This is a genomic window from Oribacterium sp. oral taxon 102 (assembly GCF_013394775.1).
Classification (GTDB): Bacteria; Bacillota; Clostridia; order Lachnospirales; family Lachnospiraceae; genus Oribacterium.
This window is the reverse complement of the sequence record NZ_JABXYT010000001.1, coordinates 1-57,671: the sequence shown is the minus strand read 5'-3', so window position 1 is coordinate 57,671 and position 57,671 is coordinate 1. Positions and strand designations below refer to the sequence as shown.

Genomic DNA, 57,671 nt, shown 5'->3' with positions numbered 1-57,671 from the left:
GCAGAAGAGGAAAACGATTGCGATCCTGCTTCCGTCAGAGGAGGGCGACAACAAATATTTCTTTCCGCAGATCTGGCAGGGCATCCATGATGTGATACAACGACAGAAGGTGAATTTTTCTTATCTGGAGTTTCCCTATTCAACGGCGAATCATGAGCAGGTTCGAACGGAGCTCTTGAAGCGGATTCAGGGAAAGGAGATCGACGGGCTTCTGACAGCGGGACATGAGGATGTGCTTTCAGAGGAGGATTGGGAGCTTCTGGAATCGTTGGAAACTAAAATCGTGGTGATTCATTCGGAGAAGCCGGGGAGGGATGTGCTTTGCTGTATAGAACCGAATTACGATGTGATCGGCAGAACGATGGCGGAGCTGATAAGCAGCCGCATCGCAGGGTATGGGAGTATCTTCATTGCTGCAGGGAACCCGAAATATGCGTCTCATAATCTGGTGATGCGGGGCTTTGAACGGTATCTGCGGGAGAATCAGATTTATAATATGATCTACCGCGATTTCTCCTGGACTATGGATGAGATCAACTACATCCACATCCTGCGGGAGATATCCAGACCGGATGTGGCATCCTGCTGCGCTGTGTTTTCGCAGGGGACGATTCTTCTGGGAAGGGCGTTGGAGGAATCCGGAAAGGCATCGAGACTGTTTTCGCTCGGCACGGATTTATCGGAGGAGACGGCGCGGCGTTTAAAGGAAGGAATCTTTGATAACGTGATACAGAAAAATCCTTATGCGGAAGGATATCTGGGATTGTGGGCACTGATAGACTATTTTTTAAACGGGAATCGACCGGAACGGAAAATCTATGTAGGTGCCGATGTGGTATTCCGCAGCAACATTGAGATGTATCAGAATAAAAATCATACGGCACTGCTGCTCGGAAAGTAAGCGGTGCCGTATGGATTTTTGGGAGCGGGCTGTATTACATTTCGATGCTGCTTCGCAGGATTTCGGAAGAAATTTCGGGAGCTTCCGGAGCGCTGCGCTCCCAATTTCGGATTTTTTTCGCTACGGCATGCCCCAGTCGGACGTGGCTGTTCCTTGTGAAGTGGATGCCGTCCGCTTCGGAAGCTTCTGCATAAAGGGAAGCGTTCAGAAATTCTGCGGGGAAGCTTTCGCAAAGCTTCTGATATTCCGAAGAGAAATGATGGGAAAGGAGGACGCCTGCTTCCATTCCGTATTTGGCACTGACATCCGGTCTGGACGAGGAAAGGCGGATGGGAGGGGGGGCGAGCAGGAGGATTCGAGGCGAAACGCTGCCTGTGCCGCATTCCGGAACGGATAGGATGATCTGCAGCAGTGCGCGGATTCCTGCGTTGAGTCGATTGGGTTGGAGTGCTTCTTTGTGAAATTTCGGCTGTATATCATTGGTTCCCAGCATGAGGATCACATAGTCCAGCGGACGATGACTCAGCAGACAGGGCTCGAGGTAGGTGCTGGCGAGGCGATAGGCTTCTCCGGGAACAGTATAAATAGTGGTTCTTCCGCCTAAACCCTCCTCCAGAATCCTCCAGTTTTTGCCCAGATCTCTTGCGAGAACGCAGGGCCAGCGAGTCTGCTCGTCATATCGCAGAGAGGGAAAGGGATTCTTCTTGGGCTCCGGAATGACGCCCCAGGTATTGGAGTCGCCGAAGCAGAGAATACGTTTCAATCAGGTCTCCTTTCTCTTAGAAGCCAAAACACAGGGCGCCGCCGTCAACTGCGAGATCCTGCCCGTTTATGTAGCTTCCGTGAGGGCCTATGAGGAAAGCGGCAAGCGCACCCAGATCTTCTGTATTTCCGAAAGCGTGAACCGGTATTTTTTGCAGGATCTGCGTCCGTCGTTTTTCATCCGCTATTTCGTCCAAAAGACGGGAATGGAACCAGCCGGGGGCGATGGAATTCACGCAGATATTTTCGTTTGCCCATTCTGTGGCGAGACCTCGTGTCATTCCCACGACTGCAGCCTTGGAAATGCAGTAGGGAACGACCTGACTGAAGCCCAGATGGGCGCTCATGCTGGAAATATTGAGAATTCTTCCTTTGTGAGGACTTCTCTTCAGATAGGGGTAGAGCAGCTGCGCCATCTGGAATCCTGCCTTCACATTGATTTCCATGATCCGGTCATATTCCTCCTCTGGGAAATCCTGAGCAAGACACTTATAGGAGCTGCCGGCGTTGTTTACCAGAAAGTCCAGCTGACCGCCGTGCGTTGCGGCGAGCCTCTGAACCAGCGCCTGCATTTCCGAACGGTTTCGGATATCTCCCTGCTGATGGATGACGCCTTTCGGGCTGCTTTGCAGTCCTTCTTTTTCTTTCCCTGTTCTGGAGACGACATAAACGGCGGCGCCCGCCAGTGCCAGCTGATTTGCAATTTCCAGACCGATTCCGCTGGAGCCTCCGGTAACGATGCCGGCATAGCCGGATAATTCTTCCATATTTCTTTCTCCTTTATAATGGCTTTGTGAGCTGCCTTGCTTATATGCATAAAGCGGCTGGATGATGAGATCAGACGGCTGCGGAGCTTCCCTCTGCATATTCCTGACAGCAATAGCTTCTGCAGGAAGCCTGAATCAGCTCCCAGTCCAGCTCTGCACCGATCCCGGGGGCATTCGGTGCATGAATCATGCCTTCGCTGTCAATGGGGAGATCCCCCTTCATGGGAAGGCGGTAATGGTCCTCCGGCACAAAGTATTCGAAATATTTGCAGTTTTTGATAGCGCAGCTGACATGAAGATTTACCATGTCCATGTAATTCATGGTGGTAGTGTGAATCTCACAGTTCAGCCCGAATGCCTCTGCCAGATGTGCGATTTTCAGGGTGCCTGTGATGCCGTGCTTCCAGGAAACGTCGGCACGGACAATGTCTGCGGCTCGCTGTGCGATGACCTGTGCGACGCCCCAGTGACACCCTCGAGTTGTTTCGGTTGCGGCAATGGGGATGTCCAGCGTCCGGCATAGCTCGGTATACTTCCAGAGCTCAAAGTCCCGGAAGGGCTCCTCGAACCATTCGTAATGCAGCTGCTCCAGCTGCCGGCCTACGCGGATCGCTTCATTCAGGGTGTAGGTTCCTACCGGATCCGACATCAGCGTAAAACTCTCTCCTACGGCATCCCTGACTGCCTGATGAACCTCCATATCGAAGGGGACAGGGCCGCTGGGGTGGACTTTGTAAGCCTTGATTCCCCTCTTTTTATAATAAAGTGCCTCTGCAACATAGTCTTCTGCATGAGGCAGAAAGTTCGAGCTTGCGTATACCGGAAGGCTGCTTCTGCAGGCGCCGATATATTTATAGAGGGGCAGCTTCGCTTCTCTGGCACACATATCCCAGAGCGCCACGTCTATGGGACCGGGCAGGAACACGGGAAAAAAAGCCTCGTGGCGGTCGATGCTCCATAGCTCCTGAAAGATTGCCTCGCGGTCATGCGGATCCCGTCCCAGTACCACCGGAGCGATGGTTTCGTTCAGGTATGCTTCGGATACCGCGCCGGAGCGGGCTGCCATACAGGTGGCGGAACCGGTAATCCCGTTATCCGCAGTCAGCTGAATGACCAGAACGTCCCAGCCCATCTTGGCGCTTCCTTGTCTTTTTCTGTCGAAAAGGCATTTCCCTCTTTCGACCCACCAGCTTTCAAATTTCGTAACAACCATAGCTGCCCTTTGCCCTCCTATGTTTCATATTTGTTTTTACGTCCGGCTGCGGCATAGCAAATGCCACGAGACATAAAACGTTTTAATATAATCTAGCAGAACAGTGCAAAAAATTAAATAAAATAAAGAGATAAAAAAGAAAATCTATATTTTTAACGATAAAATTCTATCAAAATATACATAATGTAGAAAAATAACGCTAAAATTACTAAAATGAATGATAATATTGACAGTAAAACGTTATAGTGATATTTTGGAAATAATTAAAGGAAATCCGGAGAGATTTTTAATTCGTGCAGAGGTGTTTTTCAGCAACAGGAGGAGAAAAATGAAGAGAAGTTTGTGGATTGCAGTTGTGGGAGCGGCAGCACTGACGCTGGGCGCATGCGGACAGGTAAAGGAAAGCGCTCCGGCGGGGACGCTGCCCCCGACAAGCGCAGCGCAGGCGGAAGCGAAGACGACGGGAGACGGTTTGGTGCTGAAGTGGTCGGAGGTGAATGGAGACGAGTATGGGGCGACAGTGGGAGCCAAAGCCTTCAAAGAAAAGGTAGAGGAAGTGTCCGGGGGGCAGATCGTCATAGATTTATATGAGAATGGAACCCTGGGAGATGAGAAAACCTCCATGCAGGGAATACAGATGGGGACACTGGACATCTTTCGGGGGAACGCATCCTCCCTGCCGAATTATGGAGCGAAGGTAATAGGGCTTACCGGGCTTCCATATCTCTTTAAGGATATGGCACAGTTTCACGATATGGCAGTATCTTCCCTGGGGCAGGAGCTGCTGGACTCTGTAGATCAGGCGGATTGTGGATATGTGGCGCTGGGCTGGATGGTGGAGGGGCCGAGATCTCTGTTCCTCACGCAATCTGCTTATGACAAGCTGGGAAAGCCTTCCGCATTCAGCCTGGACATGATGAAGGGGCTCAAAATCCGGGTGCCGGAGACAGATCTGATGGTAAATACCATGAAAGGGTTGGGGGCGTCGGCGACACCGATTGCCTATTCTGAGCTGTATACCTCTCTGCAGTCCGGCGTGGTGGACGGAGCGGAGAATGGAGTGACCTCATATCTGTCTAATTCCTTTAATGAAGTGGCTCCGTATTTCATACCGGATGCGCACACCTTTGGCTGCGGAGTAGTTCTGATGAATAAGGATAAATGGAATTCTCTTACGGAGGAACAGAAGGAGTGGATGCTGGAGGCTTCCGAGGCGGGCTCTGAGGCATGCTACGAATACAATCAGAAGCAGGAGCAGGCGGCGTATGCTTCTTTTTTGGAGAAGGGGGTTACGAAGCTGGAGGTTCCGGATCTCGACAAGTGGCAGGAAGCATGCCAATCCGTATATGCCTCCTACAGCGAGGAAGAGCAGAAGATTATTCAGAGACTTGCTGCCGGGAAGTATTAACGGGAAATAAATATAATGGGTGCAGAAGGGGGACGCTGTGAAAAACAGGCGGCGCCGCTCGAAGAAGGAAAACGGGAAAGGAGATCCGAGATGGAGAGATTTAGGAAGATCTGGGCTCCCATTGATAAAGGTATCTTTACAGCGCTGAAATATATATGTGCCGGGATGCTGAGTGCATTGATATTGATCGTATTTTATATTTTTATCGGAAGGTATATTCTGCATGATTCGCCTATGTGGGGAGAGCCGCTTTCTCTGCTTCTGCTTTCATGGATGTCCATTCTGGGTTCGGCACTGGTGCTGCGGACGGATGAACATCTGCGAGTGACTATGTTTGATAATAAGCTGTCGAAGAAACAGATGCTCCTGACAGATATCCTGACGCTGCTCTGCGTGCTGGCGTTTGCGGGCTTTATGATTTTCTATGGGGCACATCTGATGAAGCAGGCCAGAAGCAATACGATTGCAGGCATCAATGTACCGTATGCGTGGATGTATGCGTCCCTACCGGTGACAGGGGTGCTGTATATCTTCGCACTGGTTTCCCAGTGGGTAGGGAGGCTCGAACAGAAATGACACAGACAATGATTGCTACTATATTGCTGATTGGACTTTTTCTGGTGCTGGTATTTGCCAGAGTACCCATTGTCTATGCGATTGGAATCGCGTCTTTGGCGGACTTTTTTTATCTGGGAATCAATCCGATGCAGATGGCGCTGAAATTTGTCTCAAATCTGAATTCCTATACCCTGCTGGCGGTTCCCTTCTTCATTACCATGGGAGAGCTGATGGGAGCGGGCGGTGTGACAGAGCGCCTGATCGACTTTTCGAAGGAGCTGGTAGGATGGGTCAGAGGCGGGGCGGCGATGGTGAATGTGGTGGCTTCCTTCTTTTTCGGAGGGATCTCAGGATCCTCCTCTGCCGACTGCGCGTCACTGGGACCTATAGAGATCAAAATGATGGAGGAGCAGGGCTATGACCGTCCGTTCTCTACCTGTCTGACGATGGCATCCTCGGTGGAAGGGATTCTGGTGCCGCCTTCTCAAAATATGGTGATCTATACATTGGCGGCGGCAGGGGTCACTACCGTTTCCATCGGGCAGCTGTTTCTGGCGGGATATGTTCCGGGAGCTGTGCTGTCCTTGGTGCTGATGATTTATTCCTATTATTATTCCAAGAAAAACGGGATACCGGTCACAGGCCGATTTCATCCTAAGAAATGCATGCGGTCGCTGCTTCGTTCCGTTTGGGGACTTCTGGCGGTGCTGATCGTAGTGGTGGGCGTCATCGCCGGTGTGTTTACGACAACAGAGTCTGCCGCAGTGGCGGTAGTATGGTCGTTGATGGTGGGACTGTTTATTTATCGGGGATTCCGGCTGCGGGACATCCCGCATATCTTCCATAATGTTACCATGACGCTGGGGAAGGTGCTGATCCTGATCGGGGTCTCGGGAGCCTTTACCTACCTGCTTACCTACCTGAAGATTCCGGAAAACGCCTCTCGTATGCTGCTGTCTGTTACGGGTAATAAAATCCTGATTTTGATCCTCCTGAATCTGCTGATGCTGTTTCTTGGATGTTTAATAGAGATGGCATGCCTGATTCTCATGCTGACGCCGGTTGTGCTGCCCATCTGGATGGCGCTGGGACTCTCTCCGATCCATCTGGGCGTAGTGATGGTTCTGAACCTGGGAATCGGACTTCTGACACCGCCAGTAGGCTCGACTCTTTTTATCGGCTCGGCGATTTCCGGAATCCGGATCGAGAAGCTGTCAAAGGCTATGCTTCCGTTTTACATTACCATGGCGGCTGCATTGCTTATTTTGACCTATTTTCCGCAATCCTTTATGTGGCTTCCGGAAATGATGTATTAAAAGGGAGGAAGGGACGCGGGCTGTTGGCGCATTTTGAACTGACGCAATGCCGAGATGAATGAGAGGGAAAGAGGGGAATATAGAATGGCAAGGTTCTGGAGGGATACAGGGGAAATGCTGGCGATCGTGAAGGAAAGACTGTATACGCCGGTTGTAGGGGATATTCTGGATCAAATGGGCTTTTCTCATCAGTTTTTACCGGCAGAGCTCCGTCCGCTTTCGGTGCTGGCGGCTGCGGGAGGCCATGACGAGGAGAAAAGGACAGAGGATAGCGTAAGTCTTGCCGGCTTCGCCTGTACGGTGCTGGAAAATGATGTCTATGGTATGCCGAAAAAGCCGTTTGGTTATCTCACGGAGGCATTGGATCAGCTGCGGCCGAATGAAATATATGTGGCGACGGGGGCGCATCACTCGGCACTGTGGGGGGAGCTTTTGACGGCGGCGGCCAAGGCGAGAGGCGCGGCAGGAGCGGTTCTGGACGGATATTCCCGGGATACACCGCAGGTACTGTCACAGAAGTTCCCGGTATTTTGCCGGCAGTGCTGGGCGCAGGATTCCTCTATTCGTACTTATGTCTGCGATATGCGATGTACGATAGAAATCGGACAGGTAACGATTCATGACGGGGATCTGATTTTCGGAGACCTTGACGGAGTGTTGGCGATTCCCGGGGAGCGGATCGAGGAGGTGCTGGAAAGGGCATTGGAGAAGGCTTCACAGGAAAAGCTGGTACGAAAGGCGATAGAAGGCGGCATGACAGCGACAGAAGCATTTCGGAAGTTTGGCGTGCTGTAGAGGATAAGCCATGAAAAGAAGGGCGTTTCGAATCAATGCAAAAGACAATGTAGCAACAGCTTTGTCTGAAATTCCGGCAGGAGAGGAGGCAGAGCTTATAGGAGAAGCTGCCGGGGAGGCGATAAGGGCACAGGAAAGGATCCCCATAGGGCACAAGCTTGCGCTGCGGGATATCCCTGCGGGAGAAGAAATCAGGAAATACGGCATTGTAATCGGGAGAGCAACGGCTGACATAGAGAAAGGGAGCTGGGTGCATCTGCATGTGATGAAGAGCCTTTACGACGAGAGATCGGAGCATCTGGACGCGGTGACAGGAACGCCAAAAGACATTAAGTATGAATAAGGGATGGGAAAAATTAAAGGATAAGGTATGGATGGGTTACCGCAGGCGGGATGGAGGGCTGGGGATTCGAAATCGCCTGCTGGTGATCTATACGGTGAAGTGCGCGGAGCAGGTAGCGCGGAGAATCGTGGAAGAGCTGCATCATACAGATGTAGAGCTGCTCGGCTTTGATGGATGCACAGACAATCAGTATGCGGTGAATCTGCTGATCGGAATGATCCGTCATCCTAATGTGGGGGCGGTTTTGGTGGTTGGCTTGGGCTGTGAATATGTGCAGCCGGAATGGCTGGCAGATATCGCGGAACAGGAGGGAAAGCCTGCGCGGTGGATGTTTATCCAGAGAGAGGGCGGTACCCGGCCTGCGGTGGAGAGGGGGGCAGAGTGGGGGAAACAGGCGCTTCGAATGCTGTTACATACAGAGCGGGCGGAAATGCATTTTTCGGATCTGGTGGTCGGGGCAGAATGCGGCGGTTCAGATTATACTTCGGGACTGGCAGGAAATGTGGTAGTAGGCAAATTCTATGATCATTTGGTGGAACTGGGAGGCACTGCTGTTTTTGAGGAGATTGTGGAGGCGATCGGTCTTTGCGATATACTCTTGGATCGGGCGGCGAACGATACAGCCAGAGAGGAAATTCGGTATACTTATAAAAAGGCGTTGGAATATTGCCGTTCTGTGAGGCAGTATTCCGTGAGCCCGGGAAACTTTGCCGGGGGACTGTCCACTATTGAAGAGAAATCCATGGGGGCAGTGATAAAGAGCGGCTCGCAGCCGATACAGGGGGTGTTGAAGGTGACGGAACTACCCAGGTATGCAGGGCTGTGGCTTCTGGACACGACACCGGATTCGCATTGGATGCAGTTCGGCATTACGAATCCGAATGACAGCGAGGGATTGACGGCACTGGCTGCTTGCGGAGCGCATATTGTATTTCTGGTAACCGGGCGGGGCAGCGTGGTGGGAAGTGCAATTGCTCCCTGCGTGAAGATTACCGGTAATCACGAAACCTTCCTGCATATGTCGGAGGACATGGAATTCGATGCCAGCCCCTTGTTGGAAGGAAAGAAAAATCTGGATGAACTGTCATGGGAGCTTGCAGATTATGTGTCGGAAATTGCAGCAGGACAGATGACGAAGTCGGAGGCATTGGGGCATCGGGAGTTTTTTGTGCCCTACAAGTATCAGGAGAAGACGGTTCTTCCCTGCAAATAGCTGGGACGGAACCTGCGGCTTAGAGAGAAGGCAGGGAAATATGGCGGCATTTACGGAGAAAGAAATGAGAGAGTTTTCTATAGGCGATTGGTATCGCTTGGATGGGGAGACCGCGATTGTCACCGGCGGAGCCACCGGTTTGGGGCTGGCGATTACCCGCTGTCTGGTTTCGGCGGGAGCGAGAGTGGCGGTGATTAGCTTCGAAAATCCGGAACAGTCGGCTGCGGCGCTGGCAGAATTCGGTGCGGCAGTGAAATTTTACCAGCATGACCTGACGGATGCGGGAAATGCGGAGGCTGTGGTAGAGAAGGTAATACGGGATTTCGGCGGCATAAGTATTCTGGTGAATAATGCGGGAAATCACTGCAAGAAATTTATCTGGGATATGACAGTGGAGGATTACACGAGAGTGCTGGAGGTACAGCTGGTAGGTGCGTTCTCCATGACAAAGGCGGTCGTTCCGTATATGAAAGAGCACCGCCATGGGAGGATTCTGTTTCAGGCGTCGATGACCTCCTATATCGGACAGCCTCAGGTGGCGGGATATGCCACGGCAAAGGCGGGATATCTGGGGCTGGTACATACCCTGACGGCAGAACTGGCAGAATACGGGATTACCGTCAATGCGATTGCACCGGGCTGGATCGATACCTTCATGTTCCATAAGGCGGTGGATGCGGATCCGGAACGTTTCGCGAAAATCATGGGGCGGATCCCGGCAAAAACCATAGGGGATCCCATGGATATCGGGATGACGGCGGCATTTCTCTGCTCGAAGGCGGCTCGGTATATCTCCGGCTCCTGCATCCCTGTGGACGGCGGAGCCCTGATCGGGTTTTAGGAAAATACCGATTTATTCATGTTTTATGTGTGATTGGCGTGTGTTCCGATTGGATCAGCGCTTCCTTAGGAAGCTCTGAGGGGGATGGTCTTGCGGAGGGAAAGCGGAAGAGAGGAATCTGGAATTTGAGAGGGAGAAAAGAATGGGGATCAGCGGAGTATTTTCGGAAGAACTGTTTTTGACCAGCGAAACAGGCAGCAGGCTGTATCATCAGTATGCGGAGAATCTTCCTATTATTGATTATCATTGTCATATATCTCCGAAGGACATCGTGGAAGACAGAGAGTTCGAGGATCTGGGAGAGATGTGGCTGGAGGGCGATCACTATAAGTGGAGGGCGATGCGGCTTTTTGGGATAGAGGAGAGACTGATTACCGGAGCGGAAACCTCCTTCCATGAGAAATATCTTGCCTTTGCCTCTGTGCTGCCGAAAATGGCGGGGAATCCGATCTATATCTGGTGCGCATTGGAGCTGAAGCGGTACTTTGGCATTTCCGAGCCGCTGACGGCAGAGAACGCAGAGGAGATTTATCAGAAAACGAGGAGTATGATCCGGGAGAAGCATATTACCCGGTGCTGGTGCCTGGAGCATTCCAGGGTGAAGCTGCTATCCACGACGGAGGATCCGCTGGATGATCTCGGCTGCCATAGGCTGTTGCAGCAGAAAAGGGAATTAAGTACGCGGGTAATCACTGCATTTCGGCCGGATCGCGCTATGTTCCTGAGCCATCCGGGCTTTCCGGACTATCTGCGCCGTCTGGGAGAGACATCCGGGGTACGGATAGAACGGTTTTTTGACCTTGTCGAGGCGCTAAGCGTCCGGCTTCGATACTTCAGAGAGGTGACGGGGACTACGGTCTCCGATAATGGAGTGCCGCGTTTTAGCTGGGAAGACTATACGACAGAGGAAATAGAGGCGATATTCGGGAAGGCGGCGGCAGGTCAGGCGTTGACGAGACGCGAGACGGATCAGTATCAAAGCGCATTTCTTCTGGAGATGGGGAGATTGTATCATCGGGAAGGCTGTGTGATGCAGCTTCACATAGGTACCTATCTGGATGCGAACACGAAAGGCGTGCAGACAGTAGGGCAGTCCTGCGGCTTTGACTGTACAGATGACCAATGCAGCGTGACTTCTGTGGGGGAGCTGCTGAATCGTTTGACGCAGCTGGGAGAGCTGCCGAAGGTGCTTCTGTATCCGCTGGACAGAACAAAAACAGAGACATGGGCGATTCTGGCAGCCGGGTTCTGTGACGGTTCTGTGAAGGGGCAGGTACAGCTGGGGGCGCCATGGTGGTTCAATGACCAGCAGTTCGGGATCGCCCGGCAGTTCGAAAGCTGCGGGAATTTGTATCCGGTCGCTCTTTCGGTAGGAATGCTGACAGATTCGCGCTCCTTCATTTCTTATCCGCGGCATGAGGTGTATCGCCGCATCCTCTGCAATTATCTGGGAGAGCTCTGTGACCGGGGGGAGTATTTCGGATCGGAGGAAAATCTGCGGGAGATCATAGAGGATGTCTGTATTCGGAATGCCAATGCATTTTTCGGCTTTCAGGTAGAGCTATAATCGGTCGATGCATCAGAGATGGGCTTTGTGTCCATCTCTTTTTTGACTCCCAAAAAACCACCTCCTTTTTTGTGTAGTATTTCTGCGACATCTGGCGGAAAAAGTAGGATTCGGAGAATTTGTCTTCATAAGGCGGACATTTATCCGTAAAAATAGAAAATGACGGGAAATAAATTTCACATAAAAAATATTAAACATAATGATTAAATTGTAGAAATTTACTTAATGCTGTATTTCTGCTATAGTTATAAAAACGAAATTCGGCCGAAGAAAAAAAGAGGATGTATTTTTCAAATCAGGAGGGTTGTATGAAAACTAAAATAGGACTGGTGCCGCGTCTGATCATCGCGATTATCCTGGGTATTCTGATCGGGCAGTTTATGCCGCTGTGGTTCTGTCAGACGATCGTCACGGCATCATCTATTTTCAGTACGTTTCTGAAGTTTGTTATTCCGCTGATGATCCTTGCCTATGTGACCATGGGTATCGCGGATCTGTCGCAGGGCGCAGGGAAGCTCCTGTTGATTACTGTAGCGCTGGCGTACGGCTCCACGCTCATTGCCGGAACGGCTTCTTATCTCATTTCCAGCAGCCTGTTCCCCAGCTTCATGTCTGCAGATGCACTGCAGAAGATTCAGGAGACGGCGGATAATTCTGTAGCCGCATACTTCGGGATTTCTCTTCCGCCGTTGCTGGATACGCTGTCCGCGGTTGTGCTGGCGTTCATTCTGGGACTTTGCCTCTCCTCGATGCGGGGAAAGGAGATCGGCAGTTCTCTGTACAACGGCTTCAAGGATTTCTCCGGCATCATCGATAAGGTGCTGCACAATGCCATCATTCCGCTGCTGCCGCTGTACATCTGCGGAACCTTTATTGATATGACCCGCTCCGGGAAGACCTATACCATTCTGGGAATCCTCTGGAAGGTATTCCTGGTAGTGATCGTGATGCATCTCGCTTATATCACACTGCAGTTCCTGCTGGCAGGCTCGATCTCCAAGAAGAATCCGATCCAGCTGCTCCGGAACCAGATCCCGGGCTATACCACGGCACTGGGGACCCAGTCCTCCGCTGCGACGATTCCGGTAAATCTGGAGTGCGCGAAGAAGGACGGCATCTGCGAGCAGATCCGGAACTTCGTGGTTCCGCTCTGTGCAAACATCCATATGTGCGGCTCCATGATCACCATCACTGCCTGCGCGACGGCGGTATGCCTCATGAATCAGCTGCCGATCAGCCTCGCTACGGTGGTACCCTTCATTATGACGCTGGGCGTGGCGATGGTCGCTTCTCCGGGTGCACCGGGCGGCTCGATCATGACGGCCCTGCCGTTCCTGTATATGATTTTCGGCGTGGAGGCGGGAGATCCGAACGGCCCGATCTGCGCGATCATGGTTGCGCTCTATATCACACAGGATTCCTTCGGAACTGCCTGCAATATATCCGGTGACAATGCCATTGGTGTGATTGTCAATGAGATCTATGAGCGTTTCTTCCTGAAGGGAAAGGCTGCAGCCTGATATGAACGTATTTAATATTATCGGTCCGATCATGATCGGGCCCTCCAGCTCTCATACGGCTGGCGCTGTTCGTCTGGGCAGGGTGGTAAATAAGGTGACGAACGGCGCGACGCTCCGCCGTGTGGACATCGAGCTTTCCGGCTCCTTTGCCACCACATACCGGGGGCATGGAACCGACAGGGCGCTGCTGGCGGGGATTATGGGCTATCACAGCTATGCGGAGGAGATCCGGAACGCGCTTGAGATCGCGAGGGATCGGGGAATCGAGTATCATTTTATTCCTACGGACATTCCGGGTGCACATCCGAATACCGCCAGAATCCACTATGTCTGTGAGGACGGTACGGAGGGCGTGGTAGAGGGCGCGAGCATTGGCGGCGGAAATATTCGAGTGGATCATGTGAATGGTCTCCGGGTGGATTTCACCGGAGAAAACAACACGATTCTGGTGCTGCATCGGGACCGCCCCGGCGTGATCGCCAATGTCACCAAGCTGATTTATGACAAATACAGTGACCTGAATATCGGTAATTTCCGTTTGAGTCGGGTGGAGAGAGGGGGGCTCGCGCTGATGACCATAGAGATCGACCAGATGCCGCCGCAGGGGCTGACAGACGATATCATGAAGCTGGATCACGTGGTCAATGCCATCCTGATCCGGGCATTGTAAGGAGCGGCAGATGATCAAATACAAATCCATAGCAGAGCTGGTGCATGCGGCAGAGCAGGCGCAGCAGAAAATCAGTGAGGTCTGCCTCCGCGATCAGGCGGAGCAGATGATGGAGACAGAGGAAGCCCTGTACCGTCGAATGGAGAAGAGCTTTGATGTCATGTGCGCTTCGGTGCAGGCAGGGAAGGATCCGACGCTGTGCTCCACCTCCGGGCTTACCGGCGGAGAGGGCGGCAGAATGCTCCGCTATGCGGAGGAAAAAGCCGGAGGGCTGTCGGGGCAGTTCATGGCGCGCGCCATGGGTCGTGCTATGGCGGTTTCCAACTGCAATGCGGCGATGGGGCGTATCGTGGCGACGCCGACGGCGGGCTCCTGCGGCATTCTGCCGGGCTGTCTCGTATCCATGTATGAAGATCGGAAGTTTGCAAAATGGGATATCGTGATGTCCATCTTCACTGCGGCGGCATTCGGCATGGTGATCGCGCAGAATGCCTCCATAGCCGGAGCGGAGGGCGGCTGTCAGGCGGAATGCGGCAGTGCCTCCGGCATGGCGGCAGCCGCATTGGTAGAGCTGATGGGCGGCAGCCCGCAGCAATGTGCGGATGCGCTGGGAATGTCACTGGTCAACCAGATGGGGCTGGTCTGCGATCCTGTAGCCGGGTTGGTGGAGATTCCCTGCATCAAGCGGAACGTTTCCGGCGTGATGATCGCGTTTTCCTCTGCCGATATGGCACTGTCGGGGATTGATCTGAAGATCCCGGCGGACGAATGCATTGAGGCGATGCATGCTGTGGGGCAGGCTATGCCCTCCAGTCTCAGGGAAACTGCGAAGGGAGGACTCGCGGCGACGCCTACGGGCATCCGGCTTCGGAAGCAGGTTTTCGGCGACGTGTAAAGTGCGTGGAATAAGAGACGGAGTCGAAAAATCAAGCTCGAAAAATAAATATTTGTGACTTGACAGAACAGGAGGGAAACGGGCAGAATAAAACTGAAGGTTTCTGCCGTTCGGTCTGGGGACAGGAATACCGGAAAACCGCGGAGGATTGCTTCGCGGTTTTCCGGCTTTTTTAAGGAGAAGCATGGATATTTACGATAGACTTTTCTCACTGCGGGATCGGGAATACGCGCTGTTTCAGGCGAAGCTTACGCCGGGAGTCTCTCCGGACAGAATGCTCGGCGTTCGCGTACCGGAGCTCCGGAAGCTCGCCAGAGCGCTTTTGAAGGAAGCGGACTATGCAGATTTTCTCGGGCAGCTGCCGCATCGGTATTATGATGAGGATATGCTGCACAGTGTACTGCTCTCGGAGCTTCGGGACTATGAGGATTGCATCGGCGAATTGGAGCGGTTTCTGCCGTATGTGGACAATTGGGCGGTGTGTGACATCCTTTCGCCCAGAGTATTCAAGGGGCAGAGGAAGCGCCTGCTCGGGAAAATCAGGGAGTGGACGGCATCGAAGCACAGCTACACCTGCCGGTTCGGAATAGGGATGCTGATGACGCATTATCTTGATGGAGACTTCAGAGCGGAGTGCCTCGAGATTCCCGCATCCGTCCGTTCGGAGGAATATTATGTCAATATGATGATCGCGTGGTTTTTTGCCACCGCGCTCGCGAAGCAGTGGGATGCGGCGCTGCCGTATCTGGAAAAACACCGGCTCTCGGTCTGGACGCACAATAAGACAATTCAGAAAGCAAGGGAAAGCTATCGGATCACGGCGGAACAGAAGGCGCTGCTCAAGGGGCTGAAAAGACAGGTGTGAAAGAGCGAGGAAACAGGAAGAAATCCAAGCATTGAGGAATGAGAGTATGGAAAAATATGATGTCCTCATCATTGGCGGAGGCGTGGTTGGCTCTGCCATAGCAAGAGAACTATCCCGCTATCGGCTCAGACTCGCTGTTATGGAGAAAAATCCGGATGTCTGCTATGAAACCACGGGACGGAATACCGGTGTGTGCCATGGCGGCTTCGCCTATGATGCGGGAACCTTCAAGGCGAGATTCTGCGTGGAAGGAAACCGCATGATGACACAGCTCTCAAAGGAGCTGGGCTTTGCTTTTCAGCGGTGCGGCAAGGTGCTTGTGGGGTTTACGCCTGAGGAACGGAAGCGGCTTCTGGAGGTGCTTCATCAGGGTGACGTAAACGGTGCGACAGGGCTTCGCATCATTGAAAAGGAGGAGCTGCATCGTCTGGTACCCTCGGTGGCGGGCGAGTTTGCCATGCTCTCTGAAAACAGCGGGATTATCGATCCTTTCATGATGAACATCGCGCTGGCTGAAAATGCAGCGGAGAACGGGTGCCGTTTTTACTTCGAGCATGAAGTTACGCAGCTGGAAAGGACAGAGGAGCGGGGCTGGGTAGTGACGGCGGGGGGAGAGCAGCTTGCAGCGCGCTGGATCATTAACAGTGCGGGACTTAACTGCGGTAAAATCTCGGAAATGCTGGGGATTCCGAAGTGCCGAATGATTTACTCCAAGGATGATTATATCCTGCTGGACGAAAGGATGGGAAAGCTCGTGCCCATGCCCATTTATACGGTTCCTTCCAATACGTATATGGGCATTCATGTTTCGGTAACAACCGATGGGAATGTGCTGCTGGGGCCGACGGCAGAGGACACGGACAACAATCATTGGTATGGGGTGGAACAGAAAAATCTGGATTACCTGTATGAGCAGGCTATGATGATCTGGCCTCATGTGAATAAAGGGGATTATATTCGAAGCTATTCCGGAATTTTGCCGAAGTGGCTGGATGAAAATGGCAAAATTCAGGATTTTAAAATCGAAATTCTGGACGACATTGCTCCCCGTGCGGTGAATTTGGTGGGAATAGAATCTCCGGGGCTTACTGCCTCTGTACCCATTGCCGAACATGTCGTCAAGCTGATGAAGGAGAGAGAAGCCCTTCGGGAGAAGGCGGATTTTAATCCCATCCGTAAGGGGAGCGTTCGGTTCTCCAGGCTCTCTGCGGCGGAACAGGAAGAGCTGATTAGGGAAAATCCGGACTATGGAGAAACCATTTGCCGCTGCCAGAAGGTTTCGAAGGCAGAGATTCTGAATGCGATTCACAATCCTCTGGGGGTGCATACCATGGTGGGCATGAAATACAGAACGCGCGCTATGATGGGGAGGTGCCAGGGCGGTTACTGTCAGATGCGAATCAGCCAGATGCTGGAAGAGGAGTGCAATCTTAAAGAAACCGAGCTGGAGTATGCAAGGCAGGGCTCCCATTTCTTATTCGGAAAGCTGAGGGATGTACGATGAGAAATATTGATGTACTCATTGTCGGAGGGGGTCCTGCGGGATTGGCTGCAGCGCTGGAGCTGAATAAAAAGGGCGTTCGGGATATTCTTATTGTGGAGCGTGAGCGGCAGGCAGGGGGAATTCTCAGACAGTGTATTCATGACGGATTTGGGCTGACCCGTTTTGGAGAGGGTATAAGCGGGCCGGAATACGCCAAAAGGTTTATTGACGAAGTGCAGAAAAGAGGAATCGAGCTTCTGTCCAATGCGACAGTTTATGCCATTTCACCCGAAAAGAGGGTGACTGTGGTCACTCGGGAGGGCATTCTGCATTATCAGGCAAAGGCTGTTGTTCTCGCCATGGGCTGCAGAGAGAGAACGCAGGGGGCGCTGGCGATTCCTGGGGAACGACCGGCAGGCGTTTTTACCGCCGGCGTTGCGCAGGCCTACATTAACCTGTACAACCGAATGCCGGCGAAGAATGCGATTATTCTGGGCTCCGGCGATATCGGCATGATTATGGCGAGGCGCCTCACGCTGGAGGGGGCAAAGGTCATCGGCGTGTTCGAGATTGCTCCTTATGCGGCGGGGCTGCCCCGAAACGTGGAGCAGTGTCTGAATGATTATCACATTCCTCTGTATTTATCGCATACAGTGACGGAAATTCATGGCGGCAGCCGTCTCACAGGGGTGACCATTTCTGAAGTGAATGCGCATTTTCAGCCCATCGCCGGAACAGGGAAATATCATGAATGTGACACGCTGATTCTTTCTGTGGGGCTGATTCCGGAAAATGAACTAAGCCGCGAAGCCGGCGTTATCCTGCATCCCGGAACGAGGGGCGCGGTGGTGGATGAGAGCTTCCGGACAAATGTGCCCGGTATCTTTGCGGCAGGAAATGTGCTCCATGTTCACGATCTGGTGGACTTTGTCTCACTGGAGGCGGAGCGTCTTGCCGATGCGGTGGCAGAATATCTCGAAGCCGGAGAACTGCCGGAATGCAATTTAGAGATTGGGCTTGCGCCCCAGATCAATCATACTGTACCAATGAAGGTATCGGGAATGAAGGACTTCGATTTAAGTCTGCGTGTTTCCAGACCTATGAAGGAGGTAAGGATCGTGGTTCGGCAGGGGGGAGAGAGGTAGCCGCGAAGAAAATGGTGAAGGCGATTCCCGCAGAGATGATTCGGATCCCCATTAAGGCCGGTCGGCTGGAGAGGGAAGGCCGACTGGAGGTGAGCGTCGAATGAAAAGGACATATACATGCATCGTTTGCCCGAGAGGCTGTGAGATAGAAACAGAATATGAGGGGAAAAATGTATTTTCCGTAACAGGCAACGGCTGTAAGCGTGGGGAAGAATATGTAAAACAGGAGCTTACGGATCCGAGACGTACCATCGCAAGCTCAGTGCTCGTGAAGGGCGGCGTTCTGCCCCTCGCCAGCGTACGTCTCAATCGTGCCGTCCCCAAGGATCGTATTTTTGATGTGATGTCTGAAATCAAAAATATCACTCTGGAGGCACCGGTATACAGCGGCACTGTCCTGATTCCGGATATTTTGGGTCTGGGTGCGGATGTAATTGCCATCAAGGATGTTGCGGCACAGGAGGAAGCAGCTCCTGATAAAACGCTCTCTAAAAGTTAATTGGATATTTCGGGAAAACTTGTTGACAAAAGGAACTCTGTGGGATAAAATACCATTCGTGTTCGCAAGTCGCGAGCAAGACCGAAGTATTGCGGGTGTAGTTCAATGGTAGAATGTCAGCCTTCCAAGCTGAATATGTGGGTTCGATTCCCATCACCCGCTGTTGCCCAGATAGCTCAGTCGGTAGAGCAGAGGACTGAAAATCCTCGTGTCACTGGTTCGATTCCGGTTCTGGGCACACAAGACGAGGAGAAGCGGCGATAACATTCACACCGTTTTGATCTGCCTTTTGTATAATGCTCCGTTCTGCACAGAGATGAAAGCCGAACGACATTAGTAATGCGCGAGTAGTAGAGTGGTACTACGTCTCCTTGCCAAGGAGAAGGTCGCGGGTCCGATTCCCGTCTCGCGCTCTCAGCGCCCTTAGCTCAGCTGGTAGAGCAGTAGACTCTTAATCTATTTGTCCAGGGTTCGAGTCCCTGAGGGCGCACGAAAAGCTCCGGATTTCCGGAGCTTTTTTACTGTATAAGTCCCCCTGTCATGTGGTCATATGCGGTGCAAGCCTGCCTGCAAAAGCATTTGAAGATATGACGGGACAACAGGTATGAGAACGCAGCGATGTGTAAGCATCGCGAAAGTGCGAAAAGAGGAGAAGAATATGGCAAAGATCGATCACGCGGCGATTCGCTGCAGGAACTACGAGGGGGCAAAGCGTTTTTTCGAGTATGTATTTGAAATGAATATGTGGAGGGAAATCGGGGAGAAGCCGGAGCGGAAGTGCTGGTACCGGGAAGGAATACAGCTCTGCGAGCAGGAGGAGATCCGGATCGGTGAAGACAACGGCTATGACCATATCTCTATCGCGGTGGAGGATATTCCCGGGACGATGGCGAAGGCGGAGGAGTACGGCGCGAAGCGGATTAACGACCACTGGTTTTTCCTGCAGGACGGCGCGCGGATCGAGCTGAAGCCGCTCAGCGAGTGGAAGCTGGGAGACTGCTAAAAGAGGCGAGGCAGAAGAAGCAGAGACGGATAGAGACAGAGGAGGGGAAAAGGAGAGATGCAGTTTCAGGATTTTGCACTGAGAAAAGAAATACAGGATGCGGTTGTGAAGGCGGGCTACAGGGAGCCTTCGCCGATACAGGAGCAGGCGATTCCTGTGCTGCTGTCGGGGAGGGATATGATTGCCTGTGCGCAGACCGGGACGGGAAAGACGGCGGCGTTTGCGCTTCCGATTCTTCAGCTTCTGGGAAATGCAAGAGAGAGGCGGATCCGGGCGTTGATTCTGACGCCGACCAGAGAGCTGGCGATACAGATCTTTGAGAATTTCAAGCTTTACGGCAGATATCTGCGCCTGCGAACCGTCTGTGTATTCGGCGGCGTAAAGCCGGGGCCGCAGCTCTCGGAGCTTTCACAGGGCTGTGATATCCTCGTGGCGACACCGGGCAGACTTCTGGACTATGTGGGAGAGGGGCTGCTCAGTCTCCGGGATGTGGAGCTTCTGGTGCTGGATGAGGCGGATCGTATGCTGGATATGGGCTTCATCGGCAGTGTACGGAAGATCGCCGGCATGGCCAGACAGGAGCGGCAGACCCTGTTATTCTCCGCGACCATGCCGAGGGAGATCGAGCAGCTGGCGCAGGAGCTGCTTCGGGATCCGGTGTCTATCCGGATCGCTCCGGTGACGGAGCCGGTGGATACGGTGAAGCAGAGTCTCTGCTATACCGTGAAGGCGGAGAAGAAACATATCCTTGCAGTGCTGCTTTCTCGGGAGGGAGTGAAGAAGTCGATTGTTTTCACCAGAACCAAGCATGGTGCGGACAGGCTGGCACGGGATCTGGAAAAAGCGGGGATTCACGCGCTTTCGATCCATGGAGATAAGACGCAGGGGCAGCGGCAGAATGCGCTGGAGCGTTTCAAATCCGGCAATATTCGAGTGCTGATTGCGACCGACCTTGCTTCTCGCGGGATCGATGTGCCGAAGCTCAGTCATGTGTTCAACTATGAGCTGCCGGAGGATCCGGAGTCCTATATTCACAGGATCGGGCGCTCCGGCAGAGCCGGTGCGGTCGGAGAGGCGGTGAGCCTCTGCTGTGAGGAGGAGCTGGAGCGTCTTTACGACATCGAACGGATGATGAAGCGGGAGCTGCCGCTGCTCGAGATAGCGGGCAGCATTCCGCTGGTACGGCTCTCGAAGGGCGGAAACGCTGCGGGAAAAAAAGCCGGAATGGCGGCGAAGGCAGAGAGACAGCAGGGAAAAAGCACTCCGGCGGGAGCGGTACCGGCAGAGCGCGGACGGCGTGGATCAGCGGGGAAGAAATCCGGCGGGAAGGCCGGGAGAAGAGCTTCAGAAAAGGCCCAAAGGCTTAGAAGCGCAGAAGCTTCTCATTCAATTTCGCATAGATCCGTTCGCGGAACCATGGCTCGGAGGAGCGGCTGACGGCTTCCTCCCGGGGGAACCAGGTGACAGCGGCATTCTCATCCGGTTTACAGCGGACAGGTTCAGAGGGATCTGCCTCGAAAAGATAGGTGAGATTCAGGTGCAGGTGCGAGGTGACATATTGTCCGCGCTTTTCATGCCCGTCTACGGTGAGGATTTCCAAAGAGAAAATCTCCGGCGTGAGGAGACGGAGCGTCCGGAGCCCGCTCTCCTCGCGTACCTCCTTCTCCGCGACGAGCCGGAGATCATGCTCGCCGTCCGCATGTCCTCCGAGCCAGGACCAGGAGCGGTAGAGATTATGATATGCCATGAGAATCCTGCTGTGGGAGGAGTCGGTAACCCATGCGGAAGCGGTGAGGTGTGCAATGGGATTTTCCCGCGTGAAGGGATCCGGCAGTGCTTCCAGATTCAGATAGGCAAGCAGAGCCTCCCGATCTCTTTTCTCCTGCGCGTTGCAGGGCAGGTATGCCTGCAGCTCTTCGATCAGCTTTTTCATGCTTTTCCGTGTCCTTTCTGTTTTCTAATGAGGGCAGACCAGTCATAAAGATCTGCTTCCCTGAACGGTTACATTATACCGCGGAGAAGCTGGTTTCGAAAGGGTGGGAAGGCTTGTAATATCGTGTAAAATCAGGTAAAATTACCTCATAGAAATGCGCGGAGAGCCCGAGAGCGGGTTTGGTCTTCGGCACTGGACAGGTTGTAATATGGTATCGAAAAGACAGGCGCGTTATGCCCATGGGAAACCGGGGGTATGATGCGCCTCTTTTTAAGACAACCTATAGAAGGAGGTAAGGGTATGAGGGCAAGAAGAAACGCGAAGCATGGAAGAGGGCGGAGACACAGGCTGCTATGGCTCATTCTGCTGCTGACAGGATTGCTGCTGATCGGCTGCGGGGAGAAGACCGGGCGGGAGCAGGGTACGGCGGAGTCCTCCGAGACCGGAAAAGGAGAAAAGGACGAGGGGGGGGATTTGCTGAAGAGGCTCCGAGAGGGAAACAAGAAAACAGAGGGTGCCGGAGGCTTCACAGAGCAGGAGCTGGAGACGCTCTTGGGGGAATGGACCAATATCTGCTGGACCTATTCTTATTTCGATGAGGAGGGGGAGAAGAACACAAACTTCACGATGGCGGAGGATGGAGACGGAGCTGTGAAAAGTGTTTTTTTCTATGTGGAAGACGGCGTGCTGTATGCGGATTACAGAGATGTGCAGTATCAGTACAGCACAGGCATGACATACTACCATGTCATCATGGAGAAAGTAGAGGAGCCGCTGTATGAGGGCGCTGAGGGACCACAGTGGAGCCTCGTCGGAGAGAAGGGCCGCTGGGCAGAGGAGCCGCTGCGCTTCGCGCTGAATGCAGAGCAGGATCTGATGCAGCTGGAAAAGGGGAGCTATGGGGAGGACGATGAATGGGAAAGTGTCTCGACCTTTCTGAAGGAGGGGACGGAGAAGATCAAGCATGCTTCGGACTACCGATATTCCCGCATTGTTACGGTATCGACCGCAGAGGAGCTTGCGGAAGCGATTGGAGACCGTACAAAAATCATATTGAAGCCGGGTGTGTACGATCTTTCGGAGATAGGGAAACAGGAGAGAGGGGGGGATCACCTGACGGCCGGCGGCTCGGGATCGGAGATCATAGGCTTCTATATCAGCTCTGTGAGGGATTTGTATCTTATGGCAGAGTCGGAGGAGCTGACGGAGCTCTGCATCGATGACTCGGTGCGTCCGGTGCTTCCGTTCTATAACTGCGGCCAAATCAAGCTCAGCGGACTGACCCTCGGGCATCGGGTGGAACCGGGAACCTGCTCCGGGAGTGTCGTTTTCCTGCAGGGCTGCGATGATGTTCAGCTGCAGGGCTGTCATCTGTATGGAAGCGGCAGCTACGGCCTGGAAGCGGAGAGCTGCTACAATATCAATCTGAAGGATACAGAAATCTATGAGTGTACCTACGGCATCATCAGCCTGTGGGGAACCTATATGCTGGAAGCGGAGAATTGCGACATGCATGACAGTACGGGTTTCCAGATGCTTGATTTCAATGGCAGCTATTCTATCCGTTTCACGAATTGCAGCTTTCGGAAGAATGGCAGCAAGGAATATAACTTCATGACAATGCCGGAAAGCGCATCGGAGTTTACGGACTGCCGGTTTGAGGACAATATCTATAAAACCTTCTCTGACGGGATGCCCGAGATCGAGCGATGCAGCTTCCACGATAACCTCTGAGCGGCATGGAAATGATGATGCGGGAAGGCGGGAAGTATGTCTGTTATAGAAGAGAAATGCCCGAACTGTACGGCGCCGCTTCGCTACGATCCGGCAAGCGGAAAAAAGATTTGTGACTTCTGCGGCACGGTTCTGGAGATCTCCGAAAAGCCGGAAGTGCCGAAGAAGATCAGGAAGCCGGAGGCGCAGGAGGCGGAGATCGAAGGCTTTGATTTTGCCGGTCTGGGTGAACGGGCGGCCGCGCTGGATGCAGCGCAGCTTCCGGTTTACAACTGCGTCTCCTGCGGCGCGGAGGTTTTGGCTGCGGCGGAGCAGTTCTCGCTGCGCTGTCCCTACTGCGGCAATAATATCATTCTCACGGATAAGGTCAGCGGGGCTCTGCGCCCGAATGGGCTGATCCCCTTCCGGATTACTCCGGAGCAGCTCCCTGCGGCGATGGCAGGCTTCTACAAGAACCGGATATTGCTGCCGAAGGACTTCTTCTCCGAGAGCCGGATGGGAAAGGTCACAGGGGTTTACGTTCCGTTCTGGGTCTTCGATGGAGGGCTGTCCGGCAGGAAGCAGTTCTATGCCACGAAGACCAGATCCTATTGGAGAGGAAAATGCGAGGTTACGGAATACCATAACTATGAGCTGCTGCGAGATGTCGCGATCGGATTCAGGGGACTGCCGGTGGATGCCAGCAGCAGGCTGGATGACGCGATGATGGATTCTCTGGAGCCCTTTGATCTCTCTGCGCAGACGGAATTCCGAACAGATTATCTGCAAGGCTTCACAGCGGATCGTTTCGACGTGGCAAAGGAGGACATCAGTGAGAGAGCGTTGCGGAGGATGCAGAGCAGTATGAAGGAATGCATCGATCGGCAGGCAGGCGCAGGCTATCTGCGTGCCGTGGAGACAGGCGGCAGGCTGCAGGCGCATATCAATGCGCAATATCTGCTGTTCCCGGTCTATACCTTTCAGATCCATTTCAAGGGGGAGACGTATGATTTCACGGTCAACGGGCAGACCGGAAAGGTTGTGGGGAAGCTGCCGATGGATGCGGGGATTCAGCTCCGCTACTTCTGTACCAGAGCGCTGGCAATCGGAGCGATATCGATGCTATGGAAGATCGTGCAGTATTTTCTGGGGAGGTGAGAGGAATGAAGACCTGTCATAAGGCAATGCCGCTTCTTCTGCTCTGCTTCCTCCTCGTGGGGATATCGGCATTTGCTGCGGGAAGAACCGGAGATGTCGGGACACGAATCGGCAGTTCGGAGCTGTCGGTTCCGGAGCGGCTTCCGGATTGGTGGCCGGAGAATCTCGAGGACTTCGTCTTTTTTTCCGATGCGGAAGCTCCGAGAGTCGTGGACAATGCGGATATTCTCACAGAAGCGGAGGAGAAGCGGATTTCTGTATCTATCGCGGCTGCGAGGGAAAGCAGCGGAAAGGACTTCGTGATCTATACGGATGTCACAGACTACGGGATGGGGAAGAATGTCTGCGCGGCGGACTTCTATGATTTCTCGGGCTATGGAAGCGGTGTCGAGCGGGAGGGCATCTGCCTCTTTCTTGATATGGATCCGACGGATCGCGGAGGCTGGGTCTGCTGCACCGGCTCTGATATGATGTCGCTCTATACCGAGTCCGTCGCAGATACGATGGATGACGTGCTGTATGCGTATCTGCGGGAGGGAGAATACGAGGAGGCGATTCTCCGCTGGATCGAGAGCGGAGAGACGCTCTGCCGGAAGGGGGTTCCCTTTGCACCGGACTGGTATCCGGATCGCGGGATGGAGGCAGAGAACAGCGCGGTGCTCGAAGCGCCATATGTGATCGATGAGAGCGGAGTGCTCACAAGGACGGAGAGAAGGGAGCTGGAAGAGCAGGCGCGGGCGCTTTCCGAAGAGCTGGGCTATACGATAGCGCTGCTTTATACAGATGCCTCTTCCTATGGAATCCCGGAAGCGGAATATCTGGAGAGCTTTTACCATTACCACAGCTTCGGAGAAGGGGAGGATCGCAGCTGTCTTCTGGCCGGGCTCTTCCCGGACAAGGAGACGGCGCTGCTCTGTACCGGGATAGCGGAGCCTGAGAGGATGACAGAGGTAAACCGGGTGCGTATTGAGGAGAAGTGTGCTTCCCTGCTTCGGAAGGGACGCTGCTACGAAGGCGGCGAGGGGATCCTTCGGGATCTGGAGCATATGGAGCGGACGGGCAGAGTGACGCGGAGCGTCTCCTCCTGGCTCTGGTCGCTGCTGTCCTCTATGCTATTCGGCATTGTGACCGGCGGGATTCTTTTCGCCAGAGCATGGTGGAAAACGGACAAGGGAACGCCGAAGAGCGCCGAGAATGCAGCGGGCTATATTCTGCCGGGAAGTGTTTCGGTTCGGGCGGTCTCCGACCGCTTCCTGAATGTGACGAAAAAGACCCGCCGCATCGTCGAGGAAAGAAGCAGCCCCTCCTCCGGGCAATCGAGTTATTCCCGCTCCTACAGCGGACATTCCGGCAGCTCTCATTCCGGCTCCGGCAGAAGCTTCTGATCGCAGGAGAGGAGGGGATTCCGGCAGAAGCTTTTTTGGTGTTGCATCATAAAATTTGATACTTCTCTTTCACGGATTTACTGTATAAGTTCCCTGTCAGGTATGAGCACGAGGCGATGTGCAAACATTGTGAAAGTGCGGATAGCTGGCAGCGATGCGGGAGCTTCGAAGAAGCGGAGCAGCGGCTTCCCCGCAGATGCGGGGGTGAGCCCAAACGCGCAATCGGTCGAGAGACCGAGTTTATGGCTTCCTCGCGGATGCAGGGGTGAGCCCGGTGTCAAGTACAGAATTTCCGATATTCCTCTTTTTTAGAAGGGTTAACTGCTATCTTTTTCTTTGGAGAGATTAAGTTCTGCCTTTTGAATTTCGAGGTGAAATTTCAAACAGCAATTAAGATTTATGCAGCAGTTCAGCCGCCCCCCTGTTACAGGGTGACTGAACGCTTACTTTATGGCTCGTGCATGATATGGGAAATGCTGCGCAGTATCTTGCTTTCGGGAAAGCGCTGTGCTATACTCTCTCAGAACTACGAACGGACACATTTGAAGGAGGAATCGGTGAGAGACAGACTTCTAAAGAATGCGGCGGTTTTTACGAGAGAGGGCTTCCGAAAGCGGGATGTGCTTCTCCGGGATCGAAAAGTTCTGTTAAGTTTTTCAAAAATCGAAGAGACGAACGCCGCCGTTCAGGATATGGACGGATTGTTTATTATTCCGGGCTTCGCAGATGTGCATGTGCATCTGCGCGAGCCCGGTTTTTCGTATAAGGAAACGATACGGAGCGGGACGGCGGCGGCTGCGCACGGCGGCTATACCGCGGTTTGTGCGATGCCGAACCTGCGTCCGGCTCCCTCCACATTGGAGACGCTTCAGCCGGAGCTGGAGGTGATCGAGCAGGATGCACTGATACATGTCTATCCCTATGGGGCGATCACCAGAAACCAGAGCGGGAGAGGTGAGCTTGGCGAGCTGGAAGCGATCGCTCCTTATGTTGTCGCTTACACAGACGACGGCAAGGGCGTACAGGACAGAGAAACGATGCAGGAGGCGATGCGACGTGCGGCGAAGCTCGACCGGGCGATCGTCGCCCACTGTGAGGATGAGGCAGAGCTCAAGGAGGGGGGGTGCATCCACGAAGGCGTGTATGCGCGGCTGCACCATCACATCGGGATCAATTCCGCTTCAGAATGGAAGCAGGTGGAGCGGGACATAGCACTTGCGCGGGAGACGGGTGTGCACTACCATGTCTGTCACGTTTCTACGAAGGAATCGGTGGAGCTGATTCGGCGGGCAAAGGCAGAGGGGGTGCGGGTGAGCGCGGAGACAGGACCGCACTACCTGATGTTCACGGATATGGAGCTCGAAGAGGACGGGAGCTGGCGTATGAATCCGCCGATCCGTGAGGCTGCGGACAGGGCCGCGCTGCTCGAGGGCATCAAGGACGGGACGATCGACTGCATTATAACGGATCATGCGCCGCATTCCGAGGAGGAGAAGTCGGGAGGGCTGGATCATTCCGCCTTCGGTATCGTCGGACTGGAATGTGCATTTCCGGCGCTTTATCACAACCTGGTGCGGCGGGATCCGGCACGCGCCCGCTGCCGGGTGGATCGGGCGCCTGAGGGGACAGGGGCGATTACGCTGGAAAGGCTGGTGGAGCTGATGGCCGTGAAGCCGCGGGAGCTTTTTCACCTTCCGGGGCCGCGATATATTGAGGAAGGCGCAGATGCTGACCTTGCTGTCATTGATCTGCGCCCCATATACAGAGTGGACAGCCGGGGCTTTTATTCCAAGGGGCGGAGCACGCTATTTGACGGGATGGAGGTGCAGGGAGAGGTTGTGCAGACCTATGTCGGCGGCAGGCTGGTCTATGACAGGGAGAGAGGAATTTCGGACAGGAGAGCAGATGAAGGAAGTGGAGTATAAGATTATTTCGAACCGGGAGATCGCACGGGATGTGTTCCGGATGGAGCTGGACGGCGATACCGAAGCGATCCGGACGCCGGGACAGTTCGTGGAGCTTCGGCTCCCGGGGCACTATCTGCGGCGGCCGATTTCTGTTTGCGACTGGAGCAAAGATCGACTGTTACTGATCTACAAGGTGGTCGGACAGGGCACGGAGGACATGAGCTATCTGGAAAGGGGAAGCTACCTTTCGGCGCTGACGGGACTTGGAAACGGCTATGACAGCAGCGCAGTGCCGGACAGGCCGGTTCTCGCGGGCGGAGGGGTCGGCGTGCCGCCGCTCTATGCGCTCTGCAAGCGGCTGGTGCAGGAAAATAAGCATCCCTATGTTGCGCTGGGCTTCAATTCCAGGGAGGATGTCTTCTATGAGGGGGAGTTCCGTGCGCTGGGCGTGCCGGTCAACGTGACGACTGTGGACGGAAGCTACGGGCACAGGGGCTTCGTCACAGATATTCTGGGGAGCCATGACTATGCGCTCTGCTGCGGACCGCTGCCGATGCTGCGCGCGGTGTCTGCGCGCGTGAAGGGTGGGCAGTTCAGCTTCGAGGCAAGGATGGGCTGCGGCTTCGGCGCCTGCATGGGCTGCAGCATGGAGACCCGGAACGGGGCGAAGCGGGTCTGCAAGGAGGGACCGGTTTTTGATAGGGAGGAGATCCTATGGTAGATATCAGCACAGAGCTTTCCGGCATTCATCTGGACAATCCGGTGATCCCCGCGTCGGGAACCTTCGGCTTCGGCAGGGAATTCCTGGAGCTGTATGATCTGAATATTCTGGGTTCGATCTCGATCAAGGGAACAACGGTGGAGCCGCGTTATGGGAATCCGCTGCCGCGTATTGCGGAATGCAGCGAGGGAATGCTGAACGCAGTCGGACTGCAGAACCCGGGCGCAGCACAGGTATGCCGGGAGGAGCTGCCGGAGCTTGCGAGGCATTATCGAAAGCCGGTGCTCGCAAATATCTCCGGCTTCTCCGTAGAGGAATATTGCATGCTGGCGGAGCGGATGGAGGAAGCAGACAATGTAGGCTGGCTGGAGCTGAATGTTTCCTGCCCGAATGTGCATGGCGGCGGACTTGCCTTCGGGACAGACCCGAAGAATGTCGCAGAGGTAACAAGAGAGGTGAAGAAGCGGAGCACGAAGCCGGTTTATGTGAAGCTCAGTCCGAATGTGACGGATATCGCGGAGATCGCGAGGGCGGCGGAGGACGCGGGGGCGGACGGCATCAGCCTGATCAATACGCTGCTCGGAATGCGGATCGACATTCGGAGCAGACGACCCGTGCTCGAACGGGGGATGGGCGGCTTTTCCGGTCCTGCGGTTTTCCCGGTTGCCGTCCGTATGGTATATCAGGCGGCGCAGGCGGTGAAGCTTCCGATCATCGGGATAGGCGGCGTTTCGAGCGCCTCCGATGTGCTGGAAATGATGATGGCAGGGGCGAGCGCGGTGCAGGTCGGCGCGGCAAACCTCGTAAATCCCTATGTCTGTCGGGACATCATAGAGGAGCTGCCGGAGAAATGCGAGGAACTCGGAATCGCGCGCATCCGCGACATTATCGGCATCGTATAGGAGAGACGGCGGGGAAGGCTCCGCCGGAAAGAAACAGGAGAGTATATGGGAAAGGATGTAATCATAGCGCTGGATTTTCCGGGAGTGAAGGAATGCTTCGCGTTTCTGGATGCGTTCAGGGGAGAGGAGCGGAAGCCGTTCGTGAAAATCGGCATGGAGCTTTTCTATGCAGAGGGACCGGAGGTCGTCCGGGAGATCAAACGGAGGGGGCATCCGATCTTTCTCGACCTGAAGCTGCATGACATTCCAAACACGGTGAGGGGCGGGATGCGTTCGCTCCGGGATCTCGGTGTGGATATGACCAATGTGCACGCGGCGGGGACGGTGGAAATGATGCGGGCGGCGCTGGAGGGGCTGACCCGGGAGGACGGCACACGGCCGCTGCTGATTGCGGTGACACAGCTCACCTCGACGGATCAGGCAAGAATGGAGCGGGAGCTCTGGATCGAGAGGCCGATGGAGGAGGTCGTCCTGCATTATGCGAGAAACGCGAAGGAGGCAGGACTCGACGGCGTAGTCTGCTCCCCGCTCGAGGCGGGCAGGATCCATGCGGAACTGGGAGAGAGCTTCTGTACAGTGACGCCGGGCATCCGCTTTGCAGGCGGAGAGACCGGTGATCAGGCGAGAGTGACGACACCGGAGAGGGCGCGGGAGATCGGTTCGGACTATATCGTGGTCGGGCGTCCGATCACGAGGGCAGAGGATCCGGTTGCGGCGTACCGCAGGGCACTGGCGGAATTCGTCGGTTGAGACGGAATTGGAAAAGAGAAGAAGGAGAAAAGGGGAAATCATGGTGACAAAAGAAGAGATTGCGAAGGGACTGCTTTCCATCAGAGCGGTATTTCTGCGGCCGGAGGAGCCGTTTACCTGGGCGTCCGGCATCAAGTCTCCGATCTACTGCGACAATCGGCTGACACTCAGCTATCCGGAGGTTCGCACATTGATTGAGAGAGGCATCGCGGAGAAGGTACGGGAGCACTATCCGGAGGCAGAGGCACTCTTCGGCACCTCCACCGCGGGCATCGCGCATGCGGCGATTGCGGCAGATATTCTCGGCAAGCCGATGGGCTATGTCCGCGGCGCTGCGAAGGATCACGGCAGGAAGAACCAGATCGAGGGGAGACTGCTTCCCGGTCAGAAGGTCGTGGTGATAGAGGATCTGATTTCGACTGGCGGCTCTGTGCTGGATTGTGTGGAGCCGCTTCGTGAGGCGGGCGCGGAGGTGCTCGGCATTGTCAGTATTTTCACCTATGGGATGCGGAAGGGGATAGAGCGGCTCGCAGCGGCAGGTGTAGAGAATCACAGCCTCTGCGATCTCGACAGCCTCGTAAAGGTGGCAGTATCAGAGGGCTATATACAGCCGTCGGATGAGGCGAAGCTGCTTCGCTTCCGGGATAATCCGTCGGATGAGGGCTGGATTCAGGACTGAGGCAGCGTGCGCAACAGCCCGGCTGCGTTCTCTGCTGGCAATTGTTACGGCATATGGAGTCGGAAAGGAAAAATCATGCAGAAAAACAGAAGTATTGTGAACATTCTGGATCTCAGTACGGATGAGATCCAGCATCTGATCGAGACGGCGAATGATATTGACAAAAATCCCGAGAAGTATCAGGAAAAGTGCAGGCACAGGAAGCTGGCAACGCTCTTTTTCGAGCCCTCGACCAGAACCCGCCTTTCCTTCGAGGCTGCGATGCTGGAGCTCGGCGGTGCTGTGCTCGGCTTCGCGGGAGCATCCAGCTCCTCTGCGGCGAAGGGCGAGTCTGTCGCAGATACGATCGCGACGGTTTCGAACTATGCGGATATCATTACGATGCGCCATCCGAAGGAGGGAGCACCGGTCGTGGCGAGCGAGCATACTGCGGTGCCTTTTATCAATGCGGGTGACGGCGGGCATTTCCATCCGACGCAGACGCTGGCGGATATCCTGACGATACAGCGAACCAAGGGGAGACTGGAGGGACTGACGATCGGACTCTGCGGCGACCTGAAATTCGGACGGACGGTGCACTCCCTGATCGATGCGATGCTGCGTTACCCGGGGAACCGCTATATCCTGATTTCTCCCGTGGAGCTTCGCATCCCGGAGTATGAGACGGAGAAGCTGGAGAAGGCAGGCGTGAATTATGTAGAGACCACCGACCTCGAGGCGGCGATTCCGTCACTGGACATCCTCTACATGACGAGAGTGCAGAAGGAGCGCTTCTTCAATGAGGAGGATTATGTAAGGCTGAAGGATATCTATATCCTGACACCGGAGAAGCTCCGGAACGCGAAGGAGGATATGGCAATTCTGCATCCGCTGCCGAGAGTGAATGAAATCTCTGTCAAGGTTGATGACGATCCGAGAGCGAAGTATTTCTATCAGACGCTCTGCGGCAAGCAGATGCGGATGGCGCTGATTCTGTATTTGCTGGGATTGGAATGAAGGGAGGAGAGGCATGAATATTGACGGCATTGAGAACGGTATCGTACTGGATCATATCAAGGCAGGCAGGAGTATGCTGGTGTACAGGTATTTGGGGCTGGACAGGCTTCACAGTCAGGTTGCGTTGATCCAGAACTGTTCCTCCGGCAAGATGGGCAGGAAGGATATCGTGAAAATTTCTGAGGATATCGACCTCGATCTTGACGTGCTCGGCTATATTGATCCGGGCATCACGGTCAATTATATCAAGGACGGGAAGCGGATCGAGAAGGCATCTCTGGAGCTTCCGGAGAAGCTTAGGGATGTGCTACACTGTAAGAACCCCCGCTGTATCACCTCGGTTGAGCAGGAGCTCCCGCATATCTTCCGGCTGGCGGATCGCGAGAAGCGGCAGTACCGCTGCGTCTACTGCGACACGATCGTGAAGAGCGAGGAGCTGAACTGAACAGGCAGGCGGCACCGCCTGCCTGCATAGAGGTATTGTGGGCAGCACTTCTTTACAGGACGGATATTCATTGCGAAATGCACAAAAATAAAATAAAAAATACAGCGCATTACACAAAAATATAAAATATCTAAAATAATGGATTGTCAAATTCATGGGAAAGTGCTATAAAAATAACTGTAACCGGTAACGTTACCGATAACGTTTCTGGAAAAGAAATCCTAGTATTTTAAAAAATGGAAAATGCTTTTACAGATGCGGGCAGGCACTGTAAAAGCCGGATATTCATTTCAGCTCCGTGAGGAGAGAGGGAGAATCTTATGAAGAAAATGAATCGTTTCCTGGCACTTGGGATGACGGCGGCGATGCTGGGCTCTGTACTGGCCGGCTGCGGCTCCGGAAATACCGCTCCTACGCAGGCGGCAGGGGGTGAGAGCAAGGCAGAGACCGCGAAGGCGGAGGAGAGCAAGGCAGAGGGCGGCAAGGGACAGGTTTACTACCTGAACTTCAAGCCGGAGCAGGCAGAGCAGTGGGTGAGTCTGGCAGGGAAGTACACAGAGGAGACCGGCGTTCCGGTGACGGTACAGACAGCCGCTTCCAATACCTATGAGCAGCAGCTCAAGTCCGAGATGGCGAAGAGCGAGGCGCCGACCCTGTTCCAGGTGAACGGCCCGGTGGGACTTGCGAACTGGAGAGATTACTGCTATGATCTCGGAGATTCTGCGGTATATAAGGATCTGATGAGCGACGACTATGCGCTGAAGGACAGTGACGGCACGGTACGGGGCATCGCTTATGTCATCGAGACCTACGGCATCATTTATAATAAGAAGCTTCTCAATGACTATATTGCACTGGACGGCGCGAAGATCAAGGATGCTTCTGAGATCAACAGCTTCGCGAAGCTGAAGGAGGTTGCGGACGATATCCAGGCGCGAAAGGCTGAGCTCGGTATCGAGGGGGCGTTCACCTCGGCAGGCTTCGACTCCTCCTCCGACTGGAGATTTAAGACGCACCTCGCGAATCTGCCGATTTATTATGAGTACAAGGCGGATGGCATCAGCGATACCGATGCGATCAAGGGAAGCTATCTCGATCAGTACAAGAACATCTTCGACCTTTATCTCACAGATTCCACGACGGAGCCGAGCCTCCTTTCCGGGAAGACGGGAGAGGATGCTGCGTCTGAGTTCGCACTGGGCGAGGCGGTCTTTTACCAGAACGGCACCTGGGCTTACGGCGATATCAAGGGCAACGAGGTAGCGGACGAGGATCTCGGGATGCTTCCGATCTATATCGGTGCCGAGGGCGAGGAGAAGCAGGGACTCTGCACCGGTTCGGAGAACTTCTGGTGCGTTAACGCCAAGGCCTCTCCGGAGGATATTCAGGCGACGCTCGACTTCATGCAGTGGGTGGTAGAGTCCGATGAGGGACGCGAGGCGCTTTCCACCGAGATGGGCTTCGTAACGCCGTTTGAGACCTTTGCGGATTATCTGCCGGAGAATCCGCTGGTAGTTGCAGCCGATGCTTATAATAAGGGAAAGACGCCGGTATCATGGAACTTCACGACGATGCCGTCGGAGACATGGAAGGACGAACTGGGCTCTGCACTTCTGCAGTATGCACAGGGCACGGGAGACTGGGCAGGCGTGAAGACCGCGTTCGTAGACAACTGGAAGACGGAGAAGGAGGCTTCCAAGTAATCCTTGTGTGAGATACATCACGCATACCTCTTGCCCTGTCAAATGTCCGGGCGCTCGTGAAAGCAAGCTTGTCTCGCGTTCGTCCGCCTGACAGGGGACTTATACAATAATATCGTTCTGCATCCTGGGCTTTCGGCTAAAAACTTCTCTGCCGAAGGCCCATTTCAAAAAAAGGAAACAAAAGGGACAAAATTTAGGGAGAAAAGCTATGGAGAAAGCGATCAAAAGATACTTTCCGATCTTCGTACTGCCGACGATAGCGGCATTTACGATCGGATTCATCGCCCCGTTCCTTGTGGGGATTTATCTTTCGTTCTGTAAGTTCACGACGATTACAGATGCGCGGTTTATCGGCTTCGGAAACTATGGCAGGATCTTTTCGGATGGCGGCTTCGTGCACTCTCTCTGGTATACAACTGCCTTCACCATCGTGACGGTGCTCCTGATCAATTTCCTTGCCTTCGTTGTGGCGCTGGCACTGACGAGGAAGATCAGGGGGACGAATCTCTTCCGAACCGTATTTTTCATGCCGAACCTGATCGGCGGCATCGTACTCGGCTATATCTGGAACCTGCTTCTGAACGGCATCCTCGCACATTGGGGAAAGACTCTGACCTATTCGGCGACCTACGGCTTCTGGGGGCTGGTAATCCTGCTCCTCTGGCAGCAGGTCGGCTACATGATGATCATCTACATTGCAGGGATTCAGAACATTCCGGGGGACCTGATCGAAGCAGCGAAGATTGACGGAGCGAATAAGTGGCAGCAGCTTCGTTTCGTGACGATCCCGATGCTGATGCCGTCCATCACCGTCTGCACCTTCCTGACGCTGACGAACGGCTTCAAGCTCTTCGATCAGAACCTCGCGCTGACGAACGGCGAGCCGGGGAATATGTCGGAAATGCTCGCTATGAATATCTTCACGACCTTCTATGGCAGACATGGCTGGGAGGGCGTCGGACAGGCTAAGGCGGTAGTCTTCTTCCTGATCGTAGGAGCGATTGCCATTACACAGAACTATCTCGCGCGGAGAAGGGAGGTACAGCAGTAATGAATAAGAAAGCGCTGAACAATTTTCTGACAGTATTCTTTTCCATCCTGTCGCTTGCCTACATTTACCCGATCGTACTCGTGCTGCTGAATTCCTTTAAGAAGAAGGCATATATCTCGAAGCGGCCGTTCCGGCTCCCCGAGGGGAAGACCTTCGTGGGAATGGAGAACTATATCAACGGCATCCGGAAGACCGGGCTGATCGAGGCGGCAGGGGTCTCTCTGTTCGTGACTGTGCTGTCGGTGCTGGTGATTATCGTCTGTACCTCGATGTGCGCATGGTATATCATGCGGGTACACAACCGGACGACGCAGGTGATCTATTACCTCTGCCTATTTTCCATGATCGTTCCCTTCCAGATGGTAATGTTCCCGCTGTCGAAGATCGCGAACATGCTGAAGCTCTCCAATCCGCTGGGACTCGTGGTGATATACCTCGGCTTCGGCGCGGGACTGGCGGTATTTATGTTCACCGGCTTCGTGAAGTCGATCCCGCTGGAGATCGAGGAAGCGGCGATGATCGACGGCTGTACGCCGATTCAGACCTTCTTCCATGTGGTGATGCCGATCATGCGTCCGACGGCGATTACGGTGGCGATTCTCCAGACGATGTGGATCTGGAATGATTATCTGCTTCCGTCTTTGACGCTGGATCTGAAGAAGTACAAAACCATTCCGATCGCCGTGCAGTATCTGAAGGGCGGATACGGCTCCGTCGATATGGGGGCGATGATGGCGGTTCTGGTGCTTTCCATCATTCCGATCGTGATCTTCTATGGCTTCTGCCAGAGATATATTATTGAGGGAATCGTGGCGGGAGCCGTAAAGGGATAAGCTGCGGAAGCATAAAGACAATACAGACAATACAGATCATACAGCAGGAGCGCAGAAAATGTCGGAGCAGAACAGAAAACAGAACGACAGCGGAGCGGCATGGGAGCGTGCGGCAGGAGTACTGATGCCGATTTTTTCCCTTCCGGGAAAGTACGGAATCGGGACGCTGGGCAGGGAGGCACGGAAATTTGCGGATTTTCTCGCCGGAGCGGGACAGAAATACTGGCAGATCTTGCCGGTAGGTCCCACCGGCTATGGGGACTCGCCGTATCAGAGCTTCTCCACCTTTGCGGGAAATCCGTATTTTATCGATCTGGAAACCTTGACAGAGGAGGGGCTGCTGCGTGCGGAGGAGTGCGATTCCTGCAACTTTGGGGCAGAGGCACAGCGGATTTCCTACGGTGCGCTCTATACGGAGCGTTTCTCACTGCTGATGCGTGCCTATCGTCGTTTTCAGGCGGCATATGACGGGGTGCGCGGCGGGACGGAGTCGCTTTTGGCAGCGGGAGAGGAAAAGAATGGGACGTTTCTGCTGACGGCGGCAGAACGGAGGCAATATGAGGACTTCCTCCGGGACAACGGCTTCTGGCTTCCCGCCTATGCGGAATACCGCAGCAGGGCAATGGCACTTCCGACAGAGTTTTTCCTCTTCGAGCAGTATGAATTTCGGAAGCAGTGGAGTGCCCTGAAGGCGTATGTCAATGCGCTGGGCATCGAGATCATCGGAGATATCCCGATCTATGTCTCGCTGGATTCCTCTGATGTGCGGACAGATCCGAGACTCTTCCAGCTGGATGAAAACGGGGAACCGAAGCAGGTGGCGGGCTGTCCGCCGGATGCCTTCTCCCGGACAGGACAGCTCTGGGGCAATCCGCTCTATGACTGGGGCTACCACAGGAAAACCGGCTACGAATGGTGGATCCGTCGGATGCGGCACTGCTTCTCGCTGTACGACATTGTCCGTGTGGATCACTTCCGCGGCTTCGACGAATATTACGCGGTTCCGTATCCCAGCACCGATGCAACGGGCGGACACTGGGAGAAGGGGCCGGGCATCGAGCTTTTTCGGCATTTGAAGAGAGCGCTCGGGGAGGGACGGCGTATCATCGCAGAGGATCTTGGCTATGTGACTGATTCCGTGCGGAAGCTGGTGGAGGAAAGCGGCTATCCGGGGATGAAGATACTGGAGTTTGCGTTCGATTCCCGGGAGGAGGCGGACTATCGCCCTGTGACATGGCGGGAAAATACGGTTGCCTATACCGGCACACACGATAACCAGACGCTCCGGGCATGGCTTTTGGAGATCTCGGAGGAGGATCGGCGGATGGCAGCGGCTGCGCTGCAATGCAGCGCAGTGGAAATGCTGCATTCCGACTATGTGACGGCGTTCCTTCGCATGACGCTGAAGGCACGCTCCAATACCGTAATCATTCCGCTTCAGGACTACATGGGGCTCGGAGGAGAGGCGAGGATCAATACACCGTCTACATTGGGCGGGAACTGGACCTACCGCTTCCGGAGCGAAGACTTTACTGCTGCATTACAGGACAGAATCGCAGAGCTTACGAAGGAGAGCGGCAGATGGAGAGAGAAAAGCTGACGATAAAGGAGATTGCGAAGCTCGCGGGCCTGAGCGTATCGACGGTTTCGCGTGCCATCAACAATCATTACGACATCAAACCCGAAACGAAGCGCAGAGTCGAGGAAATCATTGAGCGGTACGGTTATGTGCCGAATAACTCGGCGCGGAATCTGAAGATCAGCGATTCCAGAAATATCGCCGTGCTCGTTAAGGGCATCACAAACCCCTTTTTCACAGGGATGATACGAGTGCTGGAGGAAGAGTGCTCGAAGAAGGAGTATTCACTGGTGCTGCAGCATGTCGAGGAGAAGCAGGATGAGATCGAGGTCGCGGCGCTTCTTGAACGGGAGAAACGGCTGAATGGTCTGCTTTTCCTCGGCGGTTCTCCGCTCCGATCCGCGGAGAGGCTGCGGCGGATTCAGGTGCCGTTCGTCTTTTGCTCCGTGGCGATGGATCCCGGGCAGGACCTCGCCGACTACGACTATGTGACGATCGACGACCGGAGGGAGTCGCGGAAGATCACGGATTATCTTTTGGAGAGCGGCAGGAAGCGCATCGCGATCCTCAGCGCAAGCGAGGAGGATGAAAGCATCGGCGCGCTCCGTCTGCGCGGCTATCTCGAGTCGCTGATTGCCCATGGTATTTCTGCCGATCCGGCACTGATCGTTCGTCCGGCATGCGCGGAGCTGACCTATACCCATAAGAATGGCTATCTTGCTGTGCGGCATCTGCTCGAGCAGGGCGTCGACTTCGACGCAGTCTATGCGATCTCGGACCAGATGGCGATCGGCGCAATGCGGGCACTGCAGGATTCCGGGATCCGGATTCCGGAGCAGGTGGCGGTGGCGGGCTTTGACGGGCTGGACACCGGTCGCTTCCTGATTCCGTCTCTGACGACGCTGGCACAGCCGGTGGAGCGGATGGCGATGGAGTCCATCACACTGCTTTTTGCGAAGCTCAGCGGCGAAGCGGAGGTGCAGGAGCGCTGTCACCAGATCTTCGCAGGAGAGCTGAAGAAGCGGGAAAGCGCCTGAGAACGGGGCTTCCATAGTTTGCGGGATAGGCTGCGATAAAATGTATACAATATTACGGCCGAAATGATCCGCGACCATGCCGCTTGGAAATTCCGGCAGTATCGCGGCAGTACAAAATACCGTGAAAGCCCTTCATTTGTCAATGCGGGAGGCAATCGTCCGCAGGATATGCAAGCAACGCGATATCCCATGGCTTCGCATCTGCCTGAGGCTCTATGTGCTCTTGTTGGAAGCTTCGCAGGAGATCTCGAAGCTCTGCCGCCTCGGCATCGCTGAGATAAAAAATAGCGTTCATAAAATCTCCCGATACAGCAGGCTTTTCTGCTTTTTCAGCAAGCTCGGAAAGATAATCCCGAAAGCCCTTCCGGCTTTCAGAGAGGGAGTAATCGGCAAGGAGCATTTTTTCTTCGTACAGATCGTCTTTGCAGTCTCCTTTAAGATTCATGATGCAGGGGGCTTTTCTATAGAAGCTTGCCCGTATGCCTCGTATCATTGCCCTGTGATCCAGCTCGACGATGCCCAGCTTTTTCAGCTTCCAGATGTGGTAGGTGACGGAGGACGCAGAGATATGCAGGAGATCGGAGATCTGCTTTGGCGTCAGAGGAAAATGCCTTGCATTTTGTGCTATTCCGCGCGATAATATCAGATATGCATACAAGGGAAGAGAGGGAGGAAGAAAAAGTGGAGAATATCGCGAAATACATTGATCATACGATTCTGAAGGCAGCTGCAACGGAGGCGGAGGTGCGGAAATACTGTGCAGAGGCGAAGGAGCACGGCTTTCACTCTGTCTGTGTGAATTCCTGCTATGCGCCGCTGGTATCGAGAGAGCTCTCAGGAAGCGGCGTCACCACCTGCTGTGTGGTCGGCTTTCCGCTGGGGGCAATGCTGACCAGCGCCAAGGCGTTCGAGGCGAAGGCAGCCGTCGAAGCGGGAGCAGGAGAGATCGATATGGTCATTCACGTCGGCGCGCTGAAGGATAGGAAGGACGACCTTGTGCGGGAGGATATCCGCGCGGTCGTAGAGGCGGCGAAGCCGGCGCTCGTGAAGGTCATCATTGAGACCTGCCTGCTCACGGAGGAGGAGAAGGTCAGAGCCTGTCGGCTCTCCGAGGAGGCAGGCGCCGCCTTCGTGAAGACCTCGACCGGCTTTTCTACCGCCGGCGCGAAGACGGAGGATGTTCGTCTGATGAAGAAGACTGTCGGCGACCGCTTAAAGGTTAAGGCATCCGGCGGGATCCATACGCCGGCGTTTGCCCGCGAGCTGATCGAGGCAGGGGCAGACCGTCTGGGAGTGAGTGCAGGGATGCAGGTGCTCGGCTGACTGATTTCCCGAGAGCAATCGTTTCTGTTTCGGCGAATTGCGAATGGCTTAGCTGAACTGTTACAATAAAACTGTATATAAAATCTATAGCAGGGGATTCCGCGCGGCATATATGCACCGGAATCCCCTGCTTGCTGTATAAGCTCCTGTACAGCGACGGAAGGTCATTCCGCAAGCAGCGGACGAAGTTTCGCAGCAAGTGCCTCGCATTCCTCCTCGGAGAGCCTTCGGAGCTTCGGATCCATCGCGAAGGTGCCTCCCCATTCGAAGCCGTCCCGGTATTTCGGGACGAGGTGCATGTGGAGATGGTGTCCGGTGTCCCCGTACATTCCGTAATTCAGCTTGTCCGGCCGGAAGACCCTGTGGATCGCGTTTGCGGTCTTCACGATGTCGGCGAGAAAGGCGGCTTGATCTGCCTCGGAGAGCTCCGGCATCTCGGAAACATGATGCTTCGAAGCGACGATGCAGCGCCCCGGGTGGGACTGCTCCTTGAAAAGATAAACGGTGGATGCCGGAAGCTCGCAGATCTCGTAGCCGAACCTCGCGACGAGCTCCCCCTTCATGCAGTAAGCGCAATCTGTATTCTGACTCATATCGTATCCTCCTGTGCTGAGACGGTACAGCTCCTTGTTTTTCCAAGTATAGCATCTGCGAGAAACTGCTGCAAGAAAAACTGTAAGCGGTTACAGAACGGGGCGGGCGGGACTGGAAATTTGAGGGAAACTGTATTATGATGTAACAATTCAGATGAACAGATTTTATGAGCAATTCGATGTCGCAGGTCTGCCTTAGGTCTGCCTGTCGAGGCGAGACCCTATGATACCTTGTGACGGAAGAAACAGAGAGGGAATGAGAGAAGGAATGCCGGATTTCGTGCAGGAGGGGAAAATGCTGAATTTTGCCAGCGATTATACAGAGGGCTGCCATCCGGAGCTGCTCCGGAGGCTTTGCGAGAGCAATATGGAGCAGCTTGGCGGCTACGGAACAGATCACTACACGGCTTCCGCGGCGGAAAAGATTCGGCAGGAGGTCGGGAGGCCGGAGGCGGCGGTCTATTTCCTGAGCGGAGGCACGCAGACGAATCAGGTCGTCATTGACAGCATGACGGAGAGCTATGAGGGCGTGATTTCCGCGGCGACAGGGCATATCGCCGTACATGAGGCGGGGGCGATCGAGTACAGCGGGCACAAGGTTCTGACGCTGCCGGGGCGGGAGGGAAAGCTCTCGGCGGCAGAGGTACGGCGGTTTATCGACGCCTTCTATGCGGACGGGAACTACGAGCATATGGTCTTTCCCGGGATGGTCTATATCAGCCAGCCGACAGAGTACGGGACACTTTATTCCCGGCAGGAGCTCACAGCGCTCTCGGAGGTCTGCCGGGAGAAGCATGTCCCGCTCTTTCTGGACGGCGCGCGCCTCGGCTATGCACTGGAGAGCCGGGAGACGGATGTGGCGCTGCGGGACATCGCGGCGCTCTGTGATGTGTTCTACATCGGCGGCACCAAGGTCGGCGCGCTCTCGGGAGAGGCGGTGGTATTTCCGAAGGGGAACATGCCGCGGCATTTCCTGACTTTGGTGAAGCAGCATGGCGCACTGCTTGCCAAGGGGCGGCTTCATGGCGTGCAGTTCGACGCACTCTTTACCGATGGGCTCTATTTCAGGATCGCGCGGAACGCGATCGAGCGGGCGGAGGAGCTGAAAGCCGTGCTTCGGGAGTTGGGCTTCCGCTTCTATCTCGATTCCCCGACGAATCAGCAGTTTGTGATTTTTCCGAATGAGAAACTGGGACGGCTCGGGGAGCAGGTTCTCTACGGGTACATGGAGGCATATGACGCGGAGCACACCGTAATCCGCTTCTGTACGAGCTGGGCGACGACAGAGGAGCAGATCGCAGCGCTTCGCAGGGTTCTGGAGTCGCTGTGAGCAGTCAGGTGAATTTTTTCTGACGATTTTTTACGGTTCCGCGAAGTCTATTGAATCTGCGCTCCTTTCCTGTTACAGTGTATAAGCTCCCTGTCTTATGGTACGGGAGAGGCGAGAGCACGCACAGGATCGAGATCCGGAACGATGCCGGCATTTCCGGTATGATGCTCCGTGAGATTGACAGGGAAGGAGTATTTCAATATGGTGAAAAATAGGGAGAAGATGCTGACGGCAGCGCTGCTTTTGAGCTTTGCGATGGGGACGACGATACCCGCCTACGCGCTGATCGGGCCGGGCGAGGGGATGGGCTCACAGGGCGGGATGGCACAGTCGCAGACGGATCAGAATCCATGGTCAGGATATCGCAATGCAGACGGCTCTGCATTTTCCTATCTGGAGAGAGGAATTTCCATCTCGAAGTTCCAGAACCAGAAGGGTGCGATTGACTGGAGCAAGGTGAAGCGGGACGGGATCGATTTCGCGATTGTCCGTATCGCCTACGGTCTGACGGAGGATCCGTATTTTGACCAGAATGTGAGCGGCGCACAGAATGCGGGACTTAAGGCCGGCGCATACCTCTGTGCGACGGCGAAGAATCTGGACGAGACAATCGCGGAGGCGAACCTCGCGGTTTCGAAGATCCGGAAGTACCGGCTCGGCTACCCGGTTGCTTATGACATGGAGGTCAACGGTATGCTCTCCGAGGGAGCGACGCCGGAGCAGCTCACGGAGATGGCGAATAAATTCTGTGAGATTGTCGCCGCGGCAGGCTATACGCCGGTTGTGTACGCCAATACCAACTGGCTGAAGAATCATCTCCGGGTATCCAATATCCCCTATGATATCTGGTTTGCCGCCTATCCGGAGGACAAGGTATATCGTCCGGTCAGCGGCACGAATACGACAATCTGGCAGACCGGAGACAACGGCGTCGTGAAGGGGATCGTCGGAAACGTGACCACGGAGTTTTCCAACAAGGCCTACGGCGGCGGGAATCCAGAGCGGAAATATGCGGCAAGCAGCGTCAGCGGAAACAGCGGGGTGATCTACGGCGGCGGACTCTCCTTCTCGGACGCGGGGCCCGCCGCAGCCCGGAAGTCCGGCTGGGAGCAGGAGAAGGACGGCAGCTGGTTCTACTATGAGGATGGCGCGAGGGCGAAGGGCTGGAAGCAGATCAAGGATCTCTGGTACTATTTCCGGGATGACGGCAGCATGGTGAACGGCTGGGTGGAGGTGAACGGCAGCTGGTATTATATGGACGTGGATAACGGCTATATGAAAACCGGCTGGAGGCTGATCAATGATCTTTGGTATTATATGGATGAGAACGGCGTGATGCTCTCGAACACGACGCGCAGCATTAACGGGATCGAGTACAGCTTCAATGAGACGGGAGCCTGCACGAACCCATAAATGAGCATGGCAAGGAGGGAAGGCGATGAAGCGAAGGACATGGCTTTTCGTGGTACTGTGTTTCCTGCTCCTCGGAGCGGCTCCCGCATTTGCGGCGGGGACGATCGACACGGTGCGGATCGACATCGGGCCGAACGATGCGGAGGAGATGCGCCCGGGACAGGTCTACTCGGGGGCGGAGCCGCAGACCTATGACCAGATTTATTATGTGTACGACTACAGCGTGAGCGGCTCTCGCTCCAAGCCGAAAAGCTCGTATTCCTATAAGATGGATGTCCGTCCGAGCGCAGGCTGCAGCTTCTCCGGGAGCTGCGCAGTGGAGGTGCGGGGCGCGTATGAGGTGACGATCGACTCGCGAAGCGCGGATCGCATCCGGCTGACGGCAAAGACCTACCCGTACTATGTACTGAAAAACCCGACGGATATTAAGCGGGATGGGGACAACTACAGATGGGCGAAGGTGGAATATGCCTCGGAATACGATGTGCTGATTCTCTATGAGGACGCAGACGGAGACGAGCATGAGAGCAAGCGTTCGACCTCCAGCCGAAAGATCAATGTTTCTTCCTATGAGAACAACAACAGAAGCCTGAAAAATGTGCTGATCCGCGCGAAGCGGGGCTCTGACCGTGCCTCGGGGTATATTGCCAACGGACTCTATGTGGATGAGAGCGGCACTGTGGATACAGAGCATTCTGATGAGGTTTTTTCCTTCCGTATCGTGACAGCGCGATCCAATGCGATCGCGACCGCACAGAGCGGCGGCACGGTATCGAGCGGTCTCCCGACCAGGGGAAGCGCGGGAGGGCCGGGAGTGACCGGCAATAACCCGGTCTCGAACAGCACGAACTGGAAGACGGAGAACGGGAAGTGGTACTATGAGCAGAACGGCAGGCGGCTGCGCGGCTGGATCAACCCGATCGGCTCCGAGTGGTATCTCATGGGAGAGGATGGTGCGATGCGCTCCGGCTGGCAGCTGGCAGACGGCTACTGGTACCTTCTGAATCCGCAGCATGACGGGACATTTGGAAAAATGCTGACCGGCTGGTGGCAGGTAAACGGAAAGTGGTATTATCTGAATCCCTATACGAAGAATGGGATGCCGTATGGGGCGATGTTTGCGAACGGCATGACGCCGGACGGCTATCTCGTCGGTACGGACGGTGCGTGGCTTGGATGAGAGAGAAAGGCGGTAATATAGGAATGATATGTAAAACCGGGCTTCTGGCGATACTGCTCCCCGTGCTTCTGGCAGGAAGCCTCACATTTCCTGCGGCGGCAGAGCCGGGAACAGAGACGAGCTATGTGGAGAGCGGACAGACACTGGAGCAGGCGAGCAGGCAGGGGCTCAGAGAAGCGGCGAGTACGCCTCGGGCGGAGAATCCTGCGGGGGTATCCGCGCCTTTTATGAGGAGCTATGATCCTGCCGCTGGCTATACCGTAATCGGGAGAGCCGGCGCAGTGCAGACGCATACGGAATCGATCGGGCTATCGGACGGCGCTTCGATCACGATGCTGAAGGGAACGGAGACGGGACAGCAGCTCTGCCTCGTGCTTTCGGATGGGAAAGGGCATCTCGTCATCGTGGACGGTGGGCAGAAGACGAACGCAGGGTATCTCGCGCGTTATATCAAGGCGCACGGCGGTAAGGTGGATGCCTGGCTCCTGACACACCCGCACAGCGATCATGTCGGCGCACTGGCGGTCATGCTGGAGCAGCAGAAATCCGGCGGGCTTTCAGACTACGCGGGCATTTCCATGGGGGAGATCTATCACAGCTTCGCGCCGATGGACTTTTACCAAAGGGAGGAGGAAGCGTACCGTCTGCCGATGATCGAGGAGATCTACCGGGATATCGCGGACTATGACCAGACGAAGGTGCACTATAATGCGCCGGCGGGAACGCTTCTCGATATCGGAGGCATCCATATCGAGATCATGAATCAGGCATACCAGTTCTCTGTGGATTCCGGAAACAATAGCTCCATTGTGTATAAGATCACGATTGGCGGTAAGACGCTGCTCGTGACCGGGGATCTCCCGTATGAGGCGGCAGAGCAGCTCCTCCGGGATCGCGGGGCGGAGGCGCTTCGGGCGGATATCGTCCAGATGGCGCATCATGGGCAGCATGGCGGCAGCCCGGCATTTTATCAGGCGGTCAGCCCGGAGTATGTGCTCTGGCCGACACACCAGGCACTCTGGGCACAGGTAAACGACGGCTTCTCGGAGGAGCAGGAGACCTATACGATCGCGCTCACGAAGCATTGGATCGACGGGCTTTCTGTTCGCAGAAATTTCGTGATGGCAGAGGGAGACTGGACGCTGAACTAGACATCCGTATTTGATTCGGGTATACTTTTGGCAAAGGCTGAGGGTATGCCCTTCTTTTATTTTAGGGCGGGAAGAGCCGCGGTATGAGAGCGGCGGCTCCAAGGAGTGAATATGAAGAAAACGGCATTGGTTATCATGGCGGCGGGGCTGGGCTCCCGCTTCGGCGGAGGGATCAAGCAGCTGGCGAAGCTCGGGCCGGGCGGAGAGGTCATCATGGAGTATTCCGTCTATGATGCGATCAAGGCAGGCTTCGATAAGGTGATATTTATCATTCGCAGGGAGATCGAGGCGGATTTTCGTGAGATCATCGGGAATCGTGTAGAAAAGCATATCCGGTGTGAGTATGCGTATCAGGAGCTTGCAGATCTTCCGGCGGGCTTCTCTGTACCGGAGGGCAGGAGGAAGCCATGGGGAACCGCGCACGCGCTCATTCAGGTGAGAAGGCAGATTGACAGCCCGTTCGCGGTCATCAATGCGGATGACTTCTACGGCAGAGAGGGCTTCCGGCTGCTCCATGATTATCTGACAGAGAAGCTGGACGAGTCGAAGCCGTACTTCGATATCTGCATCGCGGGCTTTCTGGTCGGGAACACGCTTTCGAAGAACGGCGCAGTGAACCGCGGTGTCTGTGAGACCGGAGCGGACGGGACACTCTCTGCTATCCATGAGACCTATGAGATCCGGGAGGAGAGAGATGGCATTTTCGGCCGCAGGGCGGACGGGACGCGGGTGGAGGTCAGACGGGACGCGATCGTCTCCATGAATATGTTCGGTCTGTCCGAGGGCTTTCTGGACAGTCTGGAGCGGAATTTCCCGGCATGGCTCAGCGTACATGGGGGAGAGCTGAAATCCGAATATCTGCTTCCGGCGGAGATTGATGTGCTGATGCAGGCGGGGAAGGCGAGAGTCTCCGTGCTGCCCGATCATGATCGCTGGTTCGGAGTGACGTATCAGGAGGACAAGGCGGCAGTGCAGCGGGCGCTTCGCGCGCTGCACGCGCAGGGCGTATATCCGGAAAGATTATTCGACTGAGGGCTATGACAGAGGGAAACAGAGAATCCAGAAAACAGGAGCTCCGCAGGCGTATGGTGAATGCGGAGGAGCTTCCCCGACAGGAGAGGAGATCCCGGAGACGACAGGGCAGGGGGCGCTATGTGCTGCTGCTCCTTCTGTTCCTCGTGCTTCTCATGCTGCTTCTTGCACTGCATTGGTTTTTCCGGAGGGAGCTTCGCAGCGTACAGCGTGGCTGGAGCATGGAGAGCTTTGCGGAGGGCGGCGTGCAGTCGGATTATGAGGAATATTTTCCTTACATAGACGGGCTGCTCCGTGTGACGCGGGACGGTGCGGGGTATATCAACGGCGCGGGGAAGACCGTATGGAACCAGTCCTTCGAGATGGCGGAGCCATATGTCGCGATCAGCGGAACATTCGCCGCGATCGCGGATCAGGGCAAAAATGCGATCTATATCATGAATGCGGCAGGGACGACAGGGCAGGCGGAGACCAGCCTTCCGATCACGAAGCTCAGCGTCTCCGAGACCGGTGTCGTGTACGCACTCACAGAGGATCGCGAGGCGAGCTATATTACGGTTTTTACCAAGGAAGGCGGCACACTGGACATTTCCATCAAATCCATTCTGGAGGGTGACGGCTATCCGCTGGATATCGCGGTTTCACCGGACGGGACAGAGCTGCTCTGTTCCTTTGCGTATCTGGAGAATGGCGTGCTGCAGAACCGGCTGGTCTTCTACAATCTTTCCGAGGTCGGACAGAGCGCGGGAAGCAACCGTGTGGTCGGCGGCTTTTCGGATGATTTCAAGGGACATCTGTGCGGACGGGTTCGCTTCTCCGGGAATGCGCTGGCGCAGGCGTTCTATGATGGAGGGGTTGCGTTTTTTTCAACGAAGCTCCTGACGAGTCCCGCGCTTTTATCGAAGCAGGAGACAACGGAGGCGATCCGTTCGATCGCCTATTCCGGAGACTATGTGGGGGTCATCACTGATACGGAGCAGGAGGGAAGTACGGAGCCGTATCGTCTCAGCGTCTACCGTACGAATGGGCAGAAGTGCTATGAACGTCTCTTCGCCTTTCCGTACAGCGGCTTCACGCTGGACGACGGCAGAGCGATTCTGTATCGGGAGCAGGAGCTCTGTATCTATGATCGGAGGGGGAAGATACGTTTCTCGGGCACGCTGGAGGCACCGGTTTCGGAGGTGAAGATCCTCTCGGACAATGCCTTCGGTATGCGTCTCATGGTTGGAGGTGGCGGCAGAATGGAGAATATCAGTCTGCGCTAGCCTCTCGCGCTGCTTCCGAACCGCTTCGTGCTCCATGCCTGCCTGCGATCCCTGATCGCAGGAGCCCAGCGGCTTTGAGCGATTCGGGGCAATGGCCTGCGATTGCTTCTTTGTGGGCGTGTCATGAAATCTTTTGCGCACTGGGATGCAAGCCTCCCGTGTGCGCAGACGTATGACACCGGAATTGTTGCGTTAAAAAATTGACAGACAGAAAGAATGAGGCTACACTATTCCAGAGCAGACAAGGGAAGCGCCGGGATCTGGAGAACGGGCGGCGCTTCCTCATATAAAAAGGGGAAAAGAAATGCGGTATTGTGTGGGTTTTGATGTAGGCGGAACGACCGTGAAGTGCGGTCTCTTCAATACGGCGGGAAAGCTTCTCGATAAATGGGAGATTACGAGCCGGAAGGAGGAGGACGGCAGGTTTATCCTCACAGATATAGCGGCATCGCTTCGTGGGAAGATGGAGGAAAAGGGAATCGGGGAGGAGGAACTCCAGGGGATTGGGCTCTGTGTCCCGGGACCGGTGGAGAAGGATGGCTTCGTACATGTCTGTGTGAATCTGGGCTGGAAGAACCGCTATCCGGCACGGGAAATGCAGAAACTGCTGGGCGGCAGGATTCCCTGTAAGGTAGGAAATGACGCGAATGTGGCGGCACTCGGAGAAATGTGGGTTGGCGGCGGCAAGGGCTATTCGAATCTTTGTATGGTGACACTCGGTACCGGTGTCGGCGGCGGCATTATCCTGAATGGAGAGATCATCGCCGGTGCACACGGAGCTGCTGCGGAAATCGGGCATATCCATGTCCGGGACGAGGAGACAGAGGCCTGCAACTGCGGAGGGTATGGCTGCCTTGAGCAGGTCGCGAGCGCGACCGGCATTGTACGGGAAGCGAAGCGAAATCTCGCGCTGTCCGGAGAGGAATCCGCGATGCGTGCCTTCGGAGAGCAGCTCTCCGCGAAGGATGTCTGCGACTGTGCGAAGGCGGGAGATCGGCTCGCAGTGAAGACGATGGAGACGGCGCTCCGCTATCTCGGGCTCGTTATGGCGCAGATATCCATGACAGCGGATCCGGAGGTTTTCGTCCTCGGCGGCGGGGTGTCCAAGGCAGGAGAGTATCTGATCAACGTGACAAAGCGGTATTATGAAGAATACACGCCGCTGCTTATCGTGAAGGCAGAGCTTCGGCTGGCAGAGCTTGGCAATGATGCCGGGATCTACGGCTGTGCGCGGCTGGTGCTGTAATTCATTTTTGCGGCGGCAGAAAAGGGAAGGATGAATACAAAGGCATTCAAAACACTGGAATTCAATAAGATACTGGAGCGGCTGGAGGGCTGTGCGGATTCACAGGAGGGGAAGCGGCTTTGCCGTGAGCTCCGACCCTCCTGCGAGATTTCGGAGATTCGCAGTCTGCAGGAGGAAACGGCGGCGGCGGTGAATCGGATCCGCCTGTACGGAGGCCTCAGCTTTTCCGGAGTGCGGGATGTGAGCGCTTCGATTCAACGGCTTTCTCTCGCGGCAAGCCTCAGCATTCCGGAGCTCCTCCAGATCTCCGGGCTTTTGACCGCCGCGGGACGTGCACAGGCATACGGCAGGGAGGATGCGGACGAGAAAACACAGCGTTTGCTCCCGCGCGCTGTCCGGCTGGAGCAGCATTATACCAAAAACAAACGGGAGGGCGTCCCGGTGGATGGGCAGGAGACGGAGATGGACGCGCTAAGCGGATATTTCCGGGAGCTTGCACCGCTCAAGACGGTGAACCGGGAGCTCACGCGCTGCATCCTCTCGGAGGATGAGCTGGCTGATGATGCGAGTGAGGGGCTGCATCAGGTTCGGCGCAGGATACATCAGCTTCAGGAAAAGATCCATACAGAGCTCTCCGGCATACTGAACCGTTCCCGCAGCCTCCTGCAGGACGGCGTCATTACCATGCGGGACGGACGCTACTGTCTCCCGGTCAAGGCGGAGTACAAGGCATCCTTTCCGGGGATGGTGCATGACCAGAGTGCGACCGGCGCGACACTGTTTATCGAGCCGATGAGCGTCGTGAGGCTGAACAATGAGATCCGGGAGCTGGAGAGCGAGGAGAAGCGCGAGATCGAGAAGGTATTGAGGACGCTTTCGGATGCTCTCCTTCCGTATTCCGCGGAGATTCTCCGGGACATTCGGCTGCTGGCGCAGCTGGACTTCAGCTTTGCGAAGGCGAAGCTCTCGCACGCGATGCAGGCAACGCAGCCGGTATTCAATGACCGCTTCTATATCCATATCAAGGACGGGCGCCACCCCCTGATTGATCCGAAGCGGGTCGTGCCGATCAGCATTTATCTTGGGGATACGTTTGAGCTCCTGATTATTACGGGGCCGAACACCGGCGGAAAAACCGTCTGTCTGAAGACGGTGGGGCTCTTTCAGCTTATGGGACAGTCCGGACTCTTCATCCCTGCCTTTGAAGGCTCGGAGCTGGGCGTATTCCAGGAAATTTTCGCGGATATCGGGGACGAGCAGAGCATCGAGCAGAGTCTTTCGACCTTCTCCGCGCATATGACGAATACGGTTCGGATTCTGGAGCAGGCGGACGCGCACAGCCTCTGCCTCTTCGATGAGCTCGGCGCCGGAACAGACCCGACGGAGGGCGCGGCGCTCGCGATGGCGATCCTGAACTTCCTCCATAATATGAAGACTCGCACGATCGCGACGACCCACTATGCGGAAATCAAGGTCTACGCACTTTCCACAGAGGGCGTAGAGAATGCGAGCTGCGAATTCGATGTGGAGACGCTGAGCCCGACCTACCGGCTGCTGATCGGCGTTCCGGGAAAGTCCAACGCCTTCGCGATTTCCCAGAAGCTGGGGCTTCCCGGCTATATCATCGAGGATGCGCGGGCAAGACTTGCGTCCGAGGATGTCCGGCTGGAGGATGTCATCGCGAGCCTTGAGGAGAGCCGCGTCACGGCAGAACGGGAGCGCGAGGAGATACAGCGCTACAGGACGGAGATTGAAGAGTACAAGCGGCGTGCCAGAGAGTCCTCGAAGGGCGTCGAGAAGGGGAAGGACAGAATCCTGCAAAAGGCGCGGGAGGAGGCCGCAACGATCCTCGCGGAGGCGAAGGAAACGGCGGATGCGATCGTGAAGGAGCTCCGGAAGCAGGAGCAGAACGGCGCGGCGACCATCGAAGCGGAGAAGACGCGGACGAAGCTGAACCAGAAGCTGCGGGCGACACAGGCGGCGATGAACACGGGGGTGGTCAAGGGCCCGGCACAGCCGCTCTCTGCGAAGAATATTCGGGTTGGTGATACGGTGAGGGTACTCTCCATGAACCTGAACGCGACGGTTTCGACGCTGCCGGACAGGGACGGAATGGTCTATGTTACCGCAGGAATCATTCGGACAAGGGTCAGCATTCGTGAGCTGGAGCTCGTGCAGCATGCGAAGGGCGGCGGGACAGTGCCCCGGAATGACGCGGGACGCAGCAGGGGCGCGGGAGCGATCAGGATGTCCAAGGCGATGGGGATTTCCCCGGAGCTGAATCTCATTGGGAAGATGACGGCAGACGCGCTGCCGGAGCTGAACAAGTATCTGGATGATGCCTGCCTCGCGCACCTGCCGCAGGTACGTATCGTACATGGGCGCGGTACCGGTGCGCTAAAGAAGATGGTGCATACCGCGCTGAAAAAGAACAAATATGTCGAGTCCTTCCGTCTCGGCGAGTATGGCGAGGGCTCTGACGGCGTGACCATCGCGTTTTTCAGAAAGTAAGCGGACAGGAGAGAGGAGAGGCATGGCAGAGAAGCAGAGAATATTGATCGTGGATGATGACAGCTCCATCTCGGAGCTGATTTCCCTCTATCTGAAAAAGGAATGCTTCGATACGAGAGAGGTCGCGGATGGGGAGGAGGCGCTGCGCGCCGCAGAGGAATACAGGCCGAATCTCGTCATTCTGGATCTGATGCTGCCCGGCATCGACGGCTATGAGGTATGCCGGAGACTGCGCGCGGCTTCATCGGTTCCGGTTATCATGCTCTCCGCGAAGGGGGAGACCTTTGACAAGGTGCTCGGGCTCGAGCTGGGTGCGGACGACTATATGATCAAGCCCTTCGATTCCAAGGAGCTGGTCGCACGGGTGAAGGCAGTGCTCAGACGGTATCAGGGCGTCACTGCGGGGAAGCCTGTGCCAGAGCCGATGCGGAGTCTGGAGAATGAGGATATGCGCCGGACGGGAAAGTATATCGAGTATCCGGAGCTCATCATCAATCAGAGCAATTATTCCGTCTTTTACAAAGGACGGCTTGTGGAAATGCCGCCCAAGGAGCTGGAGCTGCTCTATTTTCTCGCGAGCTCACCGAATCAGGTTTTCACAAGAGAGCAGCTTCTGGACCATATCTGGGGTTATGAGTTTGCCGGGGATTCCCGCACCGTGGATGTCCACATCAAGCGCCTGCGTGAGAAGGTTTCCGGCAGCGAGAGCTGGGAAATTGCGACAGTCTGGGGAATCGGCTACAAATTCCGTGTTTCGGGCTGAACAGAGGGACAGGGTGTGAAGAGGGATGAAGCGTTCCTTATTTCTGAAATTTCTGCTTGCCTACATTCTCTTTGGCGTATTGGGCTTCGTATCGATCGCGAGGCTCTCTTCGGACATGACCTACCGCTATCTGATACGGGAGCAGGCAAACAATCTGTATTCTGAGGCAACGCTGATCTCTACCAGTTATTCGGATTCACAGAGCCTCTACCTTTCGGAGGAGATGATTAACGAGCAGATGAAGGCGGTTTCGACCTTCCTTCATGTAGAGATATGGCTGGTAGACAGGGACGGGATGATCATCTCCGATTCACGGCAGGAGCTGAAAAAGGGGCAGACCATACAGAGCTTCGACCCGACGATGACCGGGAACCAGAGGTATCTGGAGGGTGATTTCCATGGCATGTTTTCGGAACCGGTGCTGACCGTGGCAGCACCGATCACGAGGGGCTACAGCACGAGAGGCTATGTACTGATTCACATGCCGGTGCAGAACATCCTCGCCTCTCAGTTTGAGATTCTTAACATCGTTTATATAACGGGACTCATCATTTTTCTGCTGTCCCTCATTATCCTGCTGGTTTTCTACATTATCGTGTACCGTCCGCTCCGCCGCATTACCGAGGGCGCGATGAGGTACGCGGAGGGAGACTACAGCTACCGCATCCGGAGCCGCTCTCATGACGAGATGGGCTATCTTGCGGAGACGCTGAACTTCATGTCGGAGGAAATCGCGAAGGCAGACGACTACCAGCGGCAGTTTGTCGCGAATATCAGTCATGACTTCCGTTCGCCGCTGACCTCGATCAAGGGCTATCTGGAGGCAATTCTGGACGGGACGATCCCGAAGGAGCTGGAGGAGAAATATCTCCTTCGGCTCATTGCCGAAACAGAACGGCTGACGAAGCTGACGCAGTCGATGCTTTCCCTGAATTCCACAGAGCAGAAGGGGCTTCTGATGCGGACGAACTTCGATATCAATCGGGTCATCAAGGAGGTCTGCGCGAGCTTCGAGATGACCTGTCGGAAGAAGAATATGACCTTCGAGCTGACCTTCGCCGCGAGGAAGGAAATGGTTTACGGGGACTATGCAAAGCTGCAGCAGGTTCTGTATAATTTGATTGACAATGCGCTGAAGTTCTCCGATCCGAGCACAAGCATCCTGATTCGGACGGGGCGCAGCGGCACGAAGGTTTTCGTTTCCGTGAAGGATAGCGGGATCGGCATCCGGAAAAGGGATCTGCAGAAGATCTGGGATCGCTTCTATAAGACGGATCAGTCTCGCGGCAGGGATAAGCAGGGAACCGGTCTCGGACTTGCGATCGTGAAATCGATCGTGAGCGCGCATGGGGAAAATATCGACTGCGTCTCGACAGAGGGCGTGGGGACAGAGTTCACCTTTACCCTGCCGGCAGCGCAGCAGGAGATCGGATAGAGAGCAGGACGGATAAGGCAGAGTGAGAAACTGTAGAAAAATATGGAAGAAAAGAAATTCATCAAGGAGAATATCGTCGGGAGGAGAGAGAGCTGGAAAAAGCGGCTCCGGCATTATCTGAGAGTTGTGCTGTCCGCTCTTCTCTTCGGACTGCTCAGCACGGGCGTTTTTGTGCTGGCAGAGCCTCGCTTCCGCACGCTTTTTGCGCCTCCGGAGACGGAGACGGTGGCATTTCATACGGAGCAGAGCATAGAGGAGACGACTGTCTGTGCGAGCGAGACGGAGACAGAGCCGATCGAGGAGCTCGTACAGTCGGAGCTCCAGAATTATCATTTTTCCGTGTCGGACTATGAGAGCATGATGCAGAACCTGAAGCAGCTCGGAAATGAGGCAGAGAAGTCGCTGGTTGAGGTGACGAAGCGCGTCAGCAGCTCGGACTTCCTCGGCGGAGAGACCTCCTCGGAGGACAGCTATTCCGGCATTATCCTGACGGTGACGGACAATGAAATCCTGATGTTTACGATGGCGGAGGCGGTGCAGGGCGTGACGAAGCTGGAGGTCAGCTTCCTGCGGGGTAATCGTTATGAGGCGGCGCTGAAGGCGATCGATGAGCTGGACGGGCTCGCGGTGATCTCGGTTCCGCTCAAGAATATCATGGAGAAGGATCGTGGACTGCTCCGTGCGATCCCGCTTGGGAATTCCAGAGCTCTGAAGCGTGGAGACACGCTGATTACCGTCGGAGCGCCTGCCGGAGGACTTTACTCGACGGCGCTCGGTGCTGTTTCTTATCTCAGCTATCATCAGCCGGCGGTTGATTCCACGCTGGAGGATATCCGTGCCGATCTTCATGCGGCCCCGGCGAAGGGCAGCTTCGTCCTGAATACCTCCGGAGAACTGGTGGGCTGGGCATCGGATCGGCTGGGGGAGTCTGCGAGCGGATTTTGCCGGATTGCGGGACTCTCCGATTTCCTGAGCCGTCTCGAGCTGCTGAGCAACGGCCGCCGTGTGCCCTATATCGGGGTGGAGGTTCAGGAGGTCAGCACCAATATGGAGCGGCAGGGTATCCCGAAGGGAATCTATGTCCGGAGCTGTGTGACAGAGTCTCCCGCATATATGGCGGGGATTCAGGCAGGCGATATCATTGTCGGGCTCAATGAGACGGCGCTCGACAGCGTGGACAGCTTTGTATCGGAGTTGGAAAAGACAGCGGTGGATGATACAATAAGCCTTACTGTGCAGAGAAGCAGAGGGCAGGAGTATGTCGAGCTGCGCTTCCCGGTCACAGTGGGAGGACGATGATGGAATTTAATGCTTTTTTTGCGCAAAGGAAAAGGGAAATGAAGTATATCGAGAACTTTCACGATGGAATGCGGGTTTCGGACGTCTATCTCGTCAAAACGAAGAACGCCGCGCTCACGAAGAACGGAAAGGAGTATCTGAATATCACGCTTCAGGACAAAACGGGCGTAGCGGACGCGAAGGTTTGGGAGCCGAATTCGCCGGGCATCAACGACTTCGACGTGATGGACTATGTCTATGTCGAGGGCAATGTGACCGTCTATAATGGGGTGAACCAGCTGAGCATCCAGCGGCTCTCGGTCGCAAAGGAGGGAGAGTATGAGCCGAAGGATTATCTTCCTACCTCGGGAAGGGATATCCTGGATATGCGGAAAGAGCTGGAGGCGGATATTCAGTCCGTGAAGGATCCGAACCTGAAACGACTTCTTTCACTGCTCTTTCTCGAGAACAGTGATTTCTACAGGGAGTTTTCTGTCCATTCTGCGGCGAAGTCCGTACATCATGGCTATGTGGGCGGGCTGATGGAGCATACTCTTTCTGTCGCGTCGATCTGCAGCTATTTCGGCTCGCATTATCCGGATTTGAACCGGGATCTGCTGCTGACTGCGGCGCTCTGCCATGATATCGGCAAGGTGCGGGAGCTGACGGCATTTCCGAGGAACGATTACTCGGATGAGGGGCAGCTGATCGGGCATATCGTCATTGGCTATGAGATGCTGATGCAGGTAATTCGGCAGATTCCGGATTTCCCGGAGACGCTCGCGGCAGAGCTGGGACACTGCATCCTGTCGCATCATGGGGAGCTGGAGTACGGCTCACCGAAGAAGCCGGCGCTGATGGAGGCGATGGCGCTTGCCTTCGCAGACAATGTTGACGCGAAGCTCCAGACCATGCGAGAGGCACTGAGCGGTGCGGAGAAATCCGGCAGAGCCAATGAAAACGGCGGATGGATCGGCTTCAATCGTTTGATCGATTCCAATTTGAGAAAAACACAGGGCAGGTAAATGATCGGGAAGAATCAGGAGTTCGAGCTGGAGATCACGGATCTCTCGGAGGACGGGCTGGGAATCGGAAGGAAGGACGGCTTTGTCTGGTTCGTAAAGGACAGCGCTATCGGAGACCGTGTGCGCGTCAGCGCGATGAAGGTGAAGAAGCGCTATGGCTTCGCCAGGCTCCGGAGCGTGCTGCGGCCTTCTCGGGACAGAGTGGAGAGCCCCTGTCCGATTTCCCGCCGCTGCGGGGGCTGCCAGCTCATGGAGATGTCCTATGCGGCGCAGCTTCGCTTCAAGCAGGACAAGGTCTATCGTGATCTCCTGCGCATCGGCGGGGTGGAGGAGGATGTGCTGAAGCGGACTTTCGAGGATATTGTGGGAATGGAAAGTCCGATTCGTTACAGAAACAAAGCGCAGTTCCCAATTTCTGTCAATAAGGAGGGAAGACTGACCGCCGGCTTCTATGCCGGACGAACGCACGCCGTCATAGCGTGTGAGGACTGTCTGCTGGGAGCTTCGGAGAACGCGCTTCTGCTCCGGACGATATTGGACTGGGCGGAGCGGTACGGGATCGAGGCATATCATGAGGAGAGCGGAACGGGGCTTCTCCGCCATGTGCTCCTTCGGAAGGGCTTCCGGAGCGGAGAGCAGATGGTCTGCCTCGTCGTAAACAGCCGGAGTCTCCCGCATTCGAAGGAGCTGGTCACAGCGCTTACCTCCGGTAAAATCGCCTCCCTCTCCGTCCGGAGCGTAAGCTACAGTATCCATACCGGACGGGATAATGTAATCATGGGAAGGGAGCTCGTAAATCTCTACGGTCCCGGCTATATAGAGGACAGTATCGGGCAGGTTCGCTTCCGGGTCTCGCCGCTTTCCTTCTATCAGGTCAATCCGGTACAGACGGAGCGAATTTATGCAACAGTGCTGGAGTTCGCGGCGCTCAGCGGTCGGGAAACAGTCTGGGACATGTACTGCGGCATCGGGACCATTTCCCTTTTTCTTTCCCAAAAAGCAGGAAAGGTATACGGCGTGGAGATCGTTCCGGAGGCGGTTCGGGATGCCCGGGAGAATGCAGAGCGGAACGGTATCACGAATACCGAGTTCTTCGCCGGAGCGGCAGAGGAGGTGCTGCCGGCATGGTACGCTGCACATCCTGAGGAGCAGATTGATGTGGTTTGCGTAGACCCCCCGCGAAGGGGGCTCGAGGAGCGTGCGCTGGAGACGATCGTGCGGATGCGCCCGGAGCGGCTGGTATATGTGAGCTGCAATCCGGCAACCCTTGCCCGGGATGTGAAGTATCTCCGGGGACGGGGCTATGAGCTCCGCAGAGCGCGCCCTGTGGATAATTTTCCGGAGACGGTGCATGTGGAGACGGTAGTTTTGATGTCAAGGAAAGATAAATAAGAGCCAGAAAGTGGCGTATTTCCGGGCTTTTTCGGAAGTTTGGATTTGAAGCCAGACTTCTGAAAAAGCTCGGTTTTCTTATATTGAAACATATCTACTGCAAAAAGTGTGTCAGGTTGTGACCTCGGATTAGATGTCACAATTTGAGACAGTGGATTAGATGTCAGGCATTTTGAGA

General features: G+C 55.1%; 52 protein-coding genes, 4 tRNA genes and 2 pseudogenes (1 of these 58 running past the window's edge). 51 read left to right on the top strand and 7 right to left on the bottom strand.

Going from position 1 to position 57,671, the window contains the following annotated elements:
• Positions 1-901, top strand: the 3' portion of a protein-coding gene (locus HW273_RS00285) for a substrate-binding domain-containing protein (protein ID WP_179009676.1). 173 nt of this gene lie to the left of the window's left edge; the window shows 901 of its 1,074 coding nt (coding positions 174-1,074); the start codon falls outside the window, past its left edge; the stop codon is at positions 899-901.
• A 34-nt stretch (positions 902-935) separates the two neighbouring features.
• Here the strand turns inward: HW273_RS00285 and HW273_RS00280 are convergent, their stop codons facing one another.
• From HW273_RS00280 to HW273_RS00270, 3 genes are all read right to left on the bottom strand, one after another.
• Positions 936-1,664, bottom strand: coding sequence for an SGNH/GDSL hydrolase family protein (locus tag HW273_RS00280; protein WP_179009674.1), 729 nt, complete (start codon positions 1,662-1,664; stop codon positions 936-938).
• Between the two features lie 16 nt (positions 1,665-1,680).
• Positions 1,681-2,430, bottom strand: coding sequence for an SDR family NAD(P)-dependent oxidoreductase (locus tag HW273_RS00275; protein WP_179009672.1), 750 nt, complete (start codon positions 2,428-2,430; stop codon positions 1,681-1,683).
• A gap of 70 nt (positions 2,431-2,500) precedes the next feature.
• Positions 2,501-3,643 carry an enolase C-terminal domain-like protein gene (locus tag HW273_RS00270; RefSeq protein ID WP_179009670.1) on the bottom strand — a complete coding sequence of 381 codons (1,143 nt, stop codon included), beginning with the start codon at positions 3,641-3,643 and terminating at the stop codon, positions 2,501-2,503.
• Between the two features lie 328 nt (positions 3,644-3,971).
• On the opposite strand from HW273_RS00270, the gene HW273_RS00265 reads away from it, so the two are divergent.
• The 21 genes and pseudogenes from HW273_RS00265 (at position 3,972) to HW273_RS00165 (ending at position 21,201) form a co-directional block, all read left to right on the top strand.
• Positions 3,972-5,051, top strand: a complete 1,080-nt coding sequence (locus tag HW273_RS00265) for a TRAP transporter substrate-binding protein (RefSeq protein ID WP_179009668.1) — start codon at positions 3,972-3,974, stop codon at positions 5,049-5,051.
• A gap of 90 nt (positions 5,052-5,141) precedes the next feature.
• On the top strand, positions 5,142-5,627 hold the full coding sequence (locus tag HW273_RS00260) for a TRAP transporter small permease (RefSeq protein WP_179009666.1): 486 nt from the start codon (positions 5,142-5,144) through the stop codon (positions 5,625-5,627).
• The gene (locus HW273_RS00255) at positions 5,624-6,925 is read left to right on the top strand and encodes a TRAP transporter large permease (protein WP_179009664.1); all 1,302 of its coding nucleotides are present in this window, start codon (positions 5,624-5,626) and stop codon (positions 6,923-6,925) included. Before HW273_RS00260 ends, HW273_RS00255 begins: the two co-directional genes overlap by 4 nt.
• 84 nt (positions 6,926-7,009) lie before the next feature.
• Complete coding sequence (locus HW273_RS00250) at positions 7,010-7,720, top strand: RraA family protein (protein WP_179009662.1); 711 nt, start codon at positions 7,010-7,012, stop codon at positions 7,718-7,720.
• Positions 7,721-7,730: 10 nt separating this feature from the next.
• On the top strand, positions 7,731-8,063 hold the full coding sequence (locus tag HW273_RS00245; protein ID WP_179009660.1) for a UxaA family hydrolase: 333 nt from the start codon (positions 7,731-7,733) through the stop codon (positions 8,061-8,063).
• Positions 8,056-9,276: a UxaA family hydrolase gene (locus tag HW273_RS00240; protein ID WP_179009658.1), complete on the top strand. Its 1,221-nt coding sequence runs from the start codon at positions 8,056-8,058 to the stop codon at positions 9,274-9,276. The genes HW273_RS00245 and HW273_RS00240 overlap by 8 nt, the downstream gene beginning before the upstream one ends.
• Before the next feature lie 64 nt (positions 9,277-9,340).
• Positions 9,341-10,117 (top strand): SDR family NAD(P)-dependent oxidoreductase, encoded by a 777-nt coding sequence (locus HW273_RS00235; RefSeq protein ID WP_243206708.1) that lies wholly within the window; start codon positions 9,341-9,343, stop codon positions 10,115-10,117.
• Positions 10,118-10,259: 142 nt separating this feature from the next.
• Positions 10,260-11,684 carry a glucuronate isomerase gene (gene uxaC, locus HW273_RS00230; RefSeq protein ID WP_179009654.1) on the top strand — a complete coding sequence of 475 codons (1,425 nt, stop codon included), beginning with the start codon at positions 10,260-10,262 and terminating at the stop codon, positions 11,682-11,684.
• A 308-nt stretch (positions 11,685-11,992) separates the two neighbouring features.
• Positions 11,993-13,204 carry a dicarboxylate/amino acid:cation symporter gene (locus HW273_RS00225; RefSeq protein ID WP_179009652.1) on the top strand — a complete coding sequence of 404 codons (1,212 nt, stop codon included), beginning with the start codon at positions 11,993-11,995 and terminating at the stop codon, positions 13,202-13,204.
• Position 13,205: 1 nt separating this feature from the next.
• Positions 13,206-13,874, top strand: a complete 669-nt coding sequence (gene sdaAB, locus HW273_RS00220; RefSeq protein ID WP_179009650.1) for an L-serine ammonia-lyase, iron-sulfur-dependent subunit beta — start codon at positions 13,206-13,208, stop codon at positions 13,872-13,874.
• Between the two features lie 10 nt (positions 13,875-13,884).
• Complete coding sequence (sdaAA, locus tag HW273_RS00215; protein ID WP_179009648.1) at positions 13,885-14,769, top strand: L-serine ammonia-lyase, iron-sulfur-dependent, subunit alpha; 885 nt, start codon at positions 13,885-13,887, stop codon at positions 14,767-14,769.
• A gap of 184 nt (positions 14,770-14,953) precedes the next feature.
• On the top strand, positions 14,954-15,634 hold the full coding sequence (locus HW273_RS00210) for a DNA alkylation repair protein (protein ID WP_179009645.1): 681 nt from the start codon (positions 14,954-14,956) through the stop codon (positions 15,632-15,634).
• Positions 15,635-15,680: 46 nt separating this feature from the next.
• A complete protein-coding gene (locus HW273_RS00205; RefSeq protein ID WP_179009643.1) occupies positions 15,681-17,138 on the top strand; it encodes an NAD(P)/FAD-dependent oxidoreductase in 1,458 nt (485 codons plus the stop codon).
• Positions 17,135-18,366, top strand: a pseudogene (locus tag HW273_RS00200) (NAD(P)/FAD-dependent oxidoreductase). Before HW273_RS00205 ends, HW273_RS00200 begins: the two are co-directional and overlap by 4 nt.
• Positions 18,363-18,761, top strand: a complete 399-nt coding sequence (locus HW273_RS00195) for a DUF1667 domain-containing protein (protein ID WP_179009641.1) — start codon at positions 18,363-18,365, stop codon at positions 18,759-18,761. Before HW273_RS00200 ends, HW273_RS00195 begins: the two are co-directional and overlap by 4 nt.
• A 91-nt stretch (positions 18,762-18,852) precedes the next feature.
• A tRNA-Gly gene (locus HW273_RS00190) sits at positions 18,853-18,923 on the top strand.
• A gap of 3 nt (positions 18,924-18,926) precedes the next feature.
• Positions 18,927-18,999: transfer RNA gene (locus HW273_RS00185), tRNA-Phe, on the top strand.
• 103 nt (positions 19,000-19,102) lie between these two features.
• A tRNA-Gly gene (locus tag HW273_RS00180) sits at positions 19,103-19,174 on the top strand.
• A gap of 4 nt (positions 19,175-19,178) precedes the next feature.
• Positions 19,179-19,251 (top strand) — tRNA-Lys (locus HW273_RS00175).
• Positions 19,252-19,419: 168 nt separating this feature from the next.
• Positions 19,420-19,764, top strand: coding sequence for a VOC family protein (locus HW273_RS00170; RefSeq protein ID WP_179009639.1), 345 nt, complete (start codon positions 19,420-19,422; stop codon positions 19,762-19,764).
• 57 nt (positions 19,765-19,821) lie between these two features.
• Positions 19,822-21,201 (top strand): DEAD/DEAH box helicase, encoded by a 1,380-nt coding sequence (locus HW273_RS00165; protein WP_179009637.1) that lies wholly within the window; start codon positions 19,822-19,824, stop codon positions 21,199-21,201.
• On the opposite strand, the gene HW273_RS00160 is transcribed toward HW273_RS00165, so the two are convergent.
• Positions 21,128-21,697, bottom strand: coding sequence for an NUDIX hydrolase (locus HW273_RS00160; protein ID WP_179009635.1), 570 nt, complete (start codon positions 21,695-21,697; stop codon positions 21,128-21,130). The two genes, HW273_RS00165 and HW273_RS00160, sit on opposite strands and share 74 nt — an antisense overlap.
• 300 nt (positions 21,698-21,997) lie before the next feature.
• Here HW273_RS00160 and HW273_RS00155 point away from each other — a divergent pair, with 300 nt between their 5' ends.
• The 15 genes from HW273_RS00155 to HW273_RS00085 all read left to right on the top strand — a co-directional run bounded on the left by HW273_RS00155 (position 21,998) and on the right by HW273_RS00085 (position 38,556).
• Positions 21,998-23,431 carry a right-handed parallel beta-helix repeat-containing protein gene (locus tag HW273_RS00155; RefSeq protein WP_179009633.1) on the top strand — a complete coding sequence of 478 codons (1,434 nt, stop codon included), beginning with the start codon at positions 21,998-22,000 and terminating at the stop codon, positions 23,429-23,431.
• Between the two features lie 36 nt (positions 23,432-23,467).
• Positions 23,468-24,568: a TFIIB-type zinc ribbon-containing protein gene (locus HW273_RS00150; protein ID WP_179009631.1), complete on the top strand. Its 1,101-nt coding sequence runs from the start codon at positions 23,468-23,470 to the stop codon at positions 24,566-24,568.
• A 5-nt stretch (positions 24,569-24,573) separates the two neighbouring features.
• Positions 24,574-25,953: a TPM domain-containing protein gene (locus HW273_RS00145; RefSeq protein WP_179009629.1), complete on the top strand. Its 1,380-nt coding sequence runs from the start codon at positions 24,574-24,576 to the stop codon at positions 25,951-25,953.
• A 557-nt stretch (positions 25,954-26,510) separates the two neighbouring features.
• Positions 26,511-27,878, top strand: coding sequence for a dihydroorotase (locus HW273_RS00140; protein ID WP_330603846.1), 1,368 nt, complete (start codon positions 26,511-26,513; stop codon positions 27,876-27,878).
• Positions 27,859-28,581: a dihydroorotate dehydrogenase electron transfer subunit gene (locus HW273_RS00135; RefSeq protein ID WP_179009625.1), complete on the top strand. Its 723-nt coding sequence runs from the start codon at positions 27,859-27,861 to the stop codon at positions 28,579-28,581. Before HW273_RS00140 ends, HW273_RS00135 begins: the two co-directional genes overlap by 20 nt.
• Positions 28,575-29,483, top strand: coding sequence for a dihydroorotate dehydrogenase (locus HW273_RS00130; RefSeq protein ID WP_179009623.1), 909 nt, complete (start codon positions 28,575-28,577; stop codon positions 29,481-29,483). Before HW273_RS00135 ends, HW273_RS00130 begins: the two co-directional genes overlap by 7 nt.
• A 45-nt stretch (positions 29,484-29,528) precedes the next feature.
• Entirely contained in the window at positions 29,529-30,233 is a 705-nt protein-coding gene (gene pyrF / locus HW273_RS00125; protein ID WP_179009614.1) for an orotidine-5'-phosphate decarboxylase, read from the top strand.
• Between the two features lie 40 nt (positions 30,234-30,273).
• On the top strand, positions 30,274-30,912 hold the full coding sequence (gene pyrE, locus HW273_RS00120; RefSeq protein WP_179009612.1) for an orotate phosphoribosyltransferase: 639 nt from the start codon (positions 30,274-30,276) through the stop codon (positions 30,910-30,912).
• A gap of 75 nt (positions 30,913-30,987) precedes the next feature.
• Complete coding sequence (gene pyrB / locus HW273_RS00115) at positions 30,988-31,908, top strand: aspartate carbamoyltransferase (protein WP_179009610.1); 921 nt, start codon at positions 30,988-30,990, stop codon at positions 31,906-31,908.
• A 13-nt stretch (positions 31,909-31,921) separates the two neighbouring features.
• Positions 31,922-32,353, top strand: coding sequence for an aspartate carbamoyltransferase regulatory subunit (locus HW273_RS00110; RefSeq protein ID WP_179009608.1), 432 nt, complete (start codon positions 31,922-31,924; stop codon positions 32,351-32,353).
• Between the two features lie 320 nt (positions 32,354-32,673).
• The gene (locus HW273_RS00105) at positions 32,674-34,056 is read left to right on the top strand and encodes an ABC transporter substrate-binding protein (RefSeq protein ID WP_179009606.1); all 1,383 of its coding nucleotides are present in this window, start codon (positions 32,674-32,676) and stop codon (positions 34,054-34,056) included.
• 208 nt (positions 34,057-34,264) lie between these two features.
• Positions 34,265-35,107 (top strand): carbohydrate ABC transporter permease, encoded by an 843-nt coding sequence (locus tag HW273_RS00100; protein ID WP_179009604.1) that lies wholly within the window; start codon positions 34,265-34,267, stop codon positions 35,105-35,107.
• Complete coding sequence (locus HW273_RS00095) at positions 35,107-35,940, top strand: carbohydrate ABC transporter permease (RefSeq protein WP_179009602.1); 834 nt, start codon at positions 35,107-35,109, stop codon at positions 35,938-35,940. The genes HW273_RS00100 and HW273_RS00095 overlap by 1 nt, the downstream gene beginning before the upstream one ends.
• 58 nt (positions 35,941-35,998) lie before the next feature.
• The gene (gene malQ, locus HW273_RS00090) at positions 35,999-37,540 is read left to right on the top strand and encodes a 4-alpha-glucanotransferase (RefSeq protein ID WP_179009600.1); all 1,542 of its coding nucleotides are present in this window, start codon (positions 35,999-36,001) and stop codon (positions 37,538-37,540) included.
• Positions 37,522-38,556 carry a LacI family DNA-binding transcriptional regulator gene (locus tag HW273_RS00085; protein ID WP_179009598.1) on the top strand — a complete coding sequence of 345 codons (1,035 nt, stop codon included), beginning with the start codon at positions 37,522-37,524 and terminating at the stop codon, positions 38,554-38,556. The genes malQ and HW273_RS00085 overlap by 19 nt, the downstream gene beginning before the upstream one ends.
• Before the next feature lie 139 nt (positions 38,557-38,695).
• On the opposite strand, the gene HW273_RS11435 is transcribed toward HW273_RS00085, so the two are convergent.
• Positions 38,696-38,851: a hypothetical protein gene (locus HW273_RS11435; RefSeq protein WP_243206706.1), complete on the bottom strand. Its 156-nt coding sequence runs from the start codon at positions 38,849-38,851 to the stop codon at positions 38,696-38,698.
• A 225-nt stretch (positions 38,852-39,076) separates the two neighbouring features.
• Positions 39,077-39,214: pseudogene (locus HW273_RS11820) on the bottom strand (hypothetical protein); the annotation flags it as partial.
• A gap of 23 nt (positions 39,215-39,237) precedes the next feature.
• Between HW273_RS11820 and deoC the strand changes: the two are divergent.
• Positions 39,238-39,879, top strand: coding sequence for a deoxyribose-phosphate aldolase (gene deoC, locus HW273_RS00075; RefSeq protein ID WP_330603844.1), 642 nt, complete (start codon positions 39,238-39,240; stop codon positions 39,877-39,879).
• A gap of 164 nt (positions 39,880-40,043) precedes the next feature.
• Here deoC and HW273_RS00070 read toward each other — a convergent pair whose 3' ends face one another.
• Complete coding sequence (locus HW273_RS00070; protein WP_179009591.1) at positions 40,044-40,472, bottom strand: HIT family protein; 429 nt, start codon at positions 40,470-40,472, stop codon at positions 40,044-40,046.
• 295 nt (positions 40,473-40,767) lie between these two features.
• On the opposite strand from HW273_RS00070, the gene HW273_RS00065 reads away from it, so the two are divergent.
• The 13 genes from HW273_RS00065 (at position 40,768) to rlmD (ending at position 57,493) form a co-directional block, all read left to right on the top strand.
• Positions 40,768-41,802 carry a threonine aldolase family protein gene (locus HW273_RS00065; protein WP_179009589.1) on the top strand — a complete coding sequence of 345 codons (1,035 nt, stop codon included), beginning with the start codon at positions 40,768-40,770 and terminating at the stop codon, positions 41,800-41,802.
• A gap of 201 nt (positions 41,803-42,003) precedes the next feature.
• Positions 42,004-43,215: a GH25 family lysozyme gene (locus HW273_RS00060; RefSeq protein WP_179009586.1), complete on the top strand. Its 1,212-nt coding sequence runs from the start codon at positions 42,004-42,006 to the stop codon at positions 43,213-43,215.
• Between the two features lie 25 nt (positions 43,216-43,240).
• Positions 43,241-44,395 (top strand): hypothetical protein, encoded by a 1,155-nt coding sequence (locus tag HW273_RS00055; protein WP_179009584.1) that lies wholly within the window; start codon positions 43,241-43,243, stop codon positions 44,393-44,395.
• A gap of 23 nt (positions 44,396-44,418) precedes the next feature.
• The gene (locus HW273_RS00050; RefSeq protein ID WP_243206705.1) at positions 44,419-45,546 is read left to right on the top strand and encodes a ComEC/Rec2 family competence protein; all 1,128 of its coding nucleotides are present in this window, start codon (positions 44,419-44,421) and stop codon (positions 45,544-45,546) included.
• Between the two features lie 111 nt (positions 45,547-45,657).
• Positions 45,658-46,578, top strand: coding sequence for a nucleotidyltransferase family protein (locus HW273_RS00045; protein WP_179009582.1), 921 nt, complete (start codon positions 45,658-45,660; stop codon positions 46,576-46,578).
• Positions 46,579-46,583: 5 nt separating this feature from the next.
• Positions 46,584-47,843, top strand: a complete 1,260-nt coding sequence (locus HW273_RS00040) for a DUF5711 family protein (RefSeq protein ID WP_179009580.1) — start codon at positions 46,584-46,586, stop codon at positions 47,841-47,843.
• A gap of 304 nt (positions 47,844-48,147) precedes the next feature.
• Positions 48,148-49,089: an ROK family glucokinase gene (locus HW273_RS00035; protein ID WP_179009578.1), complete on the top strand. Its 942-nt coding sequence runs from the start codon at positions 48,148-48,150 to the stop codon at positions 49,087-49,089.
• A 30-nt stretch (positions 49,090-49,119) separates the two neighbouring features.
• The gene (locus HW273_RS00030) at positions 49,120-51,600 is read left to right on the top strand and encodes an endonuclease MutS2 (protein WP_179009565.1); all 2,481 of its coding nucleotides are present in this window, start codon (positions 49,120-49,122) and stop codon (positions 51,598-51,600) included.
• Between the two features lie 22 nt (positions 51,601-51,622).
• On the top strand, positions 51,623-52,363 hold the full coding sequence (locus HW273_RS00025) for a response regulator transcription factor (protein WP_179009563.1): 741 nt from the start codon (positions 51,623-51,625) through the stop codon (positions 52,361-52,363).
• A 25-nt stretch (positions 52,364-52,388) separates the two neighbouring features.
• The gene (locus HW273_RS00020; RefSeq protein WP_179009561.1) at positions 52,389-53,798 is read left to right on the top strand and encodes a sensor histidine kinase; all 1,410 of its coding nucleotides are present in this window, start codon (positions 52,389-52,391) and stop codon (positions 53,796-53,798) included.
• Between the two features lie 42 nt (positions 53,799-53,840).
• Positions 53,841-55,097 carry a S1C family serine protease gene (locus HW273_RS00015; RefSeq protein WP_179009559.1) on the top strand — a complete coding sequence of 419 codons (1,257 nt, stop codon included), beginning with the start codon at positions 53,841-53,843 and terminating at the stop codon, positions 55,095-55,097.
• Between the two features lie 38 nt (positions 55,098-55,135).
• Complete coding sequence (locus HW273_RS00010) at positions 55,136-56,101, top strand: 3'-5' exoribonuclease YhaM family protein (protein ID WP_179009557.1); 966 nt, start codon at positions 55,136-55,138, stop codon at positions 56,099-56,101.
• A 3-nt stretch (positions 56,102-56,104) separates the two neighbouring features.
• Positions 56,105-57,493, top strand: a complete 1,389-nt coding sequence (gene rlmD, locus HW273_RS00005) for a 23S rRNA (uracil(1939)-C(5))-methyltransferase RlmD (RefSeq protein ID WP_179012349.1) — start codon at positions 56,105-56,107, stop codon at positions 57,491-57,493.
• Positions 57,494-57,671 lie beyond the last annotated feature (178 nt).

Excerpts from the sequence above, each read along its gene's own strand:
- HW273_RS00040 (WP_179009580.1), top strand. The coding sequence starts at position 46,584 with ATGACAGAGGGAAACAGAGAATCCAGAAAACAGGAGCTCCGCAGGCGT.
- sdaAB (WP_179009650.1), top strand. The coding sequence starts at position 13,206 with ATGAACGTATTTAATATTATCGGTCCGATCATGATCGGGCCCTCCAGC.
- HW273_RS00060 (WP_179009586.1), top strand. The coding sequence starts at position 42,004 with ATGGTGAAAAATAGGGAGAAGATGCTGACGGCAGCGCTGCTTTTGAGC.
- HW273_RS00050 (WP_243206705.1), top strand. The coding sequence starts at position 44,419 with ATGATATGTAAAACCGGGCTTCTGGCGATACTGCTCCCCGTGCTTCTG.
- HW273_RS00100 (WP_179009604.1), top strand. The coding sequence starts at position 34,265 with ATGGAGAAAGCGATCAAAAGATACTTTCCGATCTTCGTACTGCCGACG.
- sdaAA (WP_179009648.1), top strand. The coding sequence starts at position 13,885 with ATGATCAAATACAAATCCATAGCAGAGCTGGTGCATGCGGCAGAGCAG.
- HW273_RS00055 (WP_179009584.1), top strand. The coding sequence starts at position 43,241 with ATGAAGCGAAGGACATGGCTTTTCGTGGTACTGTGTTTCCTGCTCCTC.
- HW273_RS00045 (WP_179009582.1), top strand. The coding sequence starts at position 45,658 with ATGAAGAAAACGGCATTGGTTATCATGGCGGCGGGGCTGGGCTCCCGC.
- HW273_RS00010 (WP_179009557.1), top strand. The coding sequence starts at position 55,136 with ATGAAGTATATCGAGAACTTTCACGATGGAATGCGGGTTTCGGACGTC.
- HW273_RS00225 (WP_179009652.1), top strand. The coding sequence starts at position 11,993 with ATGAAAACTAAAATAGGACTGGTGCCGCGTCTGATCATCGCGATTATC.
- HW273_RS00110 (WP_179009608.1), top strand. The coding sequence starts at position 31,922 with ATGAATATTGACGGCATTGAGAACGGTATCGTACTGGATCATATCAAG.
- HW273_RS00160 (WP_179009635.1), bottom strand. The coding sequence starts at position 21,697 with ATGAAAAAGCTGATCGAAGAGCTGCAGGCATACCTGCCCTGCAACGCG.
- uxaC (WP_179009654.1), top strand. The coding sequence starts at position 10,260 with ATGGGGATCAGCGGAGTATTTTCGGAAGAACTGTTTTTGACCAGCGAA.
- HW273_RS00035 (WP_179009578.1), top strand. The coding sequence starts at position 48,148 with ATGCGGTATTGTGTGGGTTTTGATGTAGGCGGAACGACCGTGAAGTGC.
- HW273_RS00015 (WP_179009559.1), top strand. The coding sequence starts at position 53,841 with ATGGAAGAAAAGAAATTCATCAAGGAGAATATCGTCGGGAGGAGAGAG.
- HW273_RS00130 (WP_179009623.1), top strand. The coding sequence starts at position 28,575 with ATGGTAGATATCAGCACAGAGCTTTCCGGCATTCATCTGGACAATCCG.
- HW273_RS00205 (WP_179009643.1), top strand. The coding sequence starts at position 15,681 with ATGGAAAAATATGATGTCCTCATCATTGGCGGAGGCGTGGTTGGCTCT.
- HW273_RS00195 (WP_179009641.1), top strand. The coding sequence starts at position 18,363 with ATGAAAAGGACATATACATGCATCGTTTGCCCGAGAGGCTGTGAGATA.
- pyrF (WP_179009614.1), top strand. The coding sequence starts at position 29,529 with ATGGGAAAGGATGTAATCATAGCGCTGGATTTTCCGGGAGTGAAGGAA.
- HW273_RS00030 (WP_179009565.1), top strand. The coding sequence starts at position 49,120 with ATGAATACAAAGGCATTCAAAACACTGGAATTCAATAAGATACTGGAG.
- HW273_RS11435 (WP_243206706.1), bottom strand. The coding sequence starts at position 38,851 with ATGAACGCTATTTTTTATCTCAGCGATGCCGAGGCGGCAGAGCTTCGA.
- HW273_RS00020 (WP_179009561.1), top strand. The coding sequence starts at position 52,389 with ATGAAGCGTTCCTTATTTCTGAAATTTCTGCTTGCCTACATTCTCTTT.
- HW273_RS00250 (WP_179009662.1), top strand. The coding sequence starts at position 7,010 with ATGGCAAGGTTCTGGAGGGATACAGGGGAAATGCTGGCGATCGTGAAG.
- HW273_RS00270 (WP_179009670.1), bottom strand. The coding sequence starts at position 3,643 with ATGGTTGTTACGAAATTTGAAAGCTGGTGGGTCGAAAGAGGGAAATGC.
- HW273_RS00210 (WP_179009645.1), top strand. The coding sequence starts at position 14,954 with ATGGATATTTACGATAGACTTTTCTCACTGCGGGATCGGGAATACGCG.
- HW273_RS00265 (WP_179009668.1), top strand. The coding sequence starts at position 3,972 with ATGAAGAGAAGTTTGTGGATTGCAGTTGTGGGAGCGGCAGCACTGACG.
- HW273_RS00255 (WP_179009664.1), top strand. The coding sequence starts at position 5,624 with ATGACACAGACAATGATTGCTACTATATTGCTGATTGGACTTTTTCTG.
- HW273_RS00135 (WP_179009625.1), top strand. The coding sequence starts at position 27,859 with ATGAAGGAAGTGGAGTATAAGATTATTTCGAACCGGGAGATCGCACGG.
- HW273_RS00025 (WP_179009563.1), top strand. The coding sequence starts at position 51,623 with ATGGCAGAGAAGCAGAGAATATTGATCGTGGATGATGACAGCTCCATC.
- HW273_RS00155 (WP_179009633.1), top strand. The coding sequence starts at position 21,998 with ATGAGGGCAAGAAGAAACGCGAAGCATGGAAGAGGGCGGAGACACAGG.
- HW273_RS00170 (WP_179009639.1), top strand. The coding sequence starts at position 19,420 with ATGGCAAAGATCGATCACGCGGCGATTCGCTGCAGGAACTACGAGGGG.
- HW273_RS00095 (WP_179009602.1), top strand. The coding sequence starts at position 35,107 with ATGAATAAGAAAGCGCTGAACAATTTTCTGACAGTATTCTTTTCCATC.
- HW273_RS00245 (WP_179009660.1), top strand. The coding sequence starts at position 7,731 with ATGAAAAGAAGGGCGTTTCGAATCAATGCAAAAGACAATGTAGCAACA.
- pyrB (WP_179009610.1), top strand. The coding sequence starts at position 30,988 with ATGCAGAAAAACAGAAGTATTGTGAACATTCTGGATCTCAGTACGGAT.
- HW273_RS00275 (WP_179009672.1), bottom strand. The coding sequence starts at position 2,430 with ATGGAAGAATTATCCGGCTATGCCGGCATCGTTACCGGAGGCTCCAGC.
- HW273_RS00145 (WP_179009629.1), top strand. The coding sequence starts at position 24,574 with ATGAAGACCTGTCATAAGGCAATGCCGCTTCTTCTGCTCTGCTTCCTC.
- HW273_RS00065 (WP_179009589.1), top strand. The coding sequence starts at position 40,768 with ATGCTGAATTTTGCCAGCGATTATACAGAGGGCTGCCATCCGGAGCTG.
- HW273_RS00165 (WP_179009637.1), top strand. The coding sequence starts at position 19,822 with ATGCAGTTTCAGGATTTTGCACTGAGAAAAGAAATACAGGATGCGGTT.
- HW273_RS00240 (WP_179009658.1), top strand. The coding sequence starts at position 8,056 with ATGAATAAGGGATGGGAAAAATTAAAGGATAAGGTATGGATGGGTTAC.
- HW273_RS00260 (WP_179009666.1), top strand. The coding sequence starts at position 5,142 with ATGGAGAGATTTAGGAAGATCTGGGCTCCCATTGATAAAGGTATCTTT.
- HW273_RS00105 (WP_179009606.1), top strand. The coding sequence starts at position 32,674 with ATGAAGAAAATGAATCGTTTCCTGGCACTTGGGATGACGGCGGCGATG.
- pyrE (WP_179009612.1), top strand. The coding sequence starts at position 30,274 with ATGGTGACAAAAGAAGAGATTGCGAAGGGACTGCTTTCCATCAGAGCG.
- HW273_RS00085 (WP_179009598.1), top strand. The coding sequence starts at position 37,522 with ATGGAGAGAGAAAAGCTGACGATAAAGGAGATTGCGAAGCTCGCGGGC.
- HW273_RS00070 (WP_179009591.1), bottom strand. The coding sequence starts at position 40,472 with ATGAGTCAGAATACAGATTGCGCTTACTGCATGAAGGGGGAGCTCGTC.
- HW273_RS00235 (WP_243206708.1), top strand. The coding sequence starts at position 9,341 with ATGAGAGAGTTTTCTATAGGCGATTGGTATCGCTTGGATGGGGAGACC.
- HW273_RS00150 (WP_179009631.1), top strand. The coding sequence starts at position 23,468 with ATGTCTGTTATAGAAGAGAAATGCCCGAACTGTACGGCGCCGCTTCGC.
- malQ (WP_179009600.1), top strand. The coding sequence starts at position 35,999 with ATGTCGGAGCAGAACAGAAAACAGAACGACAGCGGAGCGGCATGGGAG.